The following is a 57,671-nucleotide window of genomic DNA, read 5'->3' as shown; positions in this document are numbered from 1 at the left end:
GCAGCTACACCGGCGTGGACAAGGATCCTGATGCCGTGGCGCGCACGAAGGCCAGCCTCGCCGGCGCTTCCTCGGCTACCGTGGTGGTCAATGACGCCAAGGCCACGGGTTTGCCGGATAACAGCACGGATGTCGTCTTTGGCGAAGCCATGCTCACCATGCACGGCGAGAAGGGGAAGGCCGCGATCATGGCGGAGGCGTTCCGTATCCTGCGCCCGGGCGGCAGGTATGTCATCCATGAGCTGTGCCTGGAGCCGGACACGCTTGACGACGCCCAGAAGCTCGAGATCCGCCGCGCGCTGGCCACGTCCATCCGCGTCAACGCCCGCCCGCTGACCACAAAGGAATGGGACGGCGTGGCACGGGAGGCTGGCTTCGAGGTGACTGAGCGCCACTATGCAGATATGGCGCTGCTGCGCGCCAAGCGCAACTTGCAGGACGAGGGTGTGCTGGGCGTGGCGCGTATCGCCTTTAACGTCTTGCGCATGCCCGACGCCCGCCGCCGCGTTTTCGCGATGCGTTCGGTGTTCAACAAGTACAGCGACAACCTGCAGGCCATCGGCGTGGTGCTGACCAAGCCGGCCGCGGCTGCTCAATGAGTTTCGGTGAGAGCGGTGACGTTGCCGGCGGCGTGCCGGACGGCGTGATGGAGGCCTGCCCACGTGGGATCAGCTGGCCCACGGTTGGCGTATCTGTGGTGAGCAGTTGCGTCGCCGCTGCGCTGGTCTTGGGTTTCGGCGTGCAGCTCAGCCAAGGCAAGTGGGAACAGGCGGCAGCCCAGGGTGCCGCGATGACGCAGCCAGCCGAACCGAGCGTGCCCGCGAGCAGCGACTCCGCAGCGCCGGCGGCTGCGGCAACAACGGCACCAACAACGGCGCCAACAACGGCGCCAACAACGGCGCCAACAACGGCGGCGTCCGCGGCGTCGCCAAGCGTTGCGCAGGACGCCCCCGCTGTGGCGTTGGAACCGGCACCGCAGGAGAATCAAGCGGCAGACCCAGCGCCAGAGCAGGCGGTGGATGAGACGGTGGAGGACCCCAACACCGGCTGGTACCCCAGTGGGGATTTCAGCGCGAGCTTTGCGGCTACTAACCCGGAGCCGACGCTCGATGACCTTAACGGCGTCCTGCACGCGCTCGTGGCCACGCCGGGATCCGATGCGGACAAGGCACACAACCTCGAGGCTGGGCTGCCGGGGACGGTGGTGCCGAGAACCATTTACAACCTGGGGATATTCCGTCCGCCGCTGGGCTGGAAGCGGATTAGCGGGCCACTGACGGTGGAGGGGAACACCGCGAGTGCCACGCTCAACGCGAGCTCGGCCGGGCGTCCCACGATCTCGTTGCGGGTGGAGTTCCGCTACCTCGACGGGCGCTGGAAGCTGGCCACGAACTCGCTGCGCAACGGCATCGATGCGGTGGGCCTGCCCATCGCGGGCGCGTTTTAAGGCGGCGGCGTGATTGACGTTGACAACCTGAGCCACTGGTATGGCTCGCGCCGCACAGCCGCGCCTGTGCGCGACCTTTCTTGCGCCTTCGCTGATGGCCGCATCAATTACGTCGTGGGGCTTAACGGCACCGGAAAGTCGACGCTCCTCGGCTGCCTTTCCGGAAGCTTGCGCCCGCGCGGCGGCAGGGTCCTGGTGGACGGGCGGGAGCTGCGCGGTACCGACTATCCGTTGCGCCACGTGGGCAGCTACTTGAGCGCAGAAGATTTCTCACCGCAGCACACCGGCCTGCGCCACCTGCAGTGGATGTGCGCCCTCGCAGGCGCGCCGGTGGAAAAGGCGGAGGCGCTGGTGCGGGCCGTCGGGCTCGAGGAGGCCTCGCGGCGCCCCATCGGAGGTTACTCGTTGGGCATGCGCCAGCGCCTGGGGATCGCCAGCGTCTTGGCGGGAAACCCGCGCAACATTGTGCTGGATGAGCCGCTCAACGGCCTAGATATCCAGGGCGTGTGGTGGCTGCGTGAGTTGTTTGCCGCGTGGGCGGAGGAGGGTCGCTGCGTGATCGTGGCCTCGCCTCCCCTGCGCGAGGTGGGGGCCACGACCGAGGTTGCCGACGCCTCGGTAACCATCCTCAGCCAGGGCACGGCTCTTGCCCACGGCTCCCTTGAGGACGTCATCGCCTCCACCGGCGCCCCCGACCTCGAATCCGCCGTGGCGGCGCTGATCCCGGAGCTAGGGGCACGGGCATGAAGGCGTGGCAACGCTGGCGGATAAGCCTGCGCGCCGAGTCCGTGCGCCTGGGCGGGGCGCGCGGCCCGCTGGTGCGGGTCGCCGTGCCGCTGGGGTTTGCGCTGCCGCTGGCGGTGACCTTCGGGGTGGCAGCGGTGGCGGAGCACGTCCAGTCCGCGGGAGGCATCCTTCAGGCGCAGTCCGTGGACACTACTAATGCGGCGTATTGGCCCATCTACCTGGGCAGCATCGTGTTTGCGGCGTTGGGGGCGTGGGCGCAGGCCACCGCCGGATCGCGGGCCTTGCGTGCGGCGGCGCCGTGGTCAGGGCTGGATCAGCTGGCCCGCTGGTGCTTCCTGGGCGCGCTCGCGGCGGCCGCGACACTGCTCAGCGTCAGCCTGTGCCTGCTGCTCCTGCCCACGTTCTTCCCGGTGCTCTATGGGCAGGTGAACTTCTTCGCGGGCCTGCGCATGGTGGCTCTCGGCCCGGTGTACGCGTGGCTGGCGGTGGGCTACGGTGTGGCGCTGGGCCGGCTGCTGCGCTCCCCGGCGTTGAGCATCGCGGCGCTGACGGTCTGGGCGCTCTTGGTAGAAAACGCGCTGTGGCTCATCCCCGGCGGCGCGCGCCTCACCGGCTGGCTGCCCTTCCTCAACGGCGTCTTCGCTACCGGCCAGGACGTGGCGCTATTCCCGCCTTGGGGCCGTGACGGGGCGCTGGTGTACTTCGCGGCCGTGGGCGTGGCGCTCTGGCTGGCTTCTCTGCGCAGGCGCCTCGACTAAGTCTGACTCAGCCATCAGGCGCGCAGGACGATGACCAGGTTGGAGGTCACAAACTCCCGCAGCACCGGCACCTTGGTCACCCACCAGGCCCAGGCAGGGTGGTAGCGAGGAAAGGCCGCGAGGAGCTGCGAGCCTTGCGACGTCACGCCGCGCGCCCAGTCCAGGCCTTCGCGTGCGGAGAGTGCGAAGAGCGAGGTGCCGAAGACGTTCTTCGGCGGGTGGCCGTGGCGGCGGGTATAGCGGTCGCGGGCAAAAGCGCCGCCCACGTAGTGCTCCCACAAACCGGTCTCGTGCCCGCCGAAAGGCCCCAGCCACACCGTGTAGCTCAAGACCACCAGCCCGTCGGGCTTGGTCACGCGCAACATCTCCTGGCCCATGTCCCATGGATTCGGGATGTGCTCGGCCGCGTTGGAGGAATACGTGATGTCGAAAGTGTTATCCGCAAAAGGCAGGCGCGTGCCATCGCCGCGCACTGCTTGGGCCACTTCGATGCCGGCGGCGGCCATCTCACCCACGTCGGGCTCCAGGCCCACATAGCTGGCCCCGCGCTGGGCAAAGGCCGACGCGAAATAGCCGGGCCCGCCCCCGACGTCGAGCACGCGCGCGCCGGTGAGGGAGAGGGAGTGGTCGAGGGAGAGGGCGTCGATAAGCGCGGCAGTGTCCTCAGCCAGACCGCCATAAAAGACCGCGGGCGCTGTCTGCTCAAAGCGGAAGGAGCGCAGCAGCCGCCAGGAGCGGCGCAGGGTGGCCAAAGCACGGGTGCGTTTCATAACCCACTAGGCTAAAGCATCGTCATGAAAATCCTTCTTTTGTGTTGGCGCGATTCCACCCACCCGCAGGGTGGCGGCTCGGAACGCTATCTTGAGCGCGTCGGCGAGTACCTCGCTGCCCAAGGCCACGAGGTGGTCTTCCGCAGCGCGCGCCACATGAACGCCGCCAAGCGCGAGCGCCGCAACGGCGTGCTTTATTCGCGCGCCGGGGCCAAGTTCAGCGTGTATCCGCGTGCGTTGTTGTGGATGCTGTTTGGTGCGCGCGGCGCTGACGTCGTGGTGGATACCCACAACGGCATTCCCTTCTTCGCGCGCCTGGCCACCCGCGCACCCGTGGTGATCCTGACGCACCACTGCCACCGCGAGCAGTGGCCGGTGGCCGGGCCCGTCCTGGCGCGGCTGGGGTGGTTCCTGGAATCTCGCGTGGTGCCCGCGCTGTATCGCGAGAACACGTGGGTGACGGTCTCGGAGGCCTCGAAGCGTGACCTGGAGAAGCTGGGGATTCACGGCGCGCACATCATTGAGAACGGCGTGGACCCCCTGCCGTCACACGTGCCCACCTTGGAGCGCGAGGCCGATATCCACCTGGTGACGCTGTCGCGCCTCGTGCCGCACAAGCAAATTGAGCATGCCATGGACACCGTGGCGCGGATTCCGGGCGCGCTTCTCGACGTCATCGGTTCCGGCTGGTGGGAATCCCACCTGCGCGAGTATGCGCGCGCCCACGGGGTGGAGGAGCGCGTGCGCTTCCGCGGTCAGGTGACGGAGGATTATAAGCATGCGCTGCTCGCGCGCGCTGATGTCCATCTCATGCCGTCTCGAAAAGAAGGCTGGGGTTTGGCAGTCATGGAGGCGGCCCAACATGGGGTTCCCACCGTGGGTTATACATTTGGCCTGCAAGATAGCGTTATCGACGGCAAGACGGGCGTGCTGGTGCACCACGAGTCCGAGTTCGCCTCAGCGGTGCGCATGCTTGTCGACGACCCCCTCCTCCGCACCCGTCTCGGCCAGGCTGCCCGCGAATTGGCCGCTACTTTTTCCTGGGAGAAAACCGGTGCGCGCTTCGAAGAGCTGCTAGAAGCGGAAGTACGCACCAGGCGGCGCTAAGCCCCCACGGGGCGGGTGCCGGTTGTGCGTTGGTGGTGGCGACGATGCTTCCCGCTTCGACGACCGCGCCCACACCGAGCTCCCCCAACCGGGCGAGGTCGCGGTTGTTCCAAGCTTCGGTGGCCGCCAGGTAGCGCGGCGCAGGCTCATCCACGTTTATGCCGTCGACGGTGAGCTCGCCGGAGTCGAGCTTGTTGGCGGCCTTGGAGTAAGGGTCGAGGGCAATGCCGCCGTCAAGCGGCACCATGGCGGGGCGGTCGGCGAAGAAGGTCAGGCGGCCGTCGAGCTCTTCGACGAGCTGGCGGTCGATGCCCGTTTCGCGTGGGCGTAACACGGCGAGCTCCCGCGGTGCATCGGGGGCCTGCAGCAGGCAGGCGCACAGCGCGAGTGCTGCGGGAAGCTGGCGCAGGGACGCGATACCCGCCACGGCCAGCGGTAGGGCGAGCAAGGTGAGCTTGGAGGAATCACGCACAAGGCCCGCGCCGGGGATGTGCTCCACGGCGAAGGCGATGAGACCGGGGGCGAGTGCGCCGAGGATGGCCAGGCCCATGCCGAGAACCGCCAGGGCCGCGAGCGGGCGCAGCTCGCGCCGGGGAAGGCGGGCAGCGCCCAGGACAGCGAGGGCGGCGACGGCAAGTCCCGCCAGGGCGAAGCCCTGCTCGCGGGAAGCCGGTACTGCTGCGGCATTCCAGATGCCACCGAAGCCGAGCAGCGAGCCGACCGCACCCACGTAGGCCTCCGCGCGCGGGGCAAAGGCCGCGGCCTGGACGGCGGGGTCGCCGTGGGTGGTAGGCGAACCGGCCACGAGGCTTGGAACTAGCCACGGCAACCACAACAAAACTGAGCCGCCAGCGAAGAGCCATCTTCTTCGCCCTTCGCGCTCACAGACAACCGCGATGAGGCCCCCGAAGAGGCCGCCGGTGGGCGTCAAGGACGCGGCCCACAGCGCCAACCACGCCACGCGCGGGCGCGCATGGAGGCAACCCCACGCGATCACGGGCGCTAACCAGGCGGCGACCGCCAACGACCACTGGCCCTGCAAGAGGCGCTCGATGATAAAAGGATTGGCCACCGCGCACGCCATCGCCGCGGCTGCCGCCCACGGGCCGGACTCGCGCGCCCACCGGCCCGCCACCCACGCCGAGGCGCTCGCGGCAGCAAGGATGAAGACCCTGGCCAGCCACGCCCCGCCGAATAAGGCAAGCACCCCGTCCTGCGGGGCGTTGCGGGCGGGCAGGTCACCGGCGCCGAAGGCGGCGGCGCTCAGGGCTGGGCGGTCAAGCAGCACCATGTCGCGCCACAGGAACTCGCCGGGCAGCACGAAGGGCCAACACACCGCGAGCACGAGCGCCACGCCCCAGGCGCAGAGGGCGGCGCGCACCGCAAGGGATGCTCGGGACACAGTCACGGGCGCCTACGCGCTCTGCGCTGCATGGCGGCGCATGAACATCGCGGCCGCCACCGCCAACAACGCCACGCCGATGGCCTTGCCTAGCCAGCCGATGAGGCTCAAGATTTTGACCGTGTCGATCACCCGGCGAACAGAGTCGAGGCGTTCGGTGCGGGTGGAATCGGACCAGGAGAGGGGGACGTCGAGAAGCGCACGCTCGTGCGTGTCATCGGCATCGACCATGGCCTGGGCCTGGCGCGCGTCCGTAGCCCAGAAGATGCGCGGGTGCTCCTCCTCGTTGACGATGGTGCCGGTCGTGGGCTCCACCCACACCGTGCGGCTCACGGCGTAGAAAGGCTCGAGGATGACGTGCGATTTCGGCTTGAGGCTGTAGCGCTCCAGGGACTCCGCGGAGTAAAAATCGCCCGCGGGGCCGGAGCGGCGGGCTTCGAAGGCGAAGACCTCCCCGAGCGAGACTGGCGCGACATCCTGGTGGAAGACGTAGGTGGGGATGCCGTCGAGCTTCTCATCGCGCAGGAAATCGATGGGCTCCGTGTCCTGGGTCAGCGGATCGAAGAAAGGATAGGAGCGCTGCTCCGCGCCGGAGGGAAAGAAGTAGCTGATGCCGTCGCGCTCCACCCGGTCTTCCACCTGTACGTCGAAGGCGGGCAGCTCGATGTGCTGCGTCGTGTTCGGCCCCGCCACCGGGTAGGTGGATTCGCGGTTGAGCTGGGATTCCTCGGTGATGTGCGCGATGGTCTCGCCGTTGAAGGTGAGGTCCACGGTGGACTGCGCGCGGGCCACGGAATCCTTCATCGCGGGGGCGGTGGTGGTGCGGCGGGTAAACGTGGCTCCATCGTGCTCCGCGTGGATTTCTAGGTTGAGGTCCCTGGGCAGCGGGCGGGATTGGTTGTTGTACAGCGGCGGAAGGATGGACCCGAGTATGAGGAACACCGCGGCGGCAATCGTCACCTGCGCTAGGCGGGAGCGAAGGAACACGTCAGCTCCGATCGGTCGAGGGATTCACTGCAGAAATAGTATCGTAGTGGGCCATGCGCTTTCTCCCTGAGCTCGAAGGCGTGCGTGCGCTGGCAGCGTTGGCGGTCGTGATCACGCACGTGTCCTTCCAGACGGCAACCGGCTGGGCCTGGGCTGAGCGCTTGGATTATGGGGTGGCGGTCTTCTTCGTGCTCAGCGGTTTCTTGCTGTGGCGTCGGCGGCATGCGCACACGGCGCGGCAGTATCTTCTTTCCCGCGTGGCGCGCTTGGCACCGCTGTATGTGGTGTGCGTGGTGGCGGTACTCGCCTTGCTTCCCGACGCCTCCCCCTTAACCCTCCCGCAAGTCATCACCAACCTGACTGGTACGCAGCTCTATATTGCCGATGGCCTGGTTCCCGGGCTTACGCAATTGTGGTCGCTGTGCGTGGAGTTCGCCTTCTATGCGGTGTTGCCGCTGTTGGCGTGGGGATTGGATAGGTTTTCTGTGCGTTGGCGGGTTGTGCTCATTGCGGTTGCTAGCGTGCTGAGTCTGTTGTGGGGCTTCCTACCCTTTGTCGCCGGTTATGAATCCGGCGATATCAACACGCAGATTTGGCCGCCGGCGTACTTTTCGTGGTTCGCGGTGGGAATGTTGGCCGCGGAGGCTGAGGCGGCTGGGGTGCGCCTGCGCGCCGGGCGCATTGTGCGGCCCGCTTGTTGGGTGGTGGCCGCGGGCTGCGTGTGGCTGGCTAGTCGCGAGTGGTTCGGCCCGCAGGGGTTGGTCCACCCGGAACCTGGCGAGTTTGCGCGCCGTATCGCGGTGGGTGCTGTGTGCGGGGCCTGCATCGTGGTGCCGGTAGCGCTGGCGCCGCGCGAAAGCTGGCTCTCCTCCGCTGTGATGCGGGCGCTGGGCCGCTGGTCTTATGGGGTTTTCATGTGGCATGTGGCGGTGCTGGCCATCGCTTTCCCGCTGTTGGGCGTGTCTGCCTTCTCGGGTGCTGCCTGGGATTTCGCGGTGGTGCTGGCTTTTACGGTGGTGGTCAGCTGCGTGCTGTCTGCTGCGACCTACGTGCTTGTCGAGGTCCCCGGCCGCGACCTCATCCGCTCCCTCGCCTTTACACGCGGTCGCATCACCGTTCCGCGTTCGTTGCCGCGCCAGGCAGATAGCCCTGCCGGCTCCGCTTCTGCGAGCTCTGCCAGTTCCGGATCCCATTCCGCTACCGTGGGCTCCGGATCCCTCGCCAGCGCCGCTGGCTCCGATTGGTTCGGTGGGCTGTTCACATAGCGTTTCGAGCATGTTCAAACGCTTCAAACAAACCTTTACATCGCCGCAGATGGTTTCTGACCCAAAGACACCTCGACTAATGCCTTTGAAACATTGGGCGAGCCGGCCTGGGCGTCCGGCGGTGGGAGGCAGTGCACGTGTGGCTGACACAAGCAGCTGCACAGGCGAGTCGCCGGCGACCGTCGTGGGCCGGGCGCGGCGAGCATGCGCGCGATACGCGCCGCCAGGTAGTCGGGGCGCAACGTGTCCAGCGTCACGCGCGGCCGCGGAAACGCAGCGCGACGAGCGCCATCGTTGCCGCGATGAGCAGGGCCAGAAGGACACGCGCCGAGGTGGACGAGTGGGCAACACAAGCGGGGGGAGCGTTGGGAGGCGAGTGGCGGGGAGCGGAGTAGGCAGGCGCGGCCATGACGCGACAGCGGTGGCAGCGCGCGACGGCCGCAGGCCGGCCACGCGGTAGGCGCGGTCAGCCACGAAGGACATGTGGAAGGTCCCGCTAGCGCCGGCGGGGATGAGGAAGGCTTGCGTGTCGGCATCGATGGAGCGCGGTTCGAGGGCCTGCGGTTCCGAGCTGGAGGCCGGCGTTGAGTCCGGCGCTGAGTCTTGTGCCGAACCTGACGTCGAGACCGCGGCTGTGCTGCGGGAGCGCAGCTCGCCGCGCAGGCCCTCGTTGAAGGCGCGGCCGGTGATAAGGAGGCGGTCGTGGTCGGCGGGCTCGATGGGCTCGCCGGAAGCGAGCGGGGCATAGCCGGAGTCGGCGGAGGACCCGGCTGCGGCGGCTGCCTGGTTAGAAGAAGTGGCTGAATCCGCAGAAGATGCACGCGAGGAGGCGGGGAGGGGATCGGGCAAGGAGGACGCGGTATCGGTCAACGCTGCCCAATCGCCGGTGGTGCGCAGGAGGTGTTGTCCGGCGGGTAGGCCGAAGGTGGTGTTGGGGGCGTGGGGGGAGCCGTCGATAAGCACTGTCTTCTCACCGGAGACCCGCACCGTCATATCGCGCGGGACGGTGAAGGAACGGATGAGAATGCGTTCGTGGTCCTGCTGGAAGAGGAACTGTTCGGCATCCGGCGAGGTATCGGGCACGGTGACGATGCGCCGCGGGGTGGGCTGGTCCACGACGGAGGCCTCGGCAATCCCGGTGCGGCGCTGTGGCTCGATGCGGATGGTGGAGGCCTGCGCGCCGGGCACGCGGATATCGCGGGCGCGGTAGGCCTCCATCGTGACCGTGACCTGAGAATCACCGTTGTGGATGGTCACCTCAGTTGTGCCGGTGGTCATCAGCCGCAGCGTGGGCGAGGTCCACGAAGAGTCGGAGTGCAGCTCTAACCAGCCGGAATCGCCGGGCGCTGGCCACCAGGCGGTGGAGTTTTCGTCGTCGACGGCCGCCGTGAGAGAGCGCGCCGGGTTCGCCCCGCCGAAGGCGGAGGCATCCGCGGCAGACGATGACGCGGTGACGCGGCCATCGTGCTCCACCACCTGGGTCAGCGGGCCGGCGGAGGGGTAGTCGCGCAGACGGTTGCGCACCGTCGATGGGTCGCCAGAGGTCAGCGGTGCGGAAACCGGGCCGGTCAGCGTGCCGTAGTTGCGGTCACGCAATGCGGGCGTATCGGTGACGATGTCCGCGTCGGAGGAGACCAGCTCATGCGGGCCGGAAAGGAGCGCGAGCGATTCCCCACCGCCCGCCACACGCGGCGGATCCGCAGGTGTCACGTTCATGGAGAGGTCGCGGTCGAAGACGACGACATCGACCTCCCCGAAGGTGTGGACCTCGCCTGGAATATGGGCCGAAGAACCGGAAATCAGGTCGTGGCGCACCGCGACGGCCCCGATGCCCAGGCGCTGCAACACGAAAGGCGCCGTGGCTGGGTCGCGCTCAATCTGCGCCATGGCACCGTCCATGCCACGGATGGCCTCGGGCGGGATGAGGGGAACGGCGTCGCGGACGGCCCAGGGGACGTCGAGAAGCGGCTGCGCCGGCTCATCGCGCGTCCAGCCCCAGTCCTGCCGCGCAAAGGAGGCCGGTGGGTAGATGAGCACGCGCGTATCCAGGCTGTTCATGAAGGAAGCGGCTTCCTGCCAATAGCCGGGCACCTCCTCGTAGGCCCCCTTCGGCAGCAGCCTGCCCGCCCACGCCGGGGCGGTCGCGCCCATCACCACGAGGCACACCAGAAGGCCCGCTGCTTCACGACGTCTCGGGGCCAACGTCCGCGGCAACCTCACCCGGGCGGCAATCGCGGCCACGCCGAGTACCAGTGGGATGCGCACCAGCGGGTCGAACTTGTGCACGTTGCGCAGCGCGGCCAGCGGCCCATCAAGCGCGTCGAGGTACCACGCGGCATGCGTGCCGAGCACGGCCACGCCCATGAGCAACACCGCAGACCAGAGGCGCGGCAGGCGCGCTAGGCCGATAAGGCCCAAGGCGGCAACGCACACGGTGACCAGCACGAAGACCGGCTCGGTGGCCAGCTCGTTGCCGGCGACGCGCTCGGTATCCACAAACGGCGCCCAACTGGTGGTGCCGCGCAGGATTTCCGCCAGGTTGAGCCACCGCGTGGTCACGCCGGCGGACTCGATGAATTCCGTAAAAGGCGGGGCATAGCGGCCCAGGATCAGCAACGGGGTAATCCACCACGCGGATACCGCAGCGCATCCGGCCAGCCAGGCCAGGCCAGTCTTGCTCGCGCGCCGCCACAGCAGAATCACACCCGCCGGTAGGCAAGCCGCCAGCGTGGCCGTGGCGTTGACCGCGCCCATGCAGGCCACCGCCACCACCGAGGGCGCGGCATCCCGCCAGTACAGCCGGCCCGGCCGCAGGAAGGGAAGCAGCACCCAGGGGGCCAGCATGACCGGCCAGGTCTCCGAGGAAATCGCACCCAGCGTGGTCAGCGTGCGCGGGGAGAGCGCATAGAGGAGGCTGCCCATCAGTGCGGCATAGCCCGGCGCGGCGGGAAGCACTGTGCGGACCACGCGGAAGAAGCCCAGAAAGCCCACGGCCAGGACTAGGAACCACCAGGCGCGCTGCGCTATCCAATCCGGAAGTGGATCCGCCAGCAAGAAGAACAAGCCCTGCGGGAAGAGATAGCCATAGGCCTGGTTCTGTAGCTGGCCCAGCGTGAAAGTATCGGTATAAGCATGCAGCGCGCCGGCCAAAAACCCAGCCGGGTTGGCCACCAGATCGTGCTTGGTATCGGCGGCGGTCAGCCCCCACGGCTGCACCAGAACCACGAGGGCTAAAAAGAAAAGCCCCCCGATGCGTGCGCGCACGCTACTCGCGGGAGCCGTACTCCGGCCCGCCCATCACGGCGTCGGAGGCCTTGACGGAGTTATCGTTCGGTACGGCATCTGCCTGCGAGAATTGGGCAATGCCCAGGATGGTTACGACTCCCAGCGCCACGCCGACGACCGCGCTGCCCAGGGCCGGGCCCAGGGTGCGCTTGTTGAGGGAATCGCTGTCGAATGCCATGGCGCCAGATTCTAGCAGCTAAAAGCTGCCTTTAGGAGTCGCTTTCTTCCGCGTCGTCCTCATCGTCGTTCTCCGGCGGCACGATGAAGACCGGTAGACCGGCGTTGCGCACGATGTACTCTGCGGTGGAGTTGTTCCACAAAGAGCGGAAGCCAGTGAGCGCGCGGGTGCCGGTGACGATGACGTCGATGTCGAGTTCTTGGGCGGCGTCGACAATCGCGCTCTGAATCGTCGTCACAGATTCCACCAGGTGGGCATGGCCCCTCAGCCCCAGGGTCTCCGCCTTGGCGATGCCCTGGCGGCAGATGGCGAGGGCCTCCTCGTAGGCCGGATCATCCTCCACGCTCTCCGGCGAGACCGTGGATTGGTGCAGCCCGGTGCGGCTGACGGCGCGGGCGGCCTGGCGCGCGGACGGCTCCCACGCGGTGAGGATTTCGACGTCGGTGGGGCGCAGAAGCCGCGCGGCGTACTCGAGGGCGCGGTCGGCGCGGTCGGAGCCGTCATAGGCAATGAGCATGGTCTCTCCGTTATTCATGTGGCCATCCTAACAACCGGTTGTTGCCCGTGCGGGTGCTTCAGGCACACTGGTGGGCATGAAAAAAGCTATGCCCGCCCTCCTGTTGAGTGCTATCTGTGCGCTAAGCGCGTGCAGTACGGAGCCTGAGCTTTCCGACGCCCCGCCCAGCAAATCCAGCGCCGCGGCCCCGAGCGCCGCGTCGGGCGATGCGGCACCACAGGAAGCCGCGCCCGAGGACGTCCGCGCCCGCGCCGCCGCCAAGCTCATGCCGCCTGCGCTGAACTATGACGATGCGCGCGCGAAGCTGGAGGCCGGCGTGGGCGGGCTCTTCATCCCGAGCTGGGCCGACCCCGAGCTGCTGAGCGATGGCCCGCGGGGAGTAAACGCTTTGCGTGAGGAGATGGGGCGCGACTTTGAAGTCTCCATCGATTTCGAGGGCGGGCGCGTGCAGCGCTTCTCCGAAATCTTGGGAGACTACCCCTCCCCGCAGGCCATGGCGGAAGGCCATAGCCCGGAGGAGGTCGAGGCCCTGGCCACGGAGATCGGCCACAGCCTGCGCGCCCACGGCGTGACGGTGGACTTCGCCCCCGTGCTCGATGTGGATGGGGGAGACCTGGAGGTCGTCGGTGACCGCGCCTTCTCCACCGACCCACAGGCCGCCGGCGAGTATGGCGCGGCCTTTGCCCGCGGGCTGCAGGCCGCCGGTGTGAAGGCCGTGTTCAAGCACTTCCCCGGCCACGGGCGCGCCTCCGGGGACACGCACCTGGGGGAGGCGGTGACCCCGCCGCTGGAAGAACTCTATGGACACGAGTTCGTGCCCTTTCACAACGCTCTCCCGCAAGCCCCGGAAGCAGCACTCATGATGGGACACCTCGTGGTCCCTGGTCTCGGCGAGGAGCCTGCCTCCCTCAACCCGCGGGCCTACCAGCTGGCCCGCGAGGAACTCGGCTTCGAGGGCACGATTTACACCGATGACCTGGGCGGAATGGCCTCTATTTCGGAGAACTTCAGCGTGCCGGAGGCCGTGGCCGCAGCCCTTGCTGCAGGTGCCGATATGCCGTTGTGGTCCACCGACGAGGACATTAACGCGGTCATTGATGCAGCTGCCGAAGTCGTGGTCCAGCAGGAGCGCGACTAGTAAAAACCAGCTGGCAGACGTTAATCTCGTACACGTGAAAAAGGCAATCGGACATAGGCAGCAGCAACGCAAGGGGCTCCAGGTGACTCTTGGCGTGCTCGTCGGCCTCCTACTCATCGCCGGCATCGCCTACGCGTGGGACGTGATGGCCAACCAGCACAAGGTTCCGCGCGCGACGTCGGTCGGCGGCGTGGACATCTCCCGCATGGAGCGCACCGCCGCGGTGGAGAAGCTGGAGCAGGAACTCGGGGATGTCGCGGCCCAGCCCGTGGATATCCGCGCCGGGGAGAAAAGCTCGCAGCTTATCCCCCAGGACTCCGGCCTGAGCCTGAACTACCAGAAGGCCGTCGACGGCATTCCTGATGCCTCCCTGAACCCCTTCTCGCGCCTGTACAGCTTCATCAAGCCCACCCAGGAGATCCCTGTCGCCGTGGATGTCGATGAGGGCCAGCTCTCCGGAGAACTCGAGCGTGTTGGCAACGATCTGAAGATCGAGCCGGAGGATGGAAACTTGGAGCTTATCGACGGCTCCCTCAAGGAGACCAAACCCAAGCTCGGCCAGGCAGTCGAAGAGGGAGAGCTGCACGAGGGCGTCGTCAAGCACTGGCTCGACCCCGAGGGCGTCGAGGTCGAGCCGATGGTGGTGGAGCCGCAGATTAATGATGAGGCGATTGAGGCCATGCGCACCGGGGATGCCGCCCGCGCGCTGGATAACCCGCTCACGCTGAAGGGCGAGAACAACACCACCGGCACCTTGCGCAAGCCGGAGATTTCCCAGTTCGTCTCCATCGCCGCGGAGGATGGCGAGCTACGCCTCAAGGTGGATAAGAACCGCGCGCGCGAGCTTTTCCAAGAGCGCATGCAAGGCTCCGAGGTGCCCGGCACCAACGCCAAAATTTCCTTCAGCGGCAACGACAAGCAGATCACGCCCTCGGTGGATGGCTCCATCATCGACTGGGAGAAGACCCTCGAGGGCTTCGAGGACCGTGTGAGCAGCGAGGACGACCGCGAATGGGATGCCGATTACAAGCCGGACCCCGCAGACTTCACCACGGAAATGGCAGAGAAGGCCACCTTCGATGAGACCGTGTCCGAGTTTTCTACCGGCGGTTTCTCCGGGGCCTCCGGCACCAATATCCGCCTGGTGGCCCAGGAGGTCAACGGTGCCGTGGTCAACCCGGGTGAGACCTTCTCCCTCAACGGCTACACCGGCCCGCGCGGTACCGCGCAGGGCTATGTGGAATCCGGCATCATCATCGACGGCCACGCGGGCAAGGCCGTGGGCGGCGGCATCTCTCAGTTCGCCACCACCTTGTACAACGCGGCCTACTTCGCGGGGATGGAGGACGTCGCACACACTCCGCACTCCTATTACATTTCTCGCTACCCGGCCGGCCGCGAGGCCACCGTCTACGAAGGTGCTATTGACCTGCAGTTCAAGAACACCTCGAACCACCCGGTGCGCATCGAGACTGACTTCGGCAGCGAGATCACCGTGCGCTTCAAGGGCGTGAAGACGGTGGAGGTGGAGTCCATCAACAACGGCCGCTGGGCCAAGACCGAGCCGCAGCGCAAGTCTGTGAGCGAGGACTGCTCGCCGTCGTCTGGCGCGCCGGGCTTTACGACGTCCGATACCCGCGTGATTAAGGATCTGTCCGGCAAGGAAATCTCCCGGGAGACCACCACCACGGTGTACGATCCGCAGCCCATCGTTACCTGCGGTTAAGCCATGACGCGGCCGATGCACACCGCGGTGAAGGACCCGGCGGACGTCGATCAGCTGGCCCAGCACCCGGTGAAGTTTGCTCGCGTCGCCGGCCTTTTTGCCGCGCACCGCGGCACGCTGCTGCTGGTGGTGGCGCTCATCGTGGCGACGTCTGGGCTGACCGTGGCGCAGCCTTTCCTCGTGCGCCGTACCGTGGATGAGGCCATCCCGCAGTATGACACCGCGCTGCTTTTGTGGCTCGTCGGCGGCATGCTGGCCCTCACGGTGGTGTCTCAGGCCATCGGCGGTATCCAGTCCTTTCTGTCGGCGCGGGTGGGGCACACCATCATGCACGAGCTGCGCACGCAGGTCTTTGCCAACCTGCAGCGCCAGTCGCTGCAGTTCTTTACCAACAACCGCGGCGGTGAGATTCAATCCCGCCTGACCAATGACATCGCGGCGATGCGCGGCATGGTCACCACCACGGCGACGTCCGTGGCCAGCAACCTCACCATGACGGTGGCCACGTTGGTGGCGATGGTGGCGCTTTCGCCAACCCTGTCATTGCTGTCCCTCATCGTGCTGCCGCCCGCCGTGTGGCTGACCCGCCGCGCCGCCGTGCTGCGCCGCAGCCTCATGGAGAAAAACAGCCGCGCGCAGGCGACGTTGCAGCAGACCATTTCGGAGAACCTGTCAGTCTCCGGCATGCGTTTGGCGGCCACGCTGGGCGCGCAGGAGCGGGTGTTTGACGGGTTTGAGAAAACCTCCCGCTCTCTCATTCGCTTGGAGCTGGAGTCCCAGCTGGCCGGGCGCTGGCGCATGGCACTCACCCAGATTATTTTCGGGGTCATGCCGGCCCTGATCTACCTGGTGGCCGGCCTGCGCCCGGGGATTACGATTGGCACGCTCATTGCCTTTTCCACCCTGCAGACCCAGATTTTCCGCCCCATTACCGGCCTGCTCAACGTGGGCGCGCAGTGGGTGGCGTCGATGGCGCTGTTCAGCCGCATCTTCGAGTACCTCGACCTAGAGCCCGAACTTACCGAGGCCACCGAGCCCGCTCAGCTTGCCGACGCCTCCCTCACCCTCCAGCACGTCTCCTACCGCTACCCCGGCACCGACACCGACGCGCTGAGCGATGTCTCCCTTTCCATCCCCGCACACACCACCACGGCCCTGGTGGGTCATACCGGTTCCGGTAAGTCCACGGTGGCCGCCCTTTTGGCGCGCTTGGCTGACCCTACCGAAGGCACCGTGCGCTTGGGTGGGGTAGACCTGCGCGATATTCCGCCGGCGCAGCGCGCGGAGGTCATCGGCGTGGTCTCTCAGGAGACCTACCTCATTCACGGCACCGTGCGGGAGAACCTCCTCTTCGCGCAGCCCGATGCCAAAGAGGAGCAAATGTGGACGGCGCTGAACGCCGCGCGCGTGGACGAGGTCATCGCCGCGCTTCCCGACGGGTTGGATACTCTCGTGGGATCGCGCGGCTACCGCTTCTCCGGCGGTGAGCAGCAGCGCCTCTCGTTGGCCCGCACGCTGCTGCGCCAACCCCAAGTGCTCATCCTGGATGAGGCCACCTCGGCCCTCGACAACGAAACCGAGCGCGCCATCCAAGAAGCAGTTCTCGGCGCTGATGCGCCCCGCCTGGTCATTGCGCACCGCCTGTCCACCATCCGCGATGCCGACCAGATCGTCGTCCTCGATGCCGGCCGCATGGTCGAGCGTGGCACCCACGCCGAGCTGCTCGCGCGCGACGGCGCCTACGCCGCGCTCCTTCGTGCTGCAGCTGACACTGAAGGTTCTTAACGAGCGCTTGTAAGGAATCTTAATGCTATCAACGATCGGTCGTGTGCTCAGTTAGAAACTGAGAATATAAATGGTTTCGAGCGCGCCTAAGCTGTCCCCTTGACGCTTCCTTTTTGTTTGCGCGTCAAAGGTTTTGGCTCCCTGCCAATATTGGCGGGGCTAATGGTCAAGTTCTCTGCTATTGCGCGACACTCTGCCCGGAAGGCTTACTCTGTATATTGGCTTTTCCGCATGTGACGGGCGTAAAGTTGGGTGGATTTACCCCCTTGAGGGGGTGGTGTGGTAGTTCTCACTCTATCGTGGGGTGGTGGCTGCGAAAACTATAGTTTAACTGCGAAAATGATCTCTTGTACAAGAATGGACGTTGGGGATTATCAGGGGGGGGCTAGCTGGTTTTATAGGGGGCAAGTATTTGCCGGGTATTTTGTTTTCGCCTCTGAGTATAAGATCTAGCTATGTAATCCACAGGCTGCCGTTAGTCAAAGCTGGAGGCCTGCGTAGATACCTCTTGCTCTCAGAATTGTTTCTCTCAACGGGCGAAAGATTCTTAGCGATGCGTCGGGCCGCGATCTGTGAACAGTGCGGAGTGGATTGCGCATAGTCAATGAGGCGCGGTGTCTCATTGTAGGACTCGTGTAAAGGACCAGTTTCCGTGAATAAGATCTCTCGTACCGCTCGTTCGGTTACCTTCGCTGCCGTCGTTGGCCTTTCTCTGGGTATCTCCGCTCCGGGGGCCCTGGCGCAAGACGGTACTGCTGTTGAGCAGCCTGTCGTTGAGCAGGGTGCTGTAAACAAGGCAAACATCGATTTCTCCAAGAAGGGCTCGATTACTCTCCACAAGAAGAAGGGGGCCGAGTCGGGTACTGCGGCTACCGGCCAGGAGATGGAAGGCGTGCCGGGTGATCCGCTGGCTGGCGTGACTTACAAGATCACCAAGCTGAACTATGACCTCCAGAACGGTGATTGGTCCACGTTCCCGAAGTCGGCTGCAGACGTCAACGAAGAGAATAAGACCTCTACCGTCAAGGACGCGACCACCGATGACGATGGTAAAGCTGCGTTCGACGGCCTGGAGCTGGGTATCTACTTGGTAGAGGAAACTAAGGCTCCGGACGGTATCGTTGCTGGCGCTCCGTTCATCGTGTCGGTACCGATGGTCAACGAGGCAAGGGATGCGTGGAACTACGATGTGGTGGCTTACCCGAAGAACACCGAGACCACGACCGAGAAGACTGTCAAGGATGCTGATCAGAACATCCAGGACGCATACACCTACACCATTAACGCTGACGCTCCGACCTGGGGCGAGGGCAAGAGTCTGACTGCCTTCCGCTTTGAGGACCAGCTGGACAAGCGCCTGGACTTCCAGAAGGTTACTGAGGTCAAGGCTGGTGAGACGACTCTGGCCGAGGGCGACTATACAGTCAATAACCCTGCTGAAAGCGGCAACAAGCTCGTCGTCACCCTGACCGAGCAGGGCCTTGCCAAGGTTAAGTCCGGTGACAAGATGTCTCTGACCTTCGAGGTCAAGCGCAAGGAAGTGGGCGACACCACCGAGCTGAAGAACCAGGCTGATGTCATCTTCAACAACCCGAACACCGGCAACGAGGTCAAGAACAAGACCAACGAGGTCGTGACCTATCACGGCAAGCTGAAGGTTGTGAAGAAGGACGGCAAGGAAGCCGGCAAGGTCCTGGAAGGCGCTGTGTTTGAGCTCTATCAGTGCACCTCGGCCTCCGACCTGGGTTCCAAGATCAAGATTGGTAACGCAGAGAACTGGACCACCGGCGCCGACGGTACCTTCACCATCGATGGCTTGCACGTCACCGACTTCGAGGACAACAAGGAAGCACCGGCTACCAAGAAGTTCTGCCTAGTCGAGACGAAGGCACCGGCTGGTTACGCCAAGTTGGAGAGCCCGATTGAGATCGACTTCACCCGCGAGAATATCGCGGAGACCGGTGAGGGTGACGATGCGATCACCCTCGTATCCGAGATTGAGAACATCAAGCAGGGTACGCCGAACCTCCCGATGACCGGTGGTGCCGGTGTGGGCATCCTGGCTGCTATTGGCGCGGCGATTGTTGCTGCTGGTGCTTGGTTCGCTCGTCGCACCGCACGTAACTAATAGCCGGGCATAGTTCCGGTGGTGCAGACTGTCCATGATGGTCTGCACTGCGGGTCGGGTAACCAACGTAGGGTGCTCGACCCAGTAAGGGGACTGGGCTAAGAATAGATTGCAGTTCCCTTCTTTCTCTCTCGTTGTTATCCCGGTCGCGCGGTGTTTGCGCGTGGGGCATTGATTTGGGTGGTGCGGGTCGTTGACTTCGGTGTTAGACCAAGATTCGAGCCGGCGGCACAGGCGCCGTGGAGGTCTAGTCCTTCCGGTGATAGTCGTTGTCATCGGGTTGTTGGTGATGCTGTACCCAGTGGTCTCGACCGCATGGAACAATTGGAATGCCTCACGGATAGCGCAGGAATATGCGCGACTGGATAAAGAGACACCAGCGCAGGTGCAAGACTCCGTATGGGATGCTGCGCATGCGTACAACGAGGAGCAGACTTCGGGTCCGATTCTGGATCCGTGGCTGAACCGTATCGGGGTAGATAATCCCGATTATGAGGCTTATCTGAATCAGTTGGGTGAGACCGAAGCGATGGCCCGCCTTGTATTCCCAGCAATAGACGTCGATCTGCCGGTGTTTCATGGCACCGCGGATAAGACACTGCAGCGGGGCCTGGGGCATTTGTATGGCTCTGATTTGCCGGTAGGCGGATCAGGAACCCATTCCGTCATTACAGGGCACACCGGCCTGGCGAATTCGACGATGTTTGATCATCTCGACTCTGCTTCTGAGGGGGATGTGTTCTACATCCAGGTGGCTGGCCACAAGTTGAAGTATGTCGTAGACGACATTCAAGTGGTGCTGCCAAGTGAAGTGGATAGTCTGCGTCCAGTCGCCGATCAGGACTACGTCACGCTGATTACGTGCACCCCGTACGGGATCAATACGCACCGCTTGTTGGTGCGTGGTCATCAGGTTCCTTTGGAGCCGGGAGAGGAGTCGGTGTTCGACGCCTCCCACGGACCGGGCTGGCAGTGGTGGATGTACGCGCTGTTGGCTGCGGTGATTGTCATTGGGTGTTGGCTGGTGTGGTGGCTGCGACGCCAGAAGACGGTTGCTGGAGCACAAGAAGTTATTAGTGAGGAAAGTAGCGTGCGGGAGTAAGGCGATGAAGAGGTTGACAAATGCGTGGTCGGCCCGAGTGGCTGCCGTCGGAGTAGCGTGTGCGATTGCGTTCGCAGGGCCGGGCATGGTTGCTGCAGAAGCGGTGCAGGTTGCCGGGCAGCAGTCCACTGGTGCGGAACGCACTATGGCTACGGATACAGTGACAATTCGGCTGACACAAGGCAATCCCAACGACGATGGTCAGGCACCCTCGGGAAAAATCCAAGGTGTCACAATTCATCTGGACCGGCTTGCCGGTTTGGACCCGACCAACGCTGACGACGCAGCTCGCGTACGGAACGCGAATCTCGACGAGGTTCGTGATTGGCGCACCGATGTGCACGTAGAGCAGATCACCAACGTCAACGGAGAGGTGACGTTTGATGGTCTAGCTCATGGCTTCTATGTGGTGACATCTTCGGCCCCGGATGATTCCTATCGGGAGATCAACCCGTTTGTGGTGGCGGTTCCATTCCACACGGTGGTAGATAACCCGAATCCGGTACCAGGAGTAATCGTGGCTAAGACCCACAAACCGGGTGAAACACCGACGCCGCCGACGACTCCAACGGCCCCGACAACTTCACCGACAACTCCGAATACTCCATCGACAACCCCGAGTACCCCGCGGACAACGCCGAAGTTTCCACCGGTGTTCCCACCGTTGATTCCCCCGGTACCACCGACGAAGCCAGGAGAGACACCGCACGAGCCTGGGGCAACGCCACCTAACAACCCGGAATCTGGTACAACCACAACTCCAGATTCCCCGAACCATTCGCAAGGGAATGGTGGCTCATTGGCAATGACCGGCGCAGAAATACTCGGTGTGGTGGCCGCAGCGTTGGCGTTGATTGCCACTGGTTTTGTGATGATTGCCTCTAGTCGCAGGAAGAATTCAGAAAGCGAGGGACGCTAATGTCCTGGACAGATACTCACTCGGCCGAGCGGGTAGTGTACCGCTGGCGGGTTTTAGCGGCGTTCATTGCGGCGCTGGCCCTCATTTTTAGCGTTGCTGCACCGGCTGCTCTGCCCGGCATCATTGGCGCTGTCGCCGAAGCACAAACCACGGCCCTGCGCACCGAGCTCTATTCTGCCGACCAACAAAGCCTGACTGCTGGCGACTCCGCAACATTTGAAGGCCACTTTGTTGACGCCGGAACCGTGGATGAGTTGGAGTTCACTGTTGAGACTGCAGGACTGGAGTTCGAAGGCTCGGCCTACACGCTGACTATCGACGGCGAAGAGATCCCCGTCCGCGAAGGAGACAACCTCGTTGTAAAATCAACCAGCTCTTCAGTGACTTTCCGAATCACTGGCCTTTCTACTGACGTGCCAGCAGGAGCAGCTTTCTCATTGAAGTTCCCAGCGGTCGCAGAGGATTCCGAATTTAGTGGGATGTCCGTCGATGCGCGGGGAGTAGCCGAGGAGACGCCCAGCACGTCTTCAACGGAATCCAGCGAAACCCCAGAAGCTCCTTCGGAAGTGACTGAGCCGCTGGAAATTGCTGACGTTGACGAGGCTCCAGCTCGCCTGATGGCAGCACCGAACATTACCCCGTACGCTGCAGGCGACCGAACCATCACGATGCAAAACGATGGTTACGTGCTCAAGGGAACCCGCTATATCCCGAACTTTAAGATTCCGGCCGGTGAGCTTTTTGGCGGCCAGCTGTCCATTCCGCAAGGCACGGTGGTTACCCTCAAATCCAGCGTTAACAGTTATTTATCGACTAACCCTGATGACCTGACGATCTATTACACCGGTGCCAACGGAGGTTGGTATGAGGCGAAGGTGACCTACAAAAGGATTAGCGCCAAGGAATACCAAGTCATCCTGCCGCAGATTACTATTGGTGGCACCGCACAGATTCAGTTTAAGGGTGTTCACCGCGGGCCAGCCGATACAGTGTTTACAGCTTCCTTCACCGTTCCTGCGAAAGAGGAGTGCCAAGATCCGGTTACAAGCAGACAGCCAAAGCGCGATCTCACCCCAGCTGAATTTGCCGACGGTAGCCCTGTCTACGTTGTAACCAGTGAACCTAAGGATCTTCGCCGAGACACTTCCATTCTGAGCCGTCAAGTCAACCAAGGCCGAGACTTTCGCCAGGTGGGAGAGTCCACTCCCTGGGTGTACAATGCTCTAGCCTTTGATTCGAGTGATAACTGGCTCTATGCGGTGAGCCAGAGTCGCGGCCGAAATGGTGATCCTTGCTACCCGGCAGGAAATCTCCTTCAGATCAATCCGGCAACCGGTGAAGTATATAATCTTGGGCCTATTTTAAAGGCCGGAAGTACCGGTACCCCGTTTGAAACGAGCGGCGACCGGGATGTCCTCAACGCTGGCGTGTACACCAGCGAGGGATTCTTTGTGGCCAACACGTCCACTTCTGGTAGCCGTCACCTTTATAAGGTCGACGTCGACAAAGTCACGGCTCAACGCGTGCTAGGAAGCCAGAAGTCCTACTCGGAGGACTGGGCGGTGCTCCCGCAGGCCCAGAAGTATATGTGGGGTTTCCAGAGTAAGGCTCAGGCAGGCGACAAGCTTATCCTTGAACGCATTGACACACAGACCGGCGACATCAGGACCTGGGATCTCACCGGCATCAAGACCTTCGATGGGCGCACGATCTCGAACCCCTCTGCTTCTTGGGGCAAGGCGTGGACCTACTCCAATGGAAACCTGGGCTTTGGCTCGGGTAGTGCGAATGCGAATCAGCTGGGCTTTGAGCTAAAGATCACCAACCCAGATGATGATAGCCCGAAGTTCGAGCTGGTCAACATAATGAACAACCTGCCTGCTTCATTTAACACGGACGCGGCCTCCGACCTAGTTCCGCCACCGCCAGGGCTGCAATCAAACATTGCGGTGAAGAAGCAACGCTCGGAGACCAAGGTGGTAAACGGCGAGGTGCGTACTTTCTGGACCATCTCCGTGGAAAACACCACGGATAACACCAGTTCGGGCGGCACATTCTGGGAATACCTACCAACGGATACTCACTATGGAGTGAACGCTTCCGGTCCCACTGCGAAATTCGAGGGATTTGGAGCAGGATCTACCGAGGTCAACGGTCAAAAGCCCGGGCCTGATCAGATTGCGCCGGGAACTGGTATTTATGCAGGCATGATTGTCCCATCCGGAGCGGACGGTGAGTCCCGATACATGATGGGCTATGTTGGTACTCTTCCAGGGCACGCGAAGGTAGAGTATGTCGTCTCTGCGCCGGTGCGAACAGATGAATACGGGAACCTCAAGACGGTATGTAGTCCGAACAAGGTTGCTTTCCAGGCTACGGACGGGGAGTCTAGCCCGGCTGAAGATGACAACGTCGCTACTGAAGCCTGTTTCAATAAGGTTGCCGTCGACAGCACACCGCAACCTGTTCCTGGTGCAGCGAATGAATATACCGCGAAGTACAACGTCGTAGTTGAGGCACCGGACGCACCTGGCTTCGACACCAACGACGTGATCTACGGCAAGCTCACGGACACCCCGAGGTTTGTTGGTGCTGCCACGGTTACTGGGGCCACTGTGATCTTCAAGGACGAGTTCAACAAGACCAGCCAGCCGCGTGCGTACCAAGGTGCCGGCCCCTTTGAGCTCAACAAGAATGACACTCCGAAGATCATTAAACCCAAGGGTGTTGACGGAAGCACTGGGCAGCACGTCTACGAGGTAACGGTGCGCTTCAAGCTGGATCGTTCAAAACTGGACAGCACCTCTGTACCCGCCGGCTACCCGAGCCAACCTTCAGGAAACACCCGCTGCTACACCAAGGGTGGCCTGTACGAGCCTAAATTTGGCCTCATGAATGAGGCAGAAATGGGCGGCTGGAAGGATACTGACTGTATCCCGCTGGAGACCAAGGAAACGATGGACGTCCTGCTCGAAAAGGCGAGCTATAACGCGGACAACCCGGACGAGATCCAAACCGACGGGTTACTTGGCGGCGCGCAGTTCACCGTCCACCGCAGTGATGCTAACGGCAACCTGAAGCTAAACGCGGATGGCAGCGTCAACGCTGATGCTAACCCCGTGGTGAAGCAGTCCACGACCACCACCACAGGCCGCGTCAAGCTCGAAGGCTTGGATGCCCCTGGCGTTTATTACCTCATCGAGACGAAGGCGCCGAACGGCTATAATCTGCTGCCCGCGCCGATCAAGTTCTCGACGGAGTGGGATCAGAATGGCAATGCAGTCATCAAGGTGCTCTCCGGGGGGACCGCGATCACCAGTAATAGGTGCGCTGAGTCTGACACCGCTGCCAACTGTGTGAAGAAGATCGGCGTCCTTCAGGTCGCTGACATCACCAAGGGTGCACTGCCCAAGACCGGTGGTGAGGGCGTGGGCCTGTGGGCTCTCGCTGGTGCCGTGATTATCGCGGCAGGGTGCTTTGCTTTGCGACGTCGCCGAGTATAGAACCAGCGCCTGCGGCTACTCCTAGAAAAGGCCCGCTCTTCCAATAACAAAAGGAAGAGCGGGCCTTGATGCATTTTCATCAGCGGCTAGGAATCTTGCGGGTCGTCGTCAAGCGCGGCGTCCTTGGCGTGGCTGACATATTTGCGCCACCAGTAGATGAGCAGAAGCACGATGATGACAGCGGCTGCCAGAATGACCCACATCCACCACTGCCAGTGAACACCCGAGCTGTTGAACGCAGCCTCATCTTCCGGATCCATCGGCACTTGGTGGCCGGTGACGAGCAAGCGGTGGGTATTAACACCGTAGGGGGTGCAGGTAATGAGCGTAACGAGGTCCTGGCCTGGCTCACGGTGGAGCGAGCTGGTGTCCGCAGGCTCGACAACCCGAATATCGTGCACCTCGTACTTGAGCTTCTCGCCGCCGGCGGCGATGTAGAAAGCATCGCCCTTCTTGACCTTGGTGAGGTTGTCCCACAGCGTGGCATTCTGTAGACCCGTGTGAGCAGAGAGCGCTGCGTGCCTGCCCTCGCCGTTCCCCACGCCACCGACAGGTAGGTCCGTGCCGTAGAGGTGGCCAGCGCCGCGGGAGAGTGCTTTTTCTGAGGTGCCGTGATAAATGGGCAGATCGGAATCAATAGAGGGGATGACGATGCGACCCATGGCATCGGTCTCCGACAGCACAGACAGGTATTGGCGGTAGCGCTGGTACTCGGGAGAGTTCTCGTCATCGGTGGTGGTCCAAGCGTCTTCCACACTGATTTGGCCCAGCTGGGCGTTGTAGGCCTGTGCCTCCTCCCAGGCGGTGTGCAGTACTTCTGGCGGGGCTTGCTTCTCCAGCTTGGCGTATTCCTCGGCGGCGCGGGATTGGGTGTGGTTGTTCCACTGCGTGGCCACGACGGGGTAGAGCAAGACACCGAGACCGACGAGGATCAGAATTAACGCAATGATGGCGTTGGGGTTGACGCCCTTCTTCTTGGGTGCGTCGCTGATTTCCGCTGGTTCGTGCTTGCCCATTGTGTCCTGCCTGTGGGGTTTGCTACCGCACGCCCTGGTATTGACGTGGGGGTAATTTTTGAATCTCAGGCTAGGGACGATGTAGCTCTGAGAGAAAACGTGTCTGTCTAGTCGCCGATAACGAAGCACAGGGCTTCATACCGATTCAGAGTGGCCTCGTCGATGGCTAAAATTTGATCAACCGCGCGCTGTTCGCGGAGCTCATCGATTGTGCGGGGCGCAAGATCTTGAAGTACATGCTCACGTTCAGCGCGAAGCTCCGCTGTGGTTTTGGGCGTGAAGATAGGGGCTGTCATGGTCCATCCTGTAGGTATGAAATTAGTCCATGAACTGGGAAAATACGTGGAGCCGACGACGGGAATCGAACCCGCGCCAGCAGCTTGGGAAGCTGCAGTTCTACCATTAAACTACGTCGGCGCAATGCAGAATGTGCATCGTCGTAAAGCTTAGCACCGCCGCCGCCCGAGGCCATAAAAGGCCCAGTGGGGAGGTAGACTGTGTGCCGTGCTTCTTTCCGATCGTGATATTCGTGCCGCCATCGACTCAGAGGGGCCTGATGCCTTGGGTATTGAGCCTTATGACGCAGAGATGGTCCAGCCTTCCTCCATCGATGTGCGCCTAGACAAGTTCTTCCGCGTGTTTAATAACTCGCGCTACACGCACATCGACCCCAAGCAGGAGATGCCGGACCTCACCAGCGAGGTGGAGGTGGCTGAGGGCGATGCCTTCGTGCTGCATCCGGGTGAATTTGTGCTCGGTGCAACGCTGGAGAAGTTCACCCTGCCGGCCAACCTTGCAGGCCGCTTGGAGGGCAAGTCCTCCCTGGGGCGCTTGGGCCTGCTGACGCACTCCACGGCCGGATTCATTGATCCGGGTTTCTCCGGACACATCACGCTCGAGCTGTCTAACACCGCGAACTTGCCCATTACCTTGTGGCCGGGGATGAAGGTGGGCCAGCTGGCCATCTTCCAGATGTCCTCGCCGGCGCAGGCCCCGTATGGCTCCGGCGCGTTGGGGTCGAAGTATCAGGGTCAGCGCGGGCCTACACCGTCGAAGTCCTATCTAAACTTCCGCTAAACAATCCGCATCTCGCCGGGCGAGACGGTAGCGCAGCGCCTAAAATAGCCGGTTATGCGTATGACTGTTATTGGTACCGGCTACCTAGGTGCGACTCACGCCGCCTGTATGGCGGAGCTCGGCCACGAGGTACTCGGTGTAGATGTTGATGAAAACAAGATTGAAGCCCTCAAGAATGGCCGCGTGCCGTTCTACGAGCCCGGCCTTCCGGAGGTGCTCGAGCGCAACATCGAGTCTGGCCGCCTGGGTTTTTCCACCAGCTATGACGACGCCGCGGAATTCGCCAACCTGCACTTCCTCGGCGTAGGAACCCCGCAGGCACACGGCTCCTATGCGGCGGACCTGACCTACGTGAAGTCCGTCATTTCGGAACTCGTGCCGCGCTTGAAGGGCGAGCACATCATCTTCGGTAAGTCCACCGTCCCGGTGGGCACCGCAGCGGAGCTGCAGCAGATGGCCAATGAGCTTGCCCCGGAGGGCACCAGCGTGGAGATTGCGTGGAACCCGGAGTTCCTGCGCGAGGGCTACGCCGTCAAGGACACCATCACCCCGGACCGCATCGTCCTCGGCGTCGGCGAATTCGCCGAGAGTCGTGCCGAAGAGGTTGCCCGCGAGGTCTATGCCAAGCCGCTGGCGCAGAACACCCCGTTCATCGTGACCGACCTGCAGACCGCGGAACTGGTGAAAGTCTCCGCCAACGCCTTTTTGGCCACCAAGATTTCCTTCATCAACGCGGTCTCTGAAATTTGCGAGATTGCCGGTGCGGACGTGGTCAAGCTTGCCGACGCCATCGGCTACGACGAACGCATCGGCCGCAAATTCCTCGGTGCGGGCTTGGGCTTCGGCGGCGGCTGCCTGCCCAAGGATATCCGCGCCTTCATGGCGCGCGCCGGCGAGCTGGGTGCGGACCAGGCTCTGACCTTCCTCCGTGAGGTCGACGCCATCAACATGCGCCGCCGCGATCGCGTCGTGGACTTGGCCAAGCAGGCTTTCGACGGATCCCTCCTCGGCCACCGCGTCACCGTTCTGGGCTGCGCTTTCAAGCCCAACTCCGATGACGTCCGCGATTCGCCGGCGCTCTCCGTGGCCGGTTCGCTCTCCCTGGCCGGTGCCGCCGTCACGGTCTACGACCCGGAGGGCATGGAGAATGCCAAGAAGGTATTCCCGACGTTGAACTACGCGGCGTCGGCAAGCGCGGCACTCAAGGACACCGAGCTGGTCATCCTCGCCACCGAGTGGCAGGAATTTCGCGACCTCGACCCGGCTGAGGCTGGTGCACTCGTGGCCCGCCGCCACATTATCGACGGCCGCAACGTGCTCAGCGTCGATGCTTGGCGTGCCGCGGGCTGGACCGTCGAGGCGCTTGGTCGCGTCCTTCCGGCACAGTAAACGCCGCAATCACGGTGGTCAGCGGCACCGCGAGTGTCAAGGCCATCGCGCCCAGCAGGGAGCGCAGAACCTCCGTGGCGACGAGGTCGCTGGAGAGGATCTGCAGGGCTGGGCGCTGCGCCGCCGTGATGAGCATGAGCAGGGGAAGGGCCGCGCCGGTATAGGTCAGCACGATGGTGTACACCATGGAGGCGATATGGTCGCGGCCCACCTTCATGGCTGAGGTAAAGAGCGTGCCGGGCCCCACCGTCGGATCGGCGGCGTGCAGCTCGCGCACGGTGGAGGCCTGCGCCACCGCGATATCGTTAAGGCTGCCGAGCGCACCGATGATGAACCCACACAGCAGCACGCCCACGACGGAAACCCCCGGCATGTAGAGCAGCAGCTTGAGGTTATCCTCCGAGCTTGAACCCGTCAGCGCCGTGCTGCTTATCGACGCCCACCCCAACGCCCCCGAAATCGCTAGCGCCACCAATGCGCCGCCCAGGGCGGAGGCTGATTTCCAGTTCACGCCGTGCACGAGAGGAACGGCGAGGAAAAGGATGGCCGCGCAGGTAATGAGCGCCAGCGGCAGCGCCGAATGGCCCTCGATGAGGGAGGGGATGAGGTAGAAGAACACGATGGCCAAACTGATACCCAGGCCCAGCAGCGCGCGCAGCCCATGCCAGGCGGCGAAGGCGATGATGATGACGGCGGCGATAACCGCCCACAAGCCAAGGTTGCCGGCGCGCTGGAAATCGGCGAAGGCATAGGTGCCGTCGCTGGAGACGGTCAGAATTACCTCGTCACCGGGGTGGAGGGTCGGGTCACTCGCCACGCCATAGAATACGATCTGCGTTTTGCGGCCTGCGTCTGCGCCGGAGGTCAGGTCAATGAGGGCGCGGGTGCAGGAGGTGTCGTCGCCCTCGGCGGGGATGAGCGGGGCCTCATCGAAGGCGCGGCCCGTGTGGGGGTCGGAGCATAGGTGGTTATCCACGGTCTCCACGGTGCCTTCGACCTGTGGATGGTTGAGGGCGTAGGTGGTGGAAAAGTCCGGGCTGGTGTGCTCGGTGAGCGCGCTGGTGGGGCGGAGGATGAACAGTCCCGCGAGGGTTGCGAGGGCCGTGATGGCAAGAAGTCCGAGGAGCCCCGTGCGCCACGGGCTGAGGTTAGTCATGCCTACTATTGTGAATGAGTTTCATAATAAAGAAAAGTATTGCTGACGCGATCAACAAGTTATCCACAGGCTGGCGGTGGTGCCATTGTGTGGTGTGGGTGGGGCGTTTAGCGTTGCTGGCATGAACCTTGTGGAAGCGCATCTTCGCAGCCAGGCGGCGGGCATTGAGCTCGTCGCCGGCGTTGCGGGGCTGAGCTTCGAGCAGCTGCGGGCGTGGGGTCCGGAGTCTGTGGTGCGTTCCTTGCTGGCGCTTTTCGACGTCTACTTTGCCCCCACCTCCTTCACCCGCAAACAGGCGCGTGCCGTTTCGGCTGCCCGCGCTAATGGGCACGACCTGCCCACGCTGCTGCTCATTGAGCGCTTCGCGGGAAGGTTGAAGAAGCAGCGTGAGGCGTGGGATCTGCGCATTGAGTTGTGCGGCATCGCGGGGGATGAAAAGGCCGTGGCCCGCTATGCGCGCAAGCGCATTCGTGAGCTCAGCCCGCCGCCCGCGCCGAAGCCGGGCGTGACAATTCGCCGTGGCAAGGAGCTGTCGAAGCTCACGCTCACGGCCCCGGCCGCGCTCATCGAGGACCTGCGCCCCAATATCGATGAGGAGGATCCGGTGGGTTCCTTTACCGCCGCGTTTCGTGAGGGCCGCCTCGCCCGCCCCGTGGCCCAGACCCTCGCCGTCATGGAGCTCCCCGAGTACGCCATAATCTTGGGCCGTTTAGGTGACCCCTCCCCCCCGCCCCCCGACTCCGCCGCGCCCGCTGCTGACGGCACGCCTCCTACCCAGCCCGCCACCACATCTACCCTGCGCCCCGACTCCACGGGTGCCATGCCTCCCACCGAGTCCGCCGCCGCATCACCGTCTAATGTTTCTGACGAGCCTGCCATCGATGAGACATCCGGCCGTGACAGCACAGCGGCCGGCGACCCCGCGGCGCCGGACCTCGGGGATATCGTGATTCAGCTTTCCAACGGCGCGAAAATCACCGGCCAAGAGCTCATCGAGCGGGAGCTCGCCGAAGAAGGCCTCGTCATGCTTGTCGACCGTGTCAAAGGCCCCGTGGAACTCCACCGCACCCAGCGCGTTGCCTCGGAAAAGCAGCGCATCATGGCCAGCGGTGAGCAACCTACCTGTGCCTGGGACCGGTGCCTGTGCGGCGCCGATTACTCTCAGATACACCACATCACAGAATGGCGAAAAGGCGGCGAAACGAACCCCGAAAACCTCACCCCGCTGTGCAAGTACCACAACGCCATCAATGGCTTGCCGGGTCGGGGCCGCATCGTGCGCGAAGACGGCAAAATTAAATGGGTGCCGGCTGGGCCCCGCGATCCGCGGGAACCGGCGCATCCGCACCGCGCGCCGCGCGCCCAGCGCATCCGCGAAAACCGTCAAGAAACAGTAAGCACCGTTGCGAGCCCTAGCACAAGCCGTCGCGCCCAGACCGCAAAGCCGGCCGAATCACGGACATCCACACGTTCCGAGCCGGGAAGCCCCGCCCCGCCGGACTGATAACACCGGCCGGTGAGGGATTCTGCATGCACGTTTGTATTGTGCTTTCTTTGCGCCGTGGGCCCTATCGCGCGAAGTTCAGGTATCGGCTGTGCTACTGGCGGTAGCTCACCAGGAAGTTGCCGAGTCGCTCAATCGCGTTCTCCAGCTGCGAGGCCCACGGCAGCGTGACCACGCGGAAATGATCCGGCGTGGGCCAGTTAAAGCCGGTGCCTTGCACCATGAGGATTTTCTCGGCGCGCAGGATGTCGAGCATGAGCTTCGAGTCATCGTGAATCTCATAGACCTCTGGGTCCAAGCGCGGGAAGCAATACAGCGCGCCCATCGGCTTCACTACGGATACGCCAGGGATCTCGTTGAGCTTCTCGTAGGCAATATTGCGCTGCTTGAGCAAGCGCCCGCCCTGGCCGGTGAGCTCATAAATGGACTGACGCCCACCAAGTGCGACCTGAATCGCGTGCTGTGCCGGCACGTTCGGGCACAGGCGCGTGCCCGCCAGCAAGTCTAAGCCCTCGATGAAGCCACGCGCATGGGACTTCGGGCCCGTCAGCACCATCCAACCGGCGCGGTAGCCGGCCACGCGGTAGGCCTTCGACAGGCCATTAAACGTGATCGTCAGCAAGTCCGGCGCCAGCGAGGCAATCGAAATGTGCTTCGCGCCGTCATAAAGAATGCGGTCATAAATCTCATCCGCCAGAATCAGCAGGTTATACTCGCGCGCTACATCCACGATTTTCTGCAGGGTCTCACGCGAGTACACGGCACCCGTCGGGTTATTCGGATTAATGACCACGATGGCCTTGGTCTTCTCCGTTACTTTCGCGCGAATATCTTCAATGGACGGATTCCAATCATCCTCCTCATCGCACAGATAGTGCACGGGTGTGCCACCCGCCAGCGACGTCGCCGCCGTCCACAGCGGGTAGTCAGGAGCGGGGATGAGAACCTCGTCGCCGTCGTCAAGCAGCGCCTGCGTCACCATCGAGATCAGCTCGGAGACGCCGTTGCCCAGGTACACGTCATTGACGTCGAAGCTGGGGAAATCCTCCAGCTCATAGCGGGTCACAATCGCGCGCCGCGCCGGGATAATACCCTTCGACGTGGAGTAGCCCTGGGAGGTCGGCAGCGCCGCAATCATGTCGCGCATGATGACATCCGGCGCATCGAAACCAAACACCGCTGGGTTGCCGGTGTTGAGCTTCAGAATGTTGTGCCCGTCGAGCTCCATGCGCTCGGCTTCCGTGGAAACCTCGCCGCGAATATCGTAGGCAACGCCCTGTAGTTTGGTGGATTGATCAAAAATCCGGTTGTGAGTCATGCCGGATATGTTACTTCTGGTTCCACTGTTCCAGCTTGCGTTTGGCCAGATTCATCGCATTTCCCGTAATTTCACTTGCTTGGCGACGCCTCTCCGCCCACTGCGCCTGCTCCAACGCCCGCATCTGTGCGCGTTCTTCAGCGCCGGCGGCCTTGAGCTCGCGCATGCGCTGGCGCTCAATCTGCCGCGCGGAGGGCTGGTGCCAGGACTCGGGGCCCACCTTGGCCACGTACAGCATGATCCACAACGCGGGGATGAGGAAAAGCAGGCCGGTGCCGGTGAGTGCGGCGGTGGCCCCGGACAGGGTGGCGAAGGATGCGATCGCTCCGAACAGTAGCCCGAGGGAGCCAACCAATGCGGTGGCCAAGCGGGGTTTCCGGGTTGACTGGTAGGCGCGCGCGACGTCGCCCTGGGAGTAAATCTTCAGCTCGCTGCTGGCCTTGGTGGGGATATCCATGAAGACTTCTGCCAGCTCGCGGCGGGTAGTGGCGCGCATGACGGCGTCGGTGCGGTCCTCAAACTCATCCATGGTCAGGCGGCCTTCACCCAAGGCCTGGGCGAGGTCGTTGACGGCGTCGGTCCGTTCGGCGTCGGAAAGCCGCATGCTGAAGGGATTAGTCACGCCCTATATTCTAGCAGCCCTATTCTTCCGCCTTGGCGGGCTCTTTTCCGCGCACGAGGCTGGAGAGGAACGGGAAGATTGCAACGGTGAGTGCGCCGCCGGCGATAAAGATGGAGGCCATTTCACTATCGACGATGCCGGAATCCACCGCCAGCGTCATGACGGCCACGATAATGGGCAGGCCGGTCGCCGCATAGAGGGCAACCTGAATGCGCTCGCGTGTGGTTTCGACGTTGGAGCCGGTTTGGTGGAGGTTTTCGCGCAGGAACACCGGCAGGCCGCGGGTCACGAGGATGAGCAGCGGGATGCCGAGGACCTTGAGGGGTTCGTCCACGATGACTTTCCAGTCAATCGCCATGCCAGAGACCACGAAGAAGACGGGGATGAGCATGGAATAAAACACCACGTCGAGGCGGTTCTCCAAGCCCTTATGGAACTCGTCGGGCACGATGCGGTTCAAGATGATGCCCGCCGCGAAGGCACCCAGCACGATATCGAGCTCAAAGACCGCCGTGACCGCCATGAGAATCGCCAGAATCAAAATGATGAGGCGCATGATGGTTTGGTTAGTGGAGCCCGCCCCGGAGATGAATGCGTCCTTGAACCACGGCATGAGGGTGGTTATAGCAAACGGCATGACGGCGACAGCCACGGCAATCGCGATGAAGGCGAGGAGAATCAGCATCGTTGCCCACGTGGAGCGCGTTCCCAGAAGGAGCGCCATCGCGGTAATTGGCGCAACTTCACCGATGGCGCCGTGGATGACCACGGAATCGCCCACTCGCGTGCCGAGCAGTTTGTCTTGTTTGAGCATCGGCGTGATGGTGCCTAGGGCGGTGGACGTCAAAGCGATAGCCATGACGATGGCTCCGGGGATGTCATCCATGAGGAAGTAGGCGCCGACGCCACACGCCACCACGCAGATGAGCCACGTGGATAACCCTGTGGCGGCTTCCTTCGATTTCAGGGCGGCGAGGTCAATTTCGAAACCTGCAAGCAGGAAAAGCGCACCAACGCCAAGCTCCTTGAGCATCCCGATGCCGGGGTCCTCGTGGGCCAGGCCCAACATCGACGGGCCGATGAGCATGCCGAAGAAAATAAGCAGCGCCACGGCCGGCATCTTCTTGCCAAGCGCATGGGACACCAACGGCGCCAGCAGCGCCACCGCCATAATCCATGCGAAGGACACCAGCGAGTCGGTGTAATTATTTTCGCCCGAGGCGAGGACGTAGGTCACGTCAGATTGCATGGAGTAGAGCGTACCTGTGCGAAACCAGGCATGCCTAGCTCACGCGGCGCTGCTGTGGTTGACGTCGCACTAGTCTTTGCTTTCCGACGCCCCCTCTTCCGACACGCCTGGCGCCTCCGGAGCCTTCGGCACGGCGCCCGCGTTTGGTGCACTCGGTGCTGTTGGTGCAGGCGGTGCCTTCGGCACCGAAGGAGTATCCGTGGGTGCTTGCGGTGCGGTTGGTACAGCGGGGGCACTGGGAACGCTCGACGCTGGTGCCGCCGGTGCACCGGGAGCGCTTGGCGTTGTTGCAGCCTTGGGCGCCGCCGGGGCAGTCGGTACAGCGGCCGCGTTTGGCGTCGATGGTGTACCGGGTGCTGCGGGGGCGTTCGCTGGTGCCTGCGGTACAGAGGCTGCGTTCGGTGCCGGAGTGTTTGCAGATGGAGCTGCGGGTGCGTCTGGCACGGACGGTGCCGTAGGTGCTGTGGGAGCACTCGGCGCCGTAGGAGCAGTTGGAGCTCCTGCGACATGCGGCGCAGCTGGGGCCTGCGGTGCACTGGGAGCCGTTGGCGAAGCCGCAGTAGATGGCGCGCTGGGCGCCGACGGCGCGGCTGGTGCCTGGGGCGCGTTGGACGCAGGGGATGGCGCCGTAGGTGCGCTCGGCGTGCTGGGGGCAGATGGCGCTGCGGGCGCGCTCGGCGCGGCGGGAGGCGTTGGCGTTGCGACCGCGTTTGGCGTGCTTGGCGTTGCGGGTGCTTGCGGCGCGGTGGACGGGATGCTGGAAGCCTCCTCCGAGGCGGGCTTTTCTGGGACAGGCTCGCGGCGGGGAGTATCGAGGAAGGCCTTCTCGCGCGCGGCGGGAAGGTCGCCGGAGGGGGCAATGGCATCGCGAAGCATGAGCGCCACATCGCTGACCTGTGTCTGCGGCGCGATGGCCTTCACGCCACCCGTCAGCATGACGTTGCAGAATGGGCAGCCCGTCGCAATCTGCTCGGCACCGGTCGCCACGGCCTGCTCCGAGCGGAACTCGTTAACTCGCTTGCCCTGGTTTTCTTCCATGAACATGCGCGCACCACCGGCGCCGCAGCAGAAGGCCTCATCGCGATTGTGGTCCATCTCCGCCAGCGAAGCACCGGTCGCCTCGACGAGCTCACGCGGCGGGTCGAAGACCTTGTTGTGGCGGCCCAGGAAGCACGGGTCGTGATACGTGACGGGTCGGCGGTTCTCCGGCGACCGCGGCACGGGCACGAGCAGCTTCTCTCGCACCAAACGGTTGAGCAGCTGCGTGTGGTGCAGCACATCAAAGTGGCCGTCGAAATCGGGATACTCGTTGCGGATCGTGTTGAAGCAGTGCGGGCACGTCGTGATGATTTTGCGTTGGCCTTTGGGGACGCCTTGGAAGGCGTCGTTAAGCGTGGCAACATTCTGCTCCGCCATCACCTGGAACAGGAACTCGTTGCCCGCACGCCGTGCCGGGTCGCCGGTACAGGTTTCGCCCGTGGCCAGCACGCCGAACTTCACGCCGGCGGTGTGCAGCATGTCCACCACCGCGCGCGTCGTGGCGCGGCCCTTGTCGTCGTAGGCACCCGCGCAGCCGACCCAGAACAGGTACTCCAGGTCCGAAAAATCTTCCGCGTCCTCGCCGATAATCGGCACCTCGATGCCATCGGCGCGCGCCTCATCAATCCACGTGCGCCGCTCCGAGGCGTTACGCCCCCACGGATTGCCCTTCGTCTCCATGTTCTTAAACAGCCCGGTCAGCTCCGACGGGAAGTCGGACTCCGCCAGCACCTTAAACCGACGCAGGTCAGCCACATGGTCGATGTGCTCGATATCCACCGGGCACTGGTCCACGCACGCACCGCAGTTGGTGCAGGACCACAGGACGTCATCGTCAATCGTGCCCGCCATCGCCAGCACGTTGAGCCCCTCGTGCGGGTTGTAATTATCCAGCGCACCCTGGCGCAGGTCCATCATGAGCTTCTTCGGGCTCAGCGGCTTCTCAGTGTTCCATGCGGGGCACAGGTCCTGGCAGCGGCCGCATTCGGTGCAGGAGGAGGCGTCGAGAAGCATCTTCCAGCTCCCCGGCTCAAGGTTTTCCAGGTCCGGCGTGGGCACAGCCCCCAGCGCCTTCTCACCGTCCGCGTTGCGCTGGAAGAAGATGTTGAAGAAGGCCATGAAACGGTGCCACATCACGCCCCACTGGAAATAGCGCGCGATGCACGCGATGAACACCAGGCCCGTCAGCAGCTTCACCAGGGCAAAGAATTGCACCATGCTTGGCGACGTCGGCAGCACCCCCGCCACATGCATCGTCAAGAAATCAGCCCACGGGGACCCACCGCCATAGGTGGCGATGGCGGCGGCCTTGACGGCGAGCATGCCCAGGCCTTCGAGGAGCACGATGGCCTCCACCAGGCGTGCGGGGAAGACCTGCGAATTGTAGAAGCGGCTGCCGCGCTCGGTGTGGCCGAGTTTCAGGCGCACGCCAATGAGGAAGCAAATGCCGAGCACGGTGCCGATGGCGAGGACCTCTTCGATGAAGTGGTAGACCGGCCAGTCGCCCAGCCACGGCCAGCCTTTATCGGGCGCAAAGGTTTGGATATAGGCCTCGAACCACACGATGGCGCCGAAGAGGAAACCCACCATGACAAGCCAGTGCGCGGCATTGACCAGCGGGCGGCCTTTGAAGTGGGTATGGCCGAAGACTTCGATGAGCACGCGGCCGAGGCGCGCCAGGGGGCGGTCGGTGCGGTTGAGCTGCGTGGGCCCGCCGGAGCGGATGAACCGAAACAGCGCCGTGAGGCGGTAGATGAAGTACAGCCACACCGGGATCGATGCGGCGATGGCAACCCAGCCGAACATGCGCGCTCCTTTAATTGCTGCTGTGCGTGCCTCCTACCTTAAATCCTCGGCCCCTAAATCAGTGAGTCAGCATTCAGCTAGTCCTCGCGGAACTGGGACTGGTGGAGACGCCAGTAGGCGCCGTGGGCGTCGAGAAGCTCGGCGTGGGTGCCTTGTTCGACGATGCAGCCTTCTTCCATGACGATGATGAGGTCGGCGTCGCGAATCGTGGACAGGCGGTGCGCGATGATGAAGGAGGTGCGGTCCGCGCGCAGCGCATTCATGGCCTGCTGAACGAGCACCTCGGTGCGGGTATCCACTGACGAGGTGGCCTCGTCGAGGATGAGCAGCGCCGGCTGGGCCAGGAAAGCGCGCGCGATGGTAATGAGCTGACGTTCGCCGGCGGAAATCGCGCCGCCATCCTGGTCAATCTTGGTGTCATAGCCGTCGGGGAGGGAGTGGACGAAGCGGTCCACGTAGGTGGCCTTCGCGGCGGCAATGACCTCCTCGTCGGTGGCGTCGAGGCGGCCGTAGCGGATGTTGTCCATGATGGTGCCCTCAAAGACCATGGCGTCCTGCAGCACCATGCCCACCTGGGAGCGCAGCTCGTGGCGGGACATCTGCGCGGTGTCGACGCCGTCGAGCCGGATGGTGCCCGAATCGATGTCGTAAAAACGCATGATGAGGTTGACCAGCGTGGTCTTGCCAGCCCCCGTGGGGCCGACGATCGCCGCGGTCTGGCCGGGCTCCACGCGCAGGTTGAGGTCCTGGATGAGCGGCTTGTCGGGGCTGTAGGAGAAGTCGACGTCGTCGAACTCCACGAGGCCCTTCGCGCGCCCACCCAAGCGGGAGGTGGACTCCTCGGCGGGCTCTTCCTCGGCGTCGAGGAATTCGAAGACGCGCTCTGCCGAGGCCACGCCCGACTGCACCTGCTGCATCATGCCGCCCAGCTGGCCCAGCGGCTGGTTGAACTCGCGCGAGTACTGGATGAAGGCCTGCGCGCCGCCCAACGTCAGCGTGCCGGAGGCCACCTTCAACGCACCCAGCACCGCGATGACCACGTAGGACAGGTAGGAGATGAACTGCATGATCGGCATCATCATGCCCGCCAGGAACTGAGCTAGCGAGGCGGAGCGGAACAGCTCCTCGTTGCGCTTATCAAACTCCTCCGTCATGGAATCGATGCGCCCGAAGACCGTCGCTAGGTCGTGGCCGGAGAAGGCTTCCTCGACCTGTCCGTTGAGATCACCGGTGGCCTTCCACTGCGCCTTGAACTGCTTCTGCGCGCGCGAGCCAACCACCGCGATGAGCACCGCGGTCAGCGGCAGCGCCAGCAGCGCCACGAGGGCCAGCTGCCAGGACACGGTGAACATCATGACCGTGATGCCCACGACCATGAGCAGGTTATAAAACAGCTGCGAGATGGCCTGCTGCAAGGCGGACTGGATGTTATCGGCGTCGTTGGTGGTGCGCGAGAGGAGATCGCCGCGCGACTGCGTATCGAAGTAATTGAGCGGCAAGCGGTTGAGCTTGGCCTCGATGCTCTCGCGGAGGTCGAAGACGATCTTCATGACCATGGAGTTGAGCAAGTAGCCCTGCCACCACTGGAAGAGCGAGGACACCACGTACATCGCAATCACGATGCCAATAATCGTGCCCAACGTGGAGAAGTCGATGCCGAAGCCAGGGTTCAAGTCCATGGCGGAAGCCATGTCGGCGAACTTATCCTGCCCGCCCGCGCGCAGCGCCGCGATGGCCTGCTCCTTGCTCATCCCAGCGGGTAGCTGGCGGGAAATGACGCCGGAGAAAATGACGTCGGTGGCCTTGCCCATCACCTTCGGCGCGGCCACGGCGAGGAACACGCAGATGATGTTCATCGCAGCAATCGCAAACAGCTGCACCTTAAACGGAGCGAGCAGACCAAAGAGGCGCTTGGCGGACGGCCAGAAATTCTTGGCCTTGCGCGGGGCGTTCTCGCCGGTCTTCTCCTCGATCTCGGCAGTGGTGTCTTCACTCAACGTAGCGTTGTCCTGCTCAGCCATTTATGCCACCTCCGAGGTCTTCTGGGATTCCACAATCTCGCGGTACGTCTCGGAGGACTCGAGCAACTCCTCGTGCGTGCCGCGGGCCACGACGCGCCCAGCGTCCATGACCAGAATCTGGTCGGCGTCCACGATCGAGCTCACGCGCTGCGCCACGATAATCGTCGTCGCCTCCGCGGTGTACTCGCGCATTCCGGAGCGCACGGCGGCATCCGTCAGTACGTCGAGCGCGGAGAAGGAATCATCAAAGAGGTACACCAACGGGCGGGCGACGAGCATGCGCGCGATGGACAGGCGCTGGCGCTGACCACCCGAGACGTTGGTGCCGCCCTGCGCGATGTGCATGTCGAGGTCCTCAACGAAGTCAGCTTGCGCCACGCGCAGTGCGTTCCACAGCTCTTCGTCGGTGGCCTCCGGCGCACCCAGGCGCAGGTTGGAGGCCACTGTGCCGCTAAACAGGTAGGGCTTCTGCGGCACGAGGCCCACGCGCTTGACGACGTCCCCCCGCTTCATCTCGGCGATATCGGTGCCGTCGAGAAGCACGCGTCCCTTCGTCGGGAGGTAGAGGCGCGGGACGAGGGAGAGCGCGGTGGTCTTGCCGGAACCGGTTGCGCCGATGAGCGCGGTGGTGGTGCCGGGGGTGGCGGTGAAGGAGACGTCGTGAAGCACGGGCGCCTCGGCGCCGGCGTACTGGAAGGAAACGTTGTCGAATTCGACGACGCCCTCGGAGTGCTCCGGGGTGTGGGGCTGGTCCGGCTCGGTGATGGAGGGCTCGTGCTCGAGGACGTCGGTGATGCGGCGCGCGCAGATGACCGCGCGCGGGAGGATCATCGCCATGAAGGTGCCCATCATGACCGCGGCGAGGATCTGCAGCAGGTATTGCAGGAAGGCGGTCAGTGAGCCGACCTCTACGAGGCCCTCGTCCACGCGGTGGCCGCCGAACCAGAGGACCGCGCCCGTGGCCACGTTGAGGATGGCGGTGATGATGGGGAACATGAGGATGAACAGCTGGCCCACCTTGAGGGAGAGCTCCGTGAGGTCGCGGTTCGCGGTGCGGAAGCGTTCGGCTTCGTGCTCCTCGCGGGTGAAGGCGCGGACGACGCGGATGCCGGCGATTTGTTCGCGCAGGGTGCCGTTCATGACGTCGAGCTTGCCTTGCCAGGCGCGGAAGAGCGGCATGAGCCGGACGATGATGAGGGAGATGGCGGCGAGCAGCACGATGACGGAGACCGCGACGAGCCAGGACATGCCGGCGTCTTCGCGGATGGCCATGATGATGCCGCCGATGGACATGATCGGCGCGGTGACCATGAAGTTGAGGATCATCATGTAGACCATCTGGATCTGCTGGACGTCGTTGGTGCCGCGGGTGATGAGGGTGGCGGTGCCGAAGTTGCTCATGTCCTCGGCGGAGTAGCGGGTGACGCGGCGGAAGATATCGGAGCGCAGGTCGCGGCCGAGGCCCATGGCGGTGCGGGAGCCGAACCAGATGGCGGCGATGGCGGTGAGGACTTGGACGAAGGCCACGATGAGCATGATGCCGCCGGTGCGCCAGATGTAGTCGATGTCTACTTGGGCGACGCCCCTGTCGATGATCTTCGCGTTGAGCGAAGGGAGGTAGAGCGTTGCCGCGGTGGATAGCGCCTGGAGGAGCAGCACCGCGATGACGTAGCCGGTGTACGGCTTGGAGCGGGATAAAAGGATGCGAACGAGTTCCATGTGCCAGCGTTTCGTGCGTGTTGGCGGCCGCGCCGGGCCGCTGGAGAGCATTGACCGCGCAAGTCTATCCCGCTAGACGCGAGCGCGTCTAGCGCGGGTATCGGCAGCAGGCTTCCCCGTATCAATGCGCGAGCGTCTAGCTTGCGCGTCTAGCGCGGGTGCTGGTGCGAGGACTGGCAGCAGGCTTTCCTTAACAATGCGCGAGCGTTCAGCTCGCGCGCTCGCGCGCCCGCGCGCTAGAAGCAGACCGGCGCGCGCTGCGCCTGTGCCGTGACGGCGGCCCAATCCTCGACGTCGTCGGTGAGCTGGCAGAGGCCTTCCCACGTGGTGATGGCCACGCCGCGGGCCATGAGCTCCAGCAAAACTAGGTGGCGGTCGCCGGAAGCGGAGAGCTGGTTGAGGTCCGCGTGGTTGATGTCCGCGTCCGGGCCACAGCCCACGCGCACGTTGCCGATGAGCCGCAGGCGCGGCGTCGTCCCCTTCGGGCACGGCGAGGCGGCGGATTCCGCGCCGGACAGCCCCGCGAAGCGGCGCAGCAAACCGAAGGGCGCGGGGCGCTCGCAGTAGAGGTCCACGCACAACCCGGCTTTGATGAGCCGCTCGGCGGTGGAGAGCGCTGCGGGACCGTCCCCGACGATGGCAACACGCTGCATGAGAACCCCTTCAGTTCGTTAGAAATAGCCTATCTAGTCTGTAAATCTAGTCCGCTCGGTTCATTCTGGCTAATTTTTATTCTTCCTAGTACCCAAGCTCACAGCCCTCGCACCCCTCTGTGGGGCTGCACACACGCCCAGCTCCCTTTAATGTGAGGAGTCATGACCGAACCGATCAACCTGCTGGACCGCGGCGACTACCGCGACCCCAGCATTAGCCCCGAAGGCACCCGCGACACCGCGCCGCTGGAACCTGCCGTGGCCCAGCGCAACCAGGAACTTGTCGAGGAGTGGGCCGATAAGCTCCACGACGCCTCCGCCGAAACAATTACCGCCTGGGCCGCCGAGCACGCGCCGGGCCGGCTTGCCGTCACGATGTCCATGGAAAACACCGTGCTGGCCGAGCTCGCGCACCGCGCCCACTTAGACGCCGACCTGCTCTTTATCGACACCGGCTGGCACTTTCCGGAGACGTTGGAGGTAGCGGGGGACGTCGCCAAGCGCTATGCGGATCTGCCGCTGGTGACCGTGCGCCCGCTGCTGAGCCCCGAGGAGCAGGACAAGATTTATGGCCCGCGCCTGTATGCGCGCGACGTTGCGGCGTATAACCGCATGCGCAAGGTGGAGCCGCTCAACATGGCCATGGACCCGTACGTCGGGTGGGTTACCGGCCTGCGCCGTGCTGATTCCGAGCACCGCGCGAGTGCCCCGGCACTGAGCCTGGACCGCACGGGCCGGCTGAAGATTTCCCCGATTATTACCTGGGACCTCGACGACACCGACGCTTATATCAAGGCTCACGATCTCATCATCCACCCCCTCACCCTGCAGGGTTACCGCTCCATCGGCTGCGCGCCGTTGACCTTCCCGGTAGGCGAGGGTGAGGATGCGCGCTCCGGGCGCGTTTTCGCTGACGGCAAGACAGAATGCGGATTGCACGAATAATGACACTTTCACCAAACCTTAAAGACTTAGAGAACGAATCCCTCCACATCCTGCGCGAAGTCGCTGGGCAATTCGACAAGGTAGGCCTGCTCTTTTCCGGCGGCAAGGACTCCGTCGTCGTCTTCGAGCTCGCCCGCCGCGCCTTTGCGCCCGCTACCGTTCCCTTCGAGCTGATCCACGTCGATACCGGCCACAACTTCCCGGAGGTCATCGACTTCCGCGACGAGCTGGTGGAAGAAACCGGCGCCCGCCTGCACGTGGCGCTGGTCCAGGATTGGATCGACCGCGGCGACCTCCAGGAGCGCCCCGATGGCACCCGCAACCCGCTGCAGTCCGTGCCGCTGGTGGAGACCATCGCCGAGCGCGGTTACGACGCCGTCCTGGGTGGCGCGCGCCGCGACGAGGAACGCGCCCGCGCCAAGGAGCGCATCTTCTCCATCCGTGATTCCTTCGGCGGCTGGGACCCGCGCCGTCAGCGCCCGGAGCTGTGGGACCTCTACAACGGCGGCAAGATGGCCGGCGAAAACGTCCGCGTCTTCCCCATCTCCAACTGGACCGAGTCCGATATTTGGGAGTACATCGGCGCGCGCAACCTGCAGCTTCCCTCCATCTACTACTCGCACCAGCGCGAGGTATTTAACCGCAACGGCATGTGGCTGACCCCAGGTGAGTGGGGCGGACCGCGCGAGGACGAGCAGGTAGAGACCCGTACCGTGCGCTACCGCACCGTGGGCGATATGTCCTGCACCGGTGCCGTGGAATCCACCGCCGCCTCGCCCGATGAGGTGCTCGCGGAAATCTCCATTTCCACCCTGTCCGAGCGCGGTGCCACCCGCGCCGATGACAAATTGTCCGAGTCCGCCATGGAGGACCGCAAGAAGGAAGGCTACTTCTGATGACGACTACCCTTGCGCCGAATGTTGGCGCGCTCAAGCAGCGCGATACCCTGCGCCTGTGCACCGCCGGTTCCGTCGATGACGGCAAGTCCACCTTCGTGGGCCGCCTGCTTTATGACACCAAGTCCGTGCTCGCGGACCAGGTGGAGTCCATGGAGCGCTCCTCCGCCGACCGCGGCTTCGACGGCATGGACCTCTCGCTGCTTGTCGACGGTCTCCGTGCCGAGCGCGAGCAGGGCATCACCATCGACGTGGCCTACCGTTACTTCGCCACCGATAAGCGCACCTTCATCCTCGCCGATACCCCGGGCCACGTGCAGTACACGCGCAACACAGTCACCGGCATGTCCACGTCCCAGGTGGTGGTGCTGCTTGTCGACGCCCGCAATGGCGTCGTCGAGCAAACCCGCCGCCACCTCAACGTTGCCGCGCTCTTGGGCGTGCGCCACGTGGTGCTGGGCGTGAACAAGATTGACCTGGTGGACTATGACGAGGCCACCTTCCGCGCGATTGAGACGGAGTTCAACGAGGTCGCCGCGCGCCTGGGCATTACGGATTCGGTGGTCATCCCGATTTCTGCGCTCAAGGGCGATAACGTGGTGGAACGCTCCACCACCATGGACTGGTATGAGGGCCCGACGGTCCTGGACACGCTGGAGACCGTCCCCGTGGCCACCGGTCGCGCCGATGACCTGGACCTGCGTTTCCCCATCCAATACGTCATCCGTGAGCACGCCACTGACTACCGCGGCTATGCCGGGCGCGTGAAGGCCGGGCACGTGGCGGTGGGGGATGAGGTGACGCTGCCGGGCGGGCGCACCTCGACCGTCATCGCGATTGATACCACCGATGGCCCGCTTGGCTCGGATGAGGCCGCCCGCGCCGGCGACTCCGTGGTGCTGCGGCTGGCCGACGAAATCGACTTGGCCCGCGGTGACCTCATCGCCGGCACTCAGCGCCCGGAGGAGGTGCGCGAATTCGCCGCCACCGCGGTGGTCTTGACGGAAAAAGAGCTGCGCGCGGGACAGATGGTGAAGCTGCGTTATGGTGCCGCGCTGGTCAAGGCCCGGGTGGCCTCGGTTGATCGGGTGCTGGATTTGGATGGCGTGGCCGATGTTGAGGCCCCGGAATCCGCGGCACTCAATGACATTACTTTCATCACGGTCCAGACCCAGGCTGAGCTTCCCGTGGAGGACTACGCCGCCCGCGGCGCGGTGGGTAATTTCCTGCTTATCGATCAGTCGAGCGGCAACACGCTGGCCGCGGGGTTTGTGGGCCAGCGCCTGCGCTAACGGTGGCGAACCGCCGCGCTAGCTTGTCGGCGGGACGTCGCCAGACATGATGACCTTCTGCCGGCCGTCGTCCCAACGGAAGCCTGCATGCGTCTCCCCAGTGTGCCCCGCATTAGATTCGCCCTCGCGCGGCCAGTGGTATGTCACGGCGATTTCGTTGCCGCTGACCTGCTCGACGGTAGGGAAGAAGCCATAGGGCTCGGCGGTGGCGGTGCCCAGGTACTCGCCCTTGTGGAAGAGCATGATGTGGTACGGCGAGGAGGACGTTCCGCGCTCGATGCTGATGGTCTGCCAGCTCAGCTCCGCGCAGGGATCGAACTGCGAGAAATCCACCAGCGTCCAGTTATTGTCATTCCACGGTGGAATCGTGCCAATGCCTGATTCATAGGCCGCGTGGGCGTCGATATCCTGGCAGGATTCGGCTTCGTCTGTAGGGGACTCGGCGGGCAACGTCGGCGAGGCACCTGCGGCCGGCGACGATGCAGTGGGACCCTCGGCGGCCTCTGCGTTATCCGGAGAGCTATCCGTTGCGCTGTTCTGCACGGAGTTGAACATCGGTGAGTCCGCAGAATCCTGCGCCCCGTCGTCCTGGGAACAGGCGGCCAGCGGGAAGCAGATAACGGCAGCGCCCAGGAGGGCGACGGCGGACCTAAGCATTGATGTTCCTTCCTTAAATTGTGCGCCTCATATAAGGCGCACGACTGGCTCTATCTTATCTAGCCCATCGGCGGAACATCGCCGCTCATGATGACTTTCTGCTGGGCCTCGTCCCAACGGAAGCCAGCGTGTGTCTCGCCCGTCGGTGCGGCATTGGCATCGCCTTCTTGTGGCCAGTGGTAGGTCACGGAAATCTCGTTGCCATTGACCCGCTCCACGCTGGGGAAGAAACCATAAGGCTCAGCGGTGGCTGTGCCGAGGTACTGGCCGTAGTGGAAGAGCATGATGTGGTGCGGCGAGGAGGCAGTGCCTCCCTCAATGGAAATGGTCTGCCAGCTCAGCTCCGCGCACGGGTCGAAGTGGGAGCTATCGACAACCTTCCAGTTGTGGCCATTCCACTGCGGAACCTGCGCGATGTTGTCGTTGAAAGCCGCCTGGGCGTTTCCTGCCTCGCAGACTACGGGGCTGGCCTGGGCTTCTTCAGGGGTGCTGCACGCGATAAGGGGGAAGCAGAGCAGTGCCGCTGCGGCGAATACTCGTGGGGTGAACATGGTGTTCTCCTTTCTGAGGTCTCGGTGTGGTTCCAGACCCTACAAGTGGCCGCAACGCTCAGAACAGAGTTGTGGAGAGCATTCCTCGGGCCAGAAGGTAGTCTCGCAGGCATGGAGAATCTTTCTGGTCGTACCTTGTTCGTCGCCGCCGTGGACGCTGAAGCCGCGCATGTACCGGAAGGAGCACCGCTGCTTATCACGGGTATTGGCACGGTACCCGCCGCCATCGAGCTGACCGCGGTGCTGGCTTCGGCAGAGCAGCTGCCGGAGCGCGTCATCAACATTGGTACTGCGGGCGCGCTTCGCGACGATCTTGCTGGCGTCTTCGAGATCTCCCACGTACGCAAGCACGACTTCCACCTAGAGGTGCTCAGCGATGTTTCCCGTTACCTCCTCCCCGAGGTCATTGAGTTAGAGACCTCCGGAAAGCTGCCCACTGAGACTCTGGCGACGGGCGATTCCTTCATCTCGGATACCCCAACCCGCACGCGCCTTGCCCAGGATTCCGCGCTGTGCGATATGGAGGGCTACGCCATCGCCGCGGTGTGCCGAAAGTTCGGTGTGCCGTGCACACTGCTCAAGCAGGTATCGGATACCGCCAATGAGGAATCCTATGGCTCGTGGGCCTCGGTGCTCGATCGCGCCGCGGAGGAGCTGGCCGTCGCTTTCGGCACGGTAACTGCGGACTAGGCTCTCGATACGGAAACTGCCCTAGCCGCCAAAGTTATGCCCCGCCATTGAAGCGGGAGCACTGGTTTTGGCAGATAGGGCAGTTACAAGGCCCCGGGGCTAGCGGGCGCTGCTGGCTTCTAGGTTCTCGTAGAGCTCCATGACGGTGTCGTGGCCCTCTGACGTAGAAATCTTGATGTTCTTGGCTTCGATTTCACCGGCGCGCAGGCTGGCCATCTCCTGGTGGTAGCGGAAGACCACGGCAATCGTGGCAGCCACCGGCACGGCCAGGAAAGCGCCGATGATCCCCGCCAGGGCGGAACCCACGGTCACGGAGAGCAGCACCATTGCTGCGTGCAGGCCCATGGCCTTGGACTGCAGCATTGGCTGGAGCACGTTGCCCTCCACCTGCTGCACGATGATGATGAGGGCAAGTGCCAAGAGGGCCTTGGTCAGGCCATCGGAGACCAACGCGATGATGACGGCCAAAGCACCCGCAGTGACAGCGCCAATGACCGGGATGAAGCTGGCGAAGAAGGTCACCACGCCGATGACTAGGGCCAACGGTACCTGGAGAACCCAGAGACCGAGGCCGATGAGGATGCCATCGACGGCCGCGACGGCTGCCTGTGCCTGAATGAAGCCGGACAACGTGTTCCACACGCGAGTCAGTAGCTCGGTAGCGTGCCAACCTGCGGAGTAGCCGGTATAGGTGCGCAGCCACGGCAGGAACTTGTCGCCGTCCTTGAGAATGAAAAAGGCCACGAAGAGCATGATGGCGAGCGCCATGGCGATGGAGCTGGCCATCGATACGCCGGAAATCACCCCGGTGGCGATGTTGGACGCTTGGCCCTTGATGAAGGTCATGGCGTCATCGAGGACTTCCTGGACTTTCGCGGCATCAATCTCGAAGGGGAGATCCTTGGCCATATCGACGAGCTTGTTCAAGCCGCCCTCAGCTTGGCTGACCAGGGACGCACCCTGAGAGGAGACCACTGGGGCCATTGCTGCGAAGACGCCGCCGATGATGGCCAAAAAGCCCAGCAGCGTGGTGATCGCGGCCAGCGCGCGGGGGAATTTGTGCGCACGCAACCAGTTGGTCACGGGGAAGAGCACCGTGCACACCAGGATGGCCAGGATGACCGGCAGCAGGCCTACCCAGATGAACTTCAGCAGGTAGCCGGCTAGGCCGACGCCCGCCACCACGATGATGAAGATCAAGCACACCTTGGCCAAAGAGATGGCGTCGCGCCCGAGGACGCGGGACTTGTCATCCGTTTTCGAGACAGGGAGGGCGGCTTCTTCGTTGATGGGCTTCGCAGCAGCGGACTGTTCTGCGGCTTCAGAAGCCGCAGTGGACGCCGCCGCGTCAGAGGCCGTGGAGGGCTGGGGGTCGGTGCCCGGGCGGGCACCGTCACCATTGTTGTTTCTCATGCGCTACATCTTCTCATATGAGCGCAGGAAACGAGTTATGCGCGGATGCTGCTTACCTGGCGGATGATGCCGAAGCGGTGCATCGTCACCGAGACTGCCTGCTCGAGGAGGAAGGGCAGAAGCTCGCGGCGGCCATCGGCCAACACCGGCTGGTCCAAGACCACGGAGTTGGATTCCACCGCTGCCTCAAAAAGGCCCGGCTCCACGGAGCCAACGACGCGCACGCGGCCCGATTCCAGGCGAGCGACCTCGCGGGCGAAGGCATCCGCCGACACGCTGTCGACCTTAAAGCCCAGTCCACGCAGCTCCGCAGCCTTCTCCGGGGCGGCGCTGAAGCGCACCGGGGAGTCGGTGCGGGTGGCGGCGAGGGCGAGGCGGGAGACGTCGCGAAGCGCGGCGTCCGAGGCGATGCGCACCTGCAGCGGGGTCAGCACCGGGCGGGAGCGGAAGACGTTGGCCTCGCAGACCAGGCCGGAGCGGTCGTGCTTGCGGCCGAACTCCTGCTGCCAGGCCAGCTCGTCGAGCTCTGCTGCGCGCCACAGCCAGGCGGTGTCCTCCTCCGAGAGATCGAGGTCACCGAAGGCACGCAGCTGGGCCGCCACCGGCTGCGAAATATCCACGTCGAAGGGGCGCAGCGGGCCCTCGGACCAGGTGCCGAACTGTGCGACATAGTTCGGGCCGCCGGCCTTGGCACCCGGGCCCATGACGGACTGCTTCCAGCCGCCGAAGGACTGGCGTTGCACAATCGCGCCGGTAATACCGCGGTTGACGTAGGCGTTGCCCACCTCGACGCGCTCGAGCCAGTAATCGATCTCATCGTTATCCAGCGTGTGGATGCCGCCGGTGAGGCCATAGCCGGTGGAGTTCTGCCACTCGATGGCCTCCTCCAGGGTCTCCGCGTGCATGATGCCAAGCACCGGGCCGAAGCACTCGTTGACGTGGAACCAGGAACCCGGGCGCACGTTATCGCGAATACCCGGCGACCACAGGGTGCCTTCCTCGTTGAGCTTCTTCGGCTTCACCAGCCACTTTTCACCCGGCTCCAGCTGGGTCAGGCCGCGCAGCAGCTTCTCACCCGGGGCTTCGGCGAGACCGTTCATCGTCGTCGTGATCTCGTAGCCGGGGCCGGTGATGAGGGTCTCGACGGCGTCGACAAGCTGCGAGCGCAGGCGCTGCGACTCGCCGGCCGCACCGACGAAGATGACCAGGGAGGACGCCGAGCACTTCTGGCCGGAGTGGCCGAAGGCGGAGAGGTAGAGGTCCTGAATAGCCAGGTCTGGATCCGCGGACGGGGTAATGATGAGCGCGTTCTTGCCGGAGGTCTCCGCCATGATGTTGAGCTCCGGCTTCCAGGAGCGGAAGAGCTTGCCGGTATCGGAAGCGCCCGTGAGGATGACGGCGTCGACGTCGGCGTGGGAGACCAGAGCGCGGCCGGCATCGCCCTCATCGGTGAAGACGAGCTGGACCAGATCCGGGTCGAGGCCCTGTGCCTCGAGGCCGGCGCGGAAGGCTTCCACGACGAGCTTCGCGCAGTGTACGACCTGCGGCGCGGGCTTGATGATGACGGCAGAACCCGCGGCGAGAGCCGCCGCGATGCCGCCGGTGGGGATGGCCACTGGGAAGTTCCACGGCGGCGTCACCACGGTCACGCGGTAGGGCGTGAACTCGGCGGCGTAGTTCTCCAGCAGGCGCGCGGACTGCGCGTAGTAGGTGCAGAAGTCGATGGCCTCGGAGATTTCCGGGTCAGTCTGCGTGACGGTCTTGTTGGCCTCGTAGGCGGCGACGGAGATGAACTCGCCGCGGCGGTTGGCCAGCTCATCGGCCACGGCCTCGAGCGCGCGAGCGCGGTCCTCGGCAGGGCGGGCACCCCACTCGGCGCCGAGCTCAGCGGCGCGGGCCACGTGCTTGTCGACGACCCCCGCATCCGTCACCTCATCCACCCCGTGCTCACCCGGGTCGGTGGCCAGGGCCTTAAGCGCCCACTCGCGGTTAGCCTCCAGGGCTGGGTCGGTGTCCGGCTCGTTGGCGAAACGCCCGGTGCGCGGTGCCTGACGGCCGGCTGCCTGCTCGGCCTCCTCCAGGCGGTTCTGGGTGCGGCGCGGGCCGGCGAAGGTATCCCAGCGCTGCGCGACGGCCTCGCGGAAGACCTCCTCTTGGTCCTTCAGCGCCTGCTCCTCCGGTGCGAAGAGGGCGTAGAGGAAGTTCTGCGGAGCGGAGTTCTCCTCCAAACGGCGCACCAGGTAGGAGACCGCGACATCGAAGTCCTCCATGTGCACGACCGGGGTGTAGAGGATCTGGCGGCCCTCGAAGGCCTCGCGGACCGCGGTCTGCTGGGCCGGGGACATGCCCTGGAGCATCTCGGAATCCATCATGCGCATCACGCCGCGCTTGGTGCCCAGCTTGTAGGCAAACGCCGCGGTGTAGAGGTTGTGCGTGGCCACGCCGATGCGCACGCAATCGGCGAACTCGGGGCGCAGGATGTAGTCGAGCAGGCGGTAGTAGTTGGCGTCCACCTCATCCTTGGTGGCATAGGGCGCTGCCGGCCAGCCGTGGATCTCGCCCTGGACGTGCTCCATGGAAAGGTTCGCGCCCTTGACGATGCGAATCTTGATGTGGGAGCCGCCCTCGGCCACGCGCTTCTTAGCGAACTCGGCGAGGTGCGTCAGGGCGTCGAAGGTATCCGGCAGGTAGGCCTGCAGCACGATGCCGGCCTCGAGGTTGATGAACTCCGGCTTGCTGAGCAGCTCGGTGAACAGGCGCACCGTGAGGTGGAGGTCGTGGTATTCCTCCATATCCAGGTTGATGAAGACCTTGTCGGGGCGGCGCGCGGCGGCCTCGTACAGCGGGCGTAGGCGCTCCTTGAGACGGACCAGGGAGCCCTCGATATCCCACGGGTTGAGCTGGGCCACCATGGAGGAGGCTTTGACGGACACGTAGGTCACGCGCGGGTTCTGGATGAGCTTCAAGGTGCGGTCAGCGCGGGAGCGGGCTTCGTCGTCGCCCAGTACGGCCTCACCGAGGAGGTTGAGGTTGAGCTGCTCGCCGGACTCGGCGGCCTTGTCCAGGGTCTTGTTGAGGGCTTCGCCCTCGGCATCGAGGACCAAGTGTCCCACCATCTGGCGCATGCGCATGCGCGCCAGCGGCATGACCAGGTTCGGCAGGATCGGTCCGAAGAAACCACCCAGGCCCACCAGCGATCCGTTGATGAGGCCGAGGAAGGAAGCATCGTAGGTGGTGGTGACGGACTTCAGCGCGTGGGCCGCGACCTTATCGTCTTCGGGGCGCATGACGCGGTCGACGAAGTCCATGGTGAAGGCCACTCCGTCCGGGTTGCGCAATAAGTCGGCGAGTTGTTCGGTGGCTGGGTCCTGCTCGTCGGCGGTGGAGGCGAGCCAGGAGTGGGCTTGGGCCGCGGCGGCGTCGATCAGCGCGGCGTCGATGTCGGTGGATTCGGGCACGGGGGTGTGAGCATCGTTAGTCATGGATTACAACCTTTATGGGTCTCAAGGCACACTGGTACAGCCTTATGGAATGCGGAAAGAACACAAACTATCGAGTCCAGCAGTTGCTCAAGCTCTGTGCGGCGCTGATTAGCCTGTCCAGTTTGTGTGATAAGAGGGCTTACTTAACGTTGGCGTGCACAACTGGAGGCCGGTCGGAAGAACGACGCTGTCTAATGAAGTAAGCATTCATATGTGACCACCCTTCTTGCGTGGGGAAACGGCCAAGCGGTGGCTTGGCCGGGCCAGCGAAAAATAGGCGCCTTTAACATGGTCCGCCACACAGTGGGTGCAGACATGTAACCCATCTCGCTTATATGAAAGCTAGCCCCTTATGTTGGGGTGAGTCAATCCCACAGGTGTTGTTTTGAGGGGAGGTTGCTACCCCCGTGTTAGTGACTGAGATACTCCGTGAGATCTGTCGCGATCTTCTGTGCGCCCATTGGACCTAGGCCGAGTGCCCACGTATCGTCGCTGACCTCGATAGCATGGCCGTCTTTAACCGCTGGAAGCTGCTGGAACGCCGCAGTGGAAATGGCGGTGTCTTGGCCGGTGGCGGAGGGATCTCCGTAGCTGCAGTAGAAGATGTAGTCGGCGTCCGCTTGGTCAATGTTCTCCGGTGAGATTTCTGCAGCGAGCTCTTCGATGTCCTGGTTGGCGGGGCGGGCGAGGCCGGCGTCATCAAGCACCGTTCCAATGAGTGAAAGGCGCCCGTAGAGGCGTACTTTGCCCGGCATGAAGCGCAGAATGGTGACGGTGGTGTCTTCGCTAGCTGGCCCGTCCTTAATGACCTTCTTTACTTCTTCGATCTTCTTGTCGTAGTCGGCCATGACTTGTTCGGTGCGCTCTTCCTCGCCGAGGGCTTCACCGATCAGGTGGAAGTTTTCTTTCCAAGTGTACCCAGGGCGAATCGAGAAAACGGTAGGCGCGATGGAGCTGAATTGGTCATAATACTTATCCATGCGCAGCTGCGAGCCGATGATGAGGTCCGGTTGTAGTGAGGCGATCTTTTCCATATTGACTTCGTTGATCGTGCCTACCGTTTCGATGTCACTTGCTTTGTCGGCCATGTAATCGGGGACGGGGTTCTGACCCTTAGACGTGGTCATGCCGACTGGCTTCATGCCAAGGGCAAGGACGGAGTCGAGCTCGCCGCTTTCGAGAACGACTACTCGTTGAGGCTTCTCTTTGAGCTCGGTCGTACCACGGGCATGTGTGACGGTGCGGGGGAACTGGCCGGGAGCTGCATCGCTGCCAAAGGATTGGGTCTTCTCTCTGGCTCCAGCAAAGCCCTCGCCACCAGTTGCCACGGAGTCATTTCCTGCGGCGGAGTTGGATTTTCCTGTTTCCTTCTCTGCTGGAGAGGATGAGCTGGACCCGCCGGTGTTTGAATCGGCGTTTTCGAGGCTGGCGCAACCGGTGAGAGCTAGCGCTGCGGTAAGGCCAACAGCGGTAAGGCGGAGGAGTGGGATGTGAGACGCGATTTTCTTTCGAGTAGTCATAAAAGGTAGCCTAACCTAAATTAGGTCAAGCTAAGGAAACGTGAGCGTATGAAGGTGTTTGGGTGGTGTTGGTGATTGAGCAGGGGGTGCACACCGGAAAGGGAAATACTCGGCGTCTTGGTCGGGTAGTAGTTGCTGGCCTTGCCATTCTCTGTATCGGCGTGGGGCTGTCGCTGGCGTTGGGGGCGCGCAGCATTCCTTTCAGTGACGTGTTGGCCGCCCTTCGAGGTCAGCCTGGTATAGCTTCCTCGATCGTGTGGGAGAGGCGGCTTCCCCGTACTCTCGTGGCCGTTTGTGCGGGCTGTGCTTTGGCTCTCGCTGGTGCAGTTCTGCAGATTATGACGCGCAACCCTTTGGCAGATACCGGAGTTTTCGGGATTAACGTAGGCGCCAGCTTGGCCGCGGCCATTGCTCTGGGCTGGTGGGGGTGGCAATCACCTTTTGCTTTTTCGCTCGCAGCCATCATCGGTGCGGCAGTGACCATGCTGCTGGTCACCGCGGTAGGGCGTGGCAGAGCTGGCGATGTTGATCCGCTGAGACTGATTCTTGCAGGTGTAGCCATCGGGGCGGTATGTGAAGGGCTTTCCTCCGCTCTCATCCTGGTAGATCCGCACTCTTTTGCACGTATCCGCGCGTGGGTGACGGGCTCTGTTGACGTGGCCTCGTGGACACCGGTGGCGATTACAGCCGGCGGGTTAGCAGTTGGTGTGGTGCTGCTGATTGCCTTTGCGCGCCATTTGCCGCCCCTTGCTCTGGGGGATGACGTTGCGGCGGGTCTCGGTATCAACCTCAAACTGACTCGTTTGGGACTTGTCGCGGCGGTAACAGTGTTGGCTGCTACCGCTACCGCAGCGGCGGGGGTGATTGTATTTGTCGGATTAGTCATCCCGCATGTTGTCAGGCTGTGCGGGATATATGAAGAACGGGCACAGCTTGTCGCCGCTGCCGTGGTGGGGCCTTTGTTTTTGTTGGGAGCCGATATTGTGGGGCGCTACCTCACTGCTGCTGAGTTGCCGGCTGGCGTCACGGTGTCGCTCATTGGTGCCCCAGTATTGATTGCGCTGTCCCATCGCGCTGGAAGGAGGCTGTGATTGTGAGCGTGAGAAGTGTTTTGTCCTTTACGGGCATTGTGATCGTCGCGCTGGCTATTGCTGCCTATTCGCTCTTCTCGCCTGGTGCCGGGCAAGAAAGCGCAGCGTTGTGGTCCGTGGCTACGAATCCCAATAGCACTGACTTTGCGGCCACCGTCGTGTGGCAATGGCGTGCTCCGCGGGTGGTTGCTGCGATTGTCGTAGGAATGTGTTTGGGCATAGCGGGCGCCATCTTTCAGATCCTTACTCACAATCCTCTGGGGTCGCCCGACATCATCGGGTTTAATACCGGTGCCTATACCGGTGTCATCGCGGTTTCCTTGGCGGGCTTTAGCTCCGCGTTCAACATTGCGCTAGGCGCATTGGTGGGTGGGGCTCTCACTGCGTTACTCATCATGGGGCTTTCATTTGCAGGAAGGCTTACGGGAGCAAGACTGATTGTGGTGGGGATTGGAGTGACGTTCTTTCTTTCAGCAATAAACAAGTGGTTGATTCTTAGCGGTGAGTTGGAGCAATCCTTAGGCGCGGCGACTTGGGCTGCTGGAACATTGAATGCTGTGTCCTGGGCACGAGTTATTCCATTGGGGGTGCTGGGAGGCGCGGCGTGCGTCGCTGGGTTGCTGCTGCGTGGCTGGTGCGACGCGCTTGCCCTGGGGGATAGCGCGGCGAGTGCGTTGGGGTTGAACGTGAGTCGTGCACGTGTGGTGATGGTTCTGGTTGGCACAGTTCTTGTCGCTGTATCGACGGCGATAGCGGGTCCAATCTCATTTATCGCCCTCGCGGCCCCGCATATGGCTCGGTTGCTCTCGCGTCCAGACAGGACACCGGTGTTGCTCTCTGGAGTCCTCGGTGCTCTTTTCTTGCTCGCTGCCGACTTAGCAGGGCAGCGACTGTTTTTCCCAATTACTCTGCCTGCCGGTCTTATTACGGTGTGCGCCGGTGGCATCTATCTGGCGGGTCTGCTGCTGTGGCAATCCCGAGCTGCCGGAATGAAAGGTCAGTAAAGTGAACCAGCAAAAAGTATGTGACGGTGCGCCGAGCGTGCGGGCTGAGGGGGTGAGCATGTCCTACGGGAGGACTGCCCCGCTAATTCTCGACTCGGTGGATGTGTCTTTTCCGGCCGGGAAATTCACTGCCATTATCGGTCCCAATGGTTGTGGAAAATCCACTTTGGTCAAGGTGTTGGCGCGGTTGGAAACACCGAACGCGGGCGCGGTGCGCATTGGCGAACAAGATGCAGCCGCATTCTCTCGGCGAAGCTACGCTCGGCGCGTCGCCGTGATGTCGCAGCAATCCATAGCTCCCGAAGGGATCAATGTCAGGGAACTGGTCGCGCGCGGGCGCTTCGCCCACCAAGGATTTATGGGGTGGAGGAGTCAGGAGGACGAGCGTGCTGTTAGTCGCGCGCTAGCAAAGGTAGGCCTTGAAGAACTGGAGACGGCCGAGGTAGCGGCGTTGTCTGGTGGTCAGCGTCAGCGTGCTTGGCTGGCTATGGCCCTCGCCCAGGAAACGCCTGTGCTCTTCTTGGATGAGCCAACGAGCGCTCTTGACATCGGATACCAGCATTCCTTCATGCGGCTGATGCGACAGCTGGCAGGAAACAAAACCCTCATTGCGGTCATTCATGACTTGGCGCATGTATTGCGCTATGCGGATCGCGTCGTGGCGATGAAAGATGGAAAGGTGTGGGACGCGGGCGTGCCGCGCGACGTCATTACCCCTGCCCTTATTGAGGAACTCTATGGGCTGACAGTCCGCGTTGTAGATGTGGACGGTGAGCCAGCAATCGTCCCTGTGGGGTGAGTTTCCGCCAAACCGGTTTTGTTTTCCCAGCGTGTGGGCGGTAATTAAAAAAAGTTGAGTGGATCGGGAACAACTTTGGGTTTGCCCGCGTTGTGTAGGTTGAGTGACCGGCGCTCAGGTTTGGATGACAATGGGTGCCGCTTCTGTTAGAGTTCAACCCTGAACGCGGCGGAAGTTGAGTCGCGCACTATCAACTTAAGAACAAACCCCAACAAGCAAGGAGAAAAGATTATGGGACGCGCAGTAGGAATTGACCTCGGTACCACCAACTCGGTCGTATCCGTTCTGGAAGGTGGCGAGGCCACCGTTATCGCTAACTCCGAGGGTTCCCGCACCACCCCGTCCGTCGTGGCTTTCGCTAAGAACGGCGAAATCCTCGTCGGCCAGTCCGCGAAGAACCAGGCGGTCACCAACGTTGACCGCACCATCCGCTCCGTCAAGCGCCACATCGGCACTGACTGGACCATCGACATCGATGACAAGAAGTACACCCCGCAGGAGATTTCGGCCCGCACGCTCATGAAGCTGAAGCGCGACGCCGAGGCTTACCTGGGTGAGGACGTTACCGACGCCGTTATTACCGTCCCGGCTTACTTCGAGGACTCCCAGCGCCAGGCCACCAAGGAGGCCGGTCAGATTGCAGGCCTCAACGTCCTGCGCATCGTTAACGAGCCGACCGCCGCTGCACTGGCCTACGGCCTGGAGAAGGGCGAGCAGGAGCAGACCATCCTGGTCTTCGACCTCGGTGGCGGTACCTTCGACGTCTCCCTGCTGGAGATCGGCGACGGTGTGGTCGAGGTTATGGCTACCGCTGGTGACAACCAGCTCGGTGGTGACGACTGGGACCAGCGCATCGTCGACTGGCTCGTGGATAAGTTCAAGGCTTCCCAGGGCGTTGACCTGACCAAGGATAAGCGCGCCGTCCAGCGCCTGCGTGAGGCAGCTGAGAAGGCCAAGATTGAGCTGTCCTCCTCCCAGTCCGCCAACATCAACCTGCCGTACATCACGGTGGACGCGGAGAAGAACCCGCTCTTCCTGGATGAGACCCTGTCCCGCACCGAGTTCCAGAAGATCACCCAGGACCTGCTGGATCGCACCAAGGAGCCGTTCAACCAGGTCATCAAGGACGCTGGCCTGTCCCTGTCCCAGGTTGACCACGTGGTTCTCGTCGGTGGCTCCACCCGTATGCCGGCTGTGTCCGACCTGGTGAAGGAAATGACCGGCAAGGACCCGAACAAGGGCGTGAACCCGGACGAGGTCGTGGCAGTCGGCGCTGCGCTGCAGGCAGGTGTGCTGCGCGGTGAGGTCAAGGACGTGCTGCTTCTCGACGTCACCCCGCTCTCCCTCGGCATCGAGACCAAGGGTGGCGTGATGACCAAGCTCATCGAGCGCAATACCACCATCCCGACCAAGAAGTCCGAGACCTTCACCACGGCTGACGACAACCAGCCTTCCGTGCAGATTCAGGTCTTCCAGGGTGAGCGCGAGATGGCCTCCGCCAACAAGCTGCTCGGCTCCTTCGAGCTCGGTGGCATTGCCCCGGCACCGCGCGGTGTTCCGCAGATTGAGGTCACCTTCGACATCGACGCCAACGGCATCGTCCACGTGACCGCTAAGGATAAGGCCACCGGCAAGGAAAACACCATCAAGATTCAGGATGGTTCCGGCCTCTCCCAGGAGGAGATCGACCGCATGGTCAAGGACGCCGAGGCTCACGCTGAGGAGGACAAGAAGCGCCGCGAGGAGCAGGAGACCCGCAACCAGGCGGAATCCACCTCCTACCAGACCCGCAAGTTCATGGATGAGAACTCCGACAAGCTGCCGGAGGACCTCAAGACCCGCGTGACCGAGGCTGCCGACGCCGTCGACGAGGCCCTCAAGGGTGATGACATTGAGGCGATTAAGTCGGCCGTCGAGAAGCTTGGCACCGAGTCCCAGGAGCTGGGCAAGGTCCTGTACGAGGCACAGGCTGCTGAGGCAGGTGCCGAGGGCGCCGCTG

At 63.3% G+C, this 57,671-nt stretch carries 44 protein-coding genes, 1 tRNA gene and 1 pseudogene (2 of these 46 cut by a window edge); 24 read left to right on the top strand and 22 right to left on the bottom strand.

Annotated features, from left to right (window positions below; all coding sequences use genetic code 11):
• The 4 genes from HWX44_RS06350 to HWX44_RS06335 form a co-directional block, all read left to right on the top strand.
• Positions 1–599, top strand: partial view of a class I SAM-dependent methyltransferase gene (locus tag HWX44_RS06350; RefSeq protein WP_071409532.1) — the 3' portion only. It extends 214 nt beyond the left edge of the window; only the last 599 of its 813 coding nucleotides appear in the window; the start codon falls outside the window, past its left edge; its stop codon occupies positions 597–599.
• On the top strand, positions 596–1,447 hold the full coding sequence (locus tag HWX44_RS06345) for a hypothetical protein (protein ID WP_175973767.1): 852 nt from the start codon (positions 596–598) through the stop codon (positions 1,445–1,447). Before HWX44_RS06350 ends, HWX44_RS06345 begins: the two co-directional genes overlap by 4 nt.
• A 9-nt stretch (positions 1,448–1,456) precedes the next feature.
• On the top strand, positions 1,457–2,194 hold the full coding sequence (locus tag HWX44_RS06340; protein WP_175973764.1) for an ABC transporter ATP-binding protein: 738 nt from the start codon (positions 1,457–1,459) through the stop codon (positions 2,192–2,194).
• A gap of 71 nt (positions 2,195–2,265) precedes the next feature.
• Positions 2,266–2,952: a hypothetical protein gene (locus HWX44_RS06335; protein ID WP_175973762.1), complete on the top strand. Its 687-nt coding sequence runs from the start codon at positions 2,266–2,268 to the stop codon at positions 2,950–2,952.
• Positions 2,953–2,966: 14 nt separating this feature from the next.
• On the opposite strand, the gene HWX44_RS06330 is transcribed toward HWX44_RS06335, so the two are convergent.
• Positions 2,967–3,722 (bottom strand): class I SAM-dependent methyltransferase, encoded by a 756-nt coding sequence (locus HWX44_RS06330; RefSeq protein WP_175973760.1) that lies wholly within the window; start codon positions 3,720–3,722, stop codon positions 2,967–2,969.
• A 24-nt stretch (positions 3,723–3,746) separates the two neighbouring features.
• Here HWX44_RS06330 and HWX44_RS06325 point away from each other — a divergent pair, with 24 nt between their 5' ends.
• The gene (locus tag HWX44_RS06325) at positions 3,747–4,829 is read left to right on the top strand and encodes a glycosyltransferase family 4 protein (protein WP_175973759.1); all 1,083 of its coding nucleotides are present in this window, start codon (positions 3,747–3,749) and stop codon (positions 4,827–4,829) included.
• On the opposite strand, the gene HWX44_RS06320 is transcribed toward HWX44_RS06325, so the two are convergent.
• Both HWX44_RS06320 and HWX44_RS06315 read right to left on the bottom strand, forming a co-directional pair.
• Complete coding sequence (locus HWX44_RS06320; RefSeq protein ID WP_175973757.1) at positions 4,753–6,231, bottom strand: hypothetical protein; 1,479 nt, start codon at positions 6,229–6,231, stop codon at positions 4,753–4,755. The genes HWX44_RS06325 and HWX44_RS06320 overlap by 77 nt on opposite strands.
• Before the next feature lie 12 nt (positions 6,232–6,243).
• Positions 6,244–7,218 carry a DUF3068 domain-containing protein gene (locus tag HWX44_RS06315; protein WP_175973755.1) on the bottom strand — a complete coding sequence of 325 codons (975 nt, stop codon included), beginning with the start codon at positions 7,216–7,218 and terminating at the stop codon, positions 6,244–6,246.
• Positions 7,219–7,271: 53 nt separating this feature from the next.
• On the opposite strand from HWX44_RS06315, the gene HWX44_RS06310 reads away from it, so the two are divergent.
• Complete coding sequence (locus HWX44_RS06310; protein ID WP_254868137.1) at positions 7,272–8,483, top strand: acyltransferase family protein; 1,212 nt, start codon at positions 7,272–7,274, stop codon at positions 8,481–8,483.
• A gap of 1,845 nt (positions 8,484–10,328) precedes the next feature.
• Here HWX44_RS06310 and HWX44_RS13285 read toward each other — a convergent pair.
• The 3 genes and pseudogenes from HWX44_RS13285 to HWX44_RS06295 form a co-directional block, all read right to left on the bottom strand.
• A pseudogene (locus tag HWX44_RS13285) lies at positions 10,329–11,699 on the bottom strand (alpha-(1->3)-arabinofuranosyltransferase domain-containing protein); the annotation flags it as partial.
• 49 nt (positions 11,700–11,748) lie between these two features.
• Positions 11,749–11,946: a DUF2613 domain-containing protein gene (locus HWX44_RS06300; RefSeq protein WP_010188604.1), complete on the bottom strand. Its 198-nt coding sequence runs from the start codon at positions 11,944–11,946 to the stop codon at positions 11,749–11,751.
• Positions 11,947–11,977: 31 nt separating this feature from the next.
• Positions 11,978–12,481, bottom strand: a complete 504-nt coding sequence (locus tag HWX44_RS06295) for a universal stress protein (protein WP_046647573.1) — start codon at positions 12,479–12,481, stop codon at positions 11,978–11,980.
• Positions 12,482–12,539: 58 nt separating this feature from the next.
• Between HWX44_RS06295 and HWX44_RS06290 the strand changes: the two genes are divergently transcribed.
• The 7 genes from HWX44_RS06290 (at position 12,540) to HWX44_RS06260 (ending at position 24,764) form a co-directional block, all read left to right on the top strand.
• Positions 12,540–13,601: a glycoside hydrolase family 3 N-terminal domain-containing protein gene (locus HWX44_RS06290; protein ID WP_070744211.1), complete on the top strand. Its 1,062-nt coding sequence runs from the start codon at positions 12,540–12,542 to the stop codon at positions 13,599–13,601.
• A 34-nt stretch (positions 13,602–13,635) separates the two neighbouring features.
• On the top strand, positions 13,636–15,327 hold the full coding sequence (locus tag HWX44_RS06285) for a VanW family protein (protein ID WP_175973752.1): 1,692 nt from the start codon (positions 13,636–13,638) through the stop codon (positions 15,325–15,327).
• A 3-nt stretch (positions 15,328–15,330) separates the two neighbouring features.
• Positions 15,331–17,112, top strand: a complete 1,782-nt coding sequence (locus tag HWX44_RS06280) for an ABC transporter ATP-binding protein (protein ID WP_175973750.1) — start codon at positions 15,331–15,333, stop codon at positions 17,110–17,112.
• Positions 17,113–17,764: 652 nt separating this feature from the next.
• Positions 17,765–19,240, top strand: a complete 1,476-nt coding sequence (locus tag HWX44_RS06275) for a SpaH/EbpB family LPXTG-anchored major pilin (RefSeq protein WP_175973748.1) — start codon at positions 17,765–17,767, stop codon at positions 19,238–19,240.
• Between the two features lie 193 nt (positions 19,241–19,433).
• Positions 19,434–20,342: a class C sortase gene (locus HWX44_RS06270; protein WP_444843287.1), complete on the top strand. Its 909-nt coding sequence runs from the start codon at positions 19,434–19,436 to the stop codon at positions 20,340–20,342.
• A 4-nt stretch (positions 20,343–20,346) separates the two neighbouring features.
• Positions 20,347–21,261 (top strand): surface anchored protein, encoded by a 915-nt coding sequence (locus HWX44_RS06265; protein ID WP_175973746.1) that lies wholly within the window; start codon positions 20,347–20,349, stop codon positions 21,259–21,261.
• Complete coding sequence (locus HWX44_RS06260) at positions 21,261–24,764, top strand: DUF6923 family protein (RefSeq protein ID WP_175973744.1); 3,504 nt, start codon at positions 21,261–21,263, stop codon at positions 24,762–24,764. The genes HWX44_RS06265 and HWX44_RS06260 overlap by 1 nt, the downstream gene beginning before the upstream one ends.
• A gap of 86 nt (positions 24,765–24,850) precedes the next feature.
• On the opposite strand, the gene HWX44_RS06255 is transcribed toward HWX44_RS06260, so the two are convergent.
• The 3 genes from HWX44_RS06255 to HWX44_RS06245 form a co-directional block, all read right to left on the bottom strand.
• Positions 24,851–25,780: a class C sortase gene (locus tag HWX44_RS06255; protein WP_175973741.1), complete on the bottom strand. Its 930-nt coding sequence runs from the start codon at positions 25,778–25,780 to the stop codon at positions 24,851–24,853.
• 107 nt (positions 25,781–25,887) lie between these two features.
• On the bottom strand, positions 25,888–26,076 hold the full coding sequence (locus HWX44_RS06250; protein WP_070448130.1) for a hypothetical protein: 189 nt from the start codon (positions 26,074–26,076) through the stop codon (positions 25,888–25,890).
• Positions 26,077–26,123: 47 nt separating this feature from the next.
• Positions 26,124–26,197: transfer RNA gene (locus tag HWX44_RS06245), tRNA-Gly, on the bottom strand.
• 87 nt (positions 26,198–26,284) lie between these two features.
• Between HWX44_RS06245 and dcd the strand changes: the two genes are divergently transcribed.
• Complete coding sequence (gene dcd / locus HWX44_RS06240; RefSeq protein ID WP_070523734.1) at positions 26,285–26,857, top strand: dCTP deaminase; 573 nt, start codon at positions 26,285–26,287, stop codon at positions 26,855–26,857.
• A gap of 60 nt (positions 26,858–26,917) precedes the next feature.
• Positions 26,918–28,246 (top strand): UDP-glucose dehydrogenase family protein, encoded by a 1,329-nt coding sequence (locus HWX44_RS06235; RefSeq protein ID WP_070624243.1) that lies wholly within the window; start codon positions 26,918–26,920, stop codon positions 28,244–28,246.
• Here HWX44_RS06235 and HWX44_RS06230 read toward each other — a convergent pair.
• Positions 28,176–29,402 carry a YibE/F family protein gene (locus HWX44_RS06230; protein WP_175973739.1) on the bottom strand — a complete coding sequence of 409 codons (1,227 nt, stop codon included), beginning with the start codon at positions 29,400–29,402 and terminating at the stop codon, positions 28,176–28,178. The two genes, HWX44_RS06235 and HWX44_RS06230, sit on opposite strands and share 71 nt — an antisense overlap.
• A 121-nt stretch (positions 29,403–29,523) precedes the next feature.
• On the opposite strand from HWX44_RS06230, the gene HWX44_RS06225 reads away from it, so the two are divergent.
• Positions 29,524–30,906 (top strand): HNH endonuclease signature motif containing protein, encoded by a 1,383-nt coding sequence (locus HWX44_RS06225; RefSeq protein ID WP_175973737.1) that lies wholly within the window; start codon positions 29,524–29,526, stop codon positions 30,904–30,906.
• A gap of 94 nt (positions 30,907–31,000) precedes the next feature.
• On the opposite strand, the gene HWX44_RS06220 is transcribed toward HWX44_RS06225, so the two are convergent.
• The 7 genes from HWX44_RS06220 to HWX44_RS06190 form a co-directional block, all read right to left on the bottom strand.
• Positions 31,001–32,224 carry a pyridoxal phosphate-dependent aminotransferase gene (locus HWX44_RS06220; protein ID WP_175973735.1) on the bottom strand — a complete coding sequence of 408 codons (1,224 nt, stop codon included), beginning with the start codon at positions 32,222–32,224 and terminating at the stop codon, positions 31,001–31,003.
• Between the two features lie 10 nt (positions 32,225–32,234).
• Positions 32,235–32,846 (bottom strand): DUF1707 SHOCT-like domain-containing protein, encoded by a 612-nt coding sequence (locus HWX44_RS06215; protein WP_254868126.1) that lies wholly within the window; start codon positions 32,844–32,846, stop codon positions 32,235–32,237.
• 19 nt (positions 32,847–32,865) lie between these two features.
• A complete protein-coding gene (locus tag HWX44_RS06210; RefSeq protein WP_175973733.1) occupies positions 32,866–34,095 on the bottom strand; it encodes a cation:proton antiporter in 1,230 nt (409 codons plus the stop codon).
• 69 nt (positions 34,096–34,164) lie between these two features.
• Positions 34,165–36,939: a (Fe-S)-binding protein gene (locus tag HWX44_RS06205; RefSeq protein WP_175973731.1), complete on the bottom strand. Its 2,775-nt coding sequence runs from the start codon at positions 36,937–36,939 to the stop codon at positions 34,165–34,167.
• A 77-nt stretch (positions 36,940–37,016) separates the two neighbouring features.
• Positions 37,017–38,960: an ABC transporter ATP-binding protein gene (locus tag HWX44_RS06200; protein ID WP_254868125.1), complete on the bottom strand. Its 1,944-nt coding sequence runs from the start codon at positions 38,958–38,960 to the stop codon at positions 37,017–37,019.
• Entirely contained in the window at positions 38,961–40,679 is a 1,719-nt protein-coding gene (locus HWX44_RS06195; protein WP_175973929.1) for an ABC transporter ATP-binding protein, read from the bottom strand.
• Positions 40,680–40,915: 236 nt separating this feature from the next.
• Positions 40,916–41,332, bottom strand: a complete 417-nt coding sequence (locus HWX44_RS06190; protein ID WP_175973729.1) for a methylenetetrahydrofolate--tRNA-(uracil-5-)-methyltransferase — start codon at positions 41,330–41,332, stop codon at positions 40,916–40,918.
• Between the two features lie 162 nt (positions 41,333–41,494).
• Between HWX44_RS06190 and HWX44_RS06185 the strand changes: the two genes are divergently transcribed.
• The 3 genes from HWX44_RS06185 to HWX44_RS06175 are packed head-to-tail and all read left to right on the top strand — an operon-like array spanning position 41,495 to position 44,465.
• Positions 41,495–42,277 carry a phosphoadenylyl-sulfate reductase gene (locus HWX44_RS06185; RefSeq protein ID WP_175973727.1) on the top strand — a complete coding sequence of 261 codons (783 nt, stop codon included), beginning with the start codon at positions 41,495–41,497 and terminating at the stop codon, positions 42,275–42,277.
• Positions 42,277–43,173: a sulfate adenylyltransferase subunit CysD gene (gene cysD, locus HWX44_RS06180; protein ID WP_175973725.1), complete on the top strand. Its 897-nt coding sequence runs from the start codon at positions 42,277–42,279 to the stop codon at positions 43,171–43,173. Before HWX44_RS06185 ends, cysD begins: the two co-directional genes overlap by 1 nt.
• Positions 43,173–44,465, top strand: a complete 1,293-nt coding sequence (locus tag HWX44_RS06175) for a sulfate adenylyltransferase subunit 1 (RefSeq protein WP_175973723.1) — start codon at positions 43,173–43,175, stop codon at positions 44,463–44,465. The genes cysD and HWX44_RS06175 overlap by 1 nt, the downstream gene beginning before the upstream one ends.
• 18 nt (positions 44,466–44,483) lie before the next feature.
• Here HWX44_RS06175 and HWX44_RS06170 read toward each other — a convergent pair whose 3' ends face one another.
• The gene (locus HWX44_RS06170; protein WP_175973721.1) at positions 44,484–45,122 is read right to left on the bottom strand and encodes an LppP/LprE family lipoprotein; all 639 of its coding nucleotides are present in this window, start codon (positions 45,120–45,122) and stop codon (positions 44,484–44,486) included.
• Between the two features lie 59 nt (positions 45,123–45,181).
• The gene (locus tag HWX44_RS06165) at positions 45,182–45,673 is read right to left on the bottom strand and encodes an LppP/LprE family lipoprotein (protein WP_175973719.1); all 492 of its coding nucleotides are present in this window, start codon (positions 45,671–45,673) and stop codon (positions 45,182–45,184) included.
• 111 nt (positions 45,674–45,784) lie between these two features.
• On the opposite strand from HWX44_RS06165, the gene HWX44_RS06160 reads away from it, so the two are divergent.
• The gene (locus HWX44_RS06160) at positions 45,785–46,363 is read left to right on the top strand and encodes a nucleosidase (RefSeq protein WP_175973717.1); all 579 of its coding nucleotides are present in this window, start codon (positions 45,785–45,787) and stop codon (positions 46,361–46,363) included.
• Between the two features lie 99 nt (positions 46,364–46,462).
• Here HWX44_RS06160 and HWX44_RS06155 read toward each other — a convergent pair whose 3' ends face one another.
• The 3 genes from HWX44_RS06155 to HWX44_RS06145 all read right to left on the bottom strand — a co-directional run bounded on the left by HWX44_RS06155 (position 46,463) and on the right by HWX44_RS06145 (position 52,778).
• On the bottom strand, positions 46,463–47,776 hold the full coding sequence (locus tag HWX44_RS06155; RefSeq protein ID WP_175973715.1) for an AI-2E family transporter: 1,314 nt from the start codon (positions 47,774–47,776) through the stop codon (positions 46,463–46,465).
• Between the two features lie 35 nt (positions 47,777–47,811).
• Positions 47,812–51,258 (bottom strand): bifunctional proline dehydrogenase/L-glutamate gamma-semialdehyde dehydrogenase, encoded by a 3,447-nt coding sequence (locus HWX44_RS06150; RefSeq protein WP_175973713.1) that lies wholly within the window; start codon positions 51,256–51,258, stop codon positions 47,812–47,814.
• A gap of 410 nt (positions 51,259–51,668) precedes the next feature.
• A complete protein-coding gene (locus HWX44_RS06145) occupies positions 51,669–52,778 on the bottom strand; it encodes an ABC transporter substrate-binding protein (protein ID WP_046647137.1) in 1,110 nt (369 codons plus the stop codon).
• Positions 52,779–52,840: 62 nt separating this feature from the next.
• Between HWX44_RS06145 and HWX44_RS06140 the strand changes: the two genes are divergently transcribed.
• The 4 genes from HWX44_RS06140 to dnaK form a co-directional block, all read left to right on the top strand.
• Positions 52,841–53,869: a FecCD family ABC transporter permease gene (locus tag HWX44_RS06140; RefSeq protein WP_369799722.1), complete on the top strand. Its 1,029-nt coding sequence runs from the start codon at positions 52,841–52,843 to the stop codon at positions 53,867–53,869.
• Positions 53,866–54,873, top strand: a complete 1,008-nt coding sequence (locus HWX44_RS06135; protein ID WP_232745432.1) for a FecCD family ABC transporter permease — start codon at positions 53,866–53,868, stop codon at positions 54,871–54,873. The genes HWX44_RS06140 and HWX44_RS06135 overlap by 4 nt, the downstream gene beginning before the upstream one ends.
• 1 nt (position 54,874) lies before the next feature.
• Positions 54,875–55,672: an ABC transporter ATP-binding protein gene (locus tag HWX44_RS06130; protein ID WP_046647139.1), complete on the top strand. Its 798-nt coding sequence runs from the start codon at positions 54,875–54,877 to the stop codon at positions 55,670–55,672.
• Between the two features lie 231 nt (positions 55,673–55,903).
• Positions 55,904–57,671, top strand: the 5' portion of a protein-coding gene (gene dnaK / locus HWX44_RS06125; protein WP_175973711.1) for a molecular chaperone DnaK. 77 nt of this gene lie beyond the right edge of the window; 1,768 of the gene's 1,845 nt are visible here — the first part of the coding sequence; its start codon is at positions 55,904–55,906; its stop codon lies off the right edge, out of view.

The sequence above is a fragment of the Corynebacterium sp. Marseille-Q2823 genome, assembly GCF_903645345.1.
Taxonomy (GTDB): Bacteria; Actinomycetota; Actinomycetes; order Mycobacteriales; family Mycobacteriaceae; genus Corynebacterium; species Corynebacterium hiratae.
The sequence above is the reverse complement of the archived record's forward strand: the minus strand, read 5'-3'. Positions and strand labels throughout refer to the sequence as shown.

Bases quoted from the DNA above. Each gene is read 5' to 3' on its own strand.
- HWX44_RS06260 (WP_175973744.1), top strand. From the start codon at position 21,261: ATGTCCTGGACAGATACTCACTCGGCCGAGCGGGTAGTGTACCGCTGG.
- HWX44_RS06345 (WP_175973767.1), top strand. From the start codon at position 596: ATGAGTTTCGGTGAGAGCGGTGACGTTGCCGGCGGCGTGCCGGACGGC.
- HWX44_RS06295 (WP_046647573.1), bottom strand. From the start codon at position 12,481: ATGAATAACGGAGAGACCATGCTCATTGCCTATGACGGCTCCGACCGC.
- HWX44_RS06210 (WP_175973733.1), bottom strand. From the start codon at position 34,095: ATGCAATCTGACGTGACCTACGTCCTCGCCTCGGGCGAAAATAATTAC.
- HWX44_RS06205 (WP_175973731.1), bottom strand. From the start codon at position 36,939: ATGTTCGGCTGGGTTGCCATCGCCGCATCGATCCCGGTGTGGCTGTAC.
- HWX44_RS06225 (WP_175973737.1), top strand. From the start codon at position 29,524: ATGAACCTTGTGGAAGCGCATCTTCGCAGCCAGGCGGCGGGCATTGAG.
- HWX44_RS06255 (WP_175973741.1), bottom strand. From the start codon at position 25,780: ATGGGCAAGCACGAACCAGCGGAAATCAGCGACGCACCCAAGAAGAAG.
- cysD (WP_175973725.1), top strand. From the start codon at position 42,277: ATGACACTTTCACCAAACCTTAAAGACTTAGAGAACGAATCCCTCCAC.
- HWX44_RS06300 (WP_010188604.1), bottom strand. From the start codon at position 11,946: ATGGCATTCGACAGCGATTCCCTCAACAAGCGCACCCTGGGCCCGGCC.
- HWX44_RS06155 (WP_175973715.1), bottom strand. From the start codon at position 47,776: ATGAGAAACAACAATGGTGACGGTGCCCGCCCGGGCACCGACCCCCAG.
- HWX44_RS06330 (WP_175973760.1), bottom strand. From the start codon at position 3,722: ATGAAACGCACCCGTGCTTTGGCCACCCTGCGCCGCTCCTGGCGGCTG.
- HWX44_RS06250 (WP_070448130.1), bottom strand. From the start codon at position 26,076: ATGACAGCCCCTATCTTCACGCCCAAAACCACAGCGGAGCTTCGCGCT.
- HWX44_RS06200 (WP_254868125.1), bottom strand. From the start codon at position 38,960: ATGGCTGAGCAGGACAACGCTACGTTGAGTGAAGACACCACTGCCGAG.
- HWX44_RS06185 (WP_175973727.1), top strand. From the start codon at position 41,495: ATGACCGAACCGATCAACCTGCTGGACCGCGGCGACTACCGCGACCCC.
- HWX44_RS06265 (WP_175973746.1), top strand. From the start codon at position 20,347: ATGAAGAGGTTGACAAATGCGTGGTCGGCCCGAGTGGCTGCCGTCGGA.
- HWX44_RS06160 (WP_175973717.1), top strand. From the start codon at position 45,785: ATGGAGAATCTTTCTGGTCGTACCTTGTTCGTCGCCGCCGTGGACGCT.
- HWX44_RS06175 (WP_175973723.1), top strand. From the start codon at position 43,173: ATGACGACTACCCTTGCGCCGAATGTTGGCGCGCTCAAGCAGCGCGAT.
- HWX44_RS06220 (WP_175973735.1), bottom strand. From the start codon at position 32,224: ATGACTCACAACCGGATTTTTGATCAATCCACCAAACTACAGGGCGTT.
- HWX44_RS06310 (WP_254868137.1), top strand. From the start codon at position 7,272: ATGCGCTTTCTCCCTGAGCTCGAAGGCGTGCGTGCGCTGGCAGCGTTG.
- HWX44_RS06165 (WP_175973719.1), bottom strand. From the start codon at position 45,673: ATGTTCACCCCACGAGTATTCGCCGCAGCGGCACTGCTCTGCTTCCCC.
- HWX44_RS06235 (WP_070624243.1), top strand. From the start codon at position 26,918: ATGACTGTTATTGGTACCGGCTACCTAGGTGCGACTCACGCCGCCTGT.
- HWX44_RS06145 (WP_046647137.1), bottom strand. From the start codon at position 52,778: ATGACTACTCGAAAGAAAATCGCGTCTCACATCCCACTCCTCCGCCTT.
- HWX44_RS06170 (WP_175973721.1), bottom strand. From the start codon at position 45,122: ATGCTTAGGTCCGCCGTCGCCCTCCTGGGCGCTGCCGTTATCTGCTTC.
- HWX44_RS06150 (WP_175973713.1), bottom strand. From the start codon at position 51,258: ATGACTAACGATGCTCACACCCCCGTGCCCGAATCCACCGACATCGAC.
- HWX44_RS06230 (WP_175973739.1), bottom strand. From the start codon at position 29,402: ATGACTAACCTCAGCCCGTGGCGCACGGGGCTCCTCGGACTTCTTGCC.
- HWX44_RS06290 (WP_070744211.1), top strand. From the start codon at position 12,540: ATGAAAAAAGCTATGCCCGCCCTCCTGTTGAGTGCTATCTGTGCGCTA.
- HWX44_RS06190 (WP_175973729.1), bottom strand. From the start codon at position 41,332: ATGCAGCGTGTTGCCATCGTCGGGGACGGTCCCGCAGCGCTCTCCACC.
- HWX44_RS06280 (WP_175973750.1), top strand. From the start codon at position 15,331: ATGACGCGGCCGATGCACACCGCGGTGAAGGACCCGGCGGACGTCGAT.
- HWX44_RS06325 (WP_175973759.1), top strand. From the start codon at position 3,747: ATGAAAATCCTTCTTTTGTGTTGGCGCGATTCCACCCACCCGCAGGGT.
- HWX44_RS06195 (WP_175973929.1), bottom strand. From the start codon at position 40,679: ATGGAACTCGTTCGCATCCTTTTATCCCGCTCCAAGCCGTACACCGGC.